Here is a 57,671-nt window from a genome sequence, read left to right on the forward strand (position 1 = left end):
GCGTTCCTGGGCCACCGCGGTGAACAGGCCGTCGGCGTTGCGTTTGAGGCGCGCGGCGAGATCGGGATCGAGTGCCATCAGCGACCTTCCTGGTCGGTTCGGGAGCGCATGCCGCGCCTCATCGGACGGTGATCCCGGCGTCGCGCATGGCCGTCTTCACCTCGGCCACGGTGAGTTCGCCGAAGTGGAAGACCGAGGCCGCGAGAACGGCGTCGGCGCCCGCCTCGACGGCCGGCGCGAAGTCCTCGATGCGTCCGGCGCCGCCGCTGGCGATGACCGGCACCGACACGGCGGCACGCACGGCCGTCAGCATGCGCAGATCGAAGCCCTGCTTGGTGCCGTCGGCATCCATCGAGTTGAGGAGGATCTCGCCGACGCCGAGGTCCTGACCGCGGACAGCCCATTCGACCGCGTCGATACCGGTGCCCTTGCGGCCACCGTGTGTGGTGACCTCCCAGCCCGACGGCGTGGGCTCCGACCCCGCCGGCACGGTCCGCGCATCCACCGACAGCACGATGCACTGCGACCCGAAGCGGCGGCTCATCTCGGCGAGGACATCCGGTCGGGCGATGGCCGCGGTGTTGACGCTCACCTTGTCGGCCCCGGCGCGCAGCATCGTGTCGACGTCGTCGACGGTCCGGATGCCCCCGCCGACGGTGAGCGGGATGAACACCTGGTCGGCGGTGCGCTTGACCACGTCGATCATCGTCGAGCGCCCCGAGCTCGAGGCGGTGACGTCGAGGAAGGTCAACTCGTCCGCGCCTTCACGGTCGTAGCGTTCGGCCAGTTCGACCGGGTCGCCGGCGTCGCGCAGGTTGGCGAAGTTCACGCCTTTGACCACGCGGCCGTCATCGACGTCGAGGCATGGGATGACCCGGGTCGCCAGCGTCATCGTTGAACCTTCCTCGGGGTGGTGGATTCTGGGGTGTCGGAATCTGGGGTCCATTCCGGGACCGTCTCGCCGATGACACGCATCAGCCCGGCGTGCACGGTCGGCGTGCCCGCGACCAGGGACGGCGATGCCACCGTCCACGGCCGGCCGGCGATGTCGGTCGCCACGCCGCCGGCGGCGCGGACCAGGGCCGCGCCCGCGGCGTTGTCCCAGGGGTGTCTGCCGAACGCGATCGCCCCGCCGAACACCCCGGCCGCGGTGAACGCCATGTCCACACCCGTCGACCCCGTCATGCGAATCCGGGCGGCACGCGTACTCAGTTCGCGGAGGAGGTCGGCGCGACGCGCGCCCGGGTATCGACCACCGCCGCGGGCGTCGAACGGTCCGAAGGCGATCGCCGCCTCGGCGAGTTCCATGTCGGGGGCCGGCGGGAGGGGCTCGCCGTCGGCCAGCAGCGGACCGTCGACGTGCGCGGCGTACCGGCGTCCGACGAGCGGCAGCCAGGTCATCCCGAGGGTGGCCTCGCCGTCGACGACCAGCCCGAGCAGGATGCCGGTGAGCGGCATTCCCGCGGAGTAGTTGAAGGTGCCGTCGATCGGGTCGAGCACCCACACCGGTCCGTCGACGACATCGGCACCGCCGAATTCCTCACCGTGGACCGGGATCTGGGTCCGGTCGGCGAGCTCGGCCCCAATGTGGCGCTCGAGATCCAGGTCGACCTGGGTGGCGAAGTCGTTGCCGCCCTTGTTGATCGCACTCGGCGCGCCCTGACCGTCGACGAATCGCTCGACGGCGGCATCGAGGATCGACCCGGCGGTGTCGAGCAGCCGGGGCAGGTCGAGAGAGGTGTCGGCCGCGCTCATCAGACCCCGGCGACCGCGGTCAGCGCCTCCGGCAACGTGAAGCGGCCCGCGTAGAGCGCCTTGCCGACGATCGCGCCCTCCACACCCTGGCCGGTGAGGCCGGCGATCGCGACCAGGTCGTCGATGGCCGAGACACCGCCCGAGGCCACCAGCGGGGCGTCGGTCGCCGCTGCGACCTCGGCCAGCAGGTCGAGGTTCGGCCCCTGCAGTGTCCCGTCCTTCGACACGTCGGTGACCACGTACCGTGCGCACCCGTCGCGGTTCAACCGCTCGAGGACCTCCCAGAGATCTCCGCCGTCCGTCACCCAGCCGCGCCCGCGCAGGCGGTAGGAGTCCCCGTCGCGGATCACGTCCAGACCGACGGCGATACGGTCGCCGTGTTCGGCGATCGCGCGTGCACACCACTCCGGGTTCTCCAGTGCGGCGGTGCCCAGGTTCACCCGGGTGCACCCCGTCGCGAGGGCGGCCGCCAGCGAATCGTCGTCGCGGATGCCACCGGACAGCTCGACCTTCACGTCGAGTTCGCCGACGACGCCGGCCAGCAGGTCGCGGTTGTCGCCACGGCCGAAGGCCGCGTCGAGGTCGACGAGATGGATCCACTCGGCACCGTCCCGCTGCCACGCCAACGCGGCGTCGCGCGGCGAGCCGTAGGAGGTCTCGGTGCCGGCCGCGCCCTGGACCAGGCGGACCGCCTGCCCGTCGGCGACGTCGACGGCGGGAAGGAGTTCAAGGGTGCTACCCATGGGTGAATCTGTCCTGTCTGTTCTGGTTCGAGCGAGGTCGGGTGTCGGGACGTGCCCGGGTCGGTCAGGCGGGATGGTGACCGTCGCGCGCCGCGATCAGGTCTGCCCGCGCGCGGTCGACCATGCGGTTGGCAACGGTACCGATCGCGGCGATCATCGCCGCCACCGCCACCAGCGCGGCGACGAGTCCGGCGATCGGCGACCAGTGCGCGCACAGCGCGATGATCGGGACCGACACGATGAGGACCAGCACCCCCGTACCGAGAGCGTAGAAGGCGAGTTTGGCGATCGAGAAACCGGCGGACGCCGCCCCGGCGTCCGCCGGTGCGGACCCGGCCGGCGAGCCGTGGTGTCCGTCGCCGTGCCCGCGGTCGTCCGGGCGCGGCGTGCCGTCGGTCACGAGAGTCCCCGAACCCAGTTCTCCAGCAGGTGGGCGCCGGCGTCACCGGACTTCTCCGGGTGGAACTGGGTGGCCGACAACGGCCCGTTCTCCACCGCGGCGAGGAACGGTCCGCCGTGTTCGGCCCAGGTCAGCTTCGGCGCGACGAGCGGCGAGCCCACGTTGTCCATCTCCCAGGTCTGCGCGGCGTAGGAGTGCACGAAGTAGAACCGGGTGTCCGCGTCGAGCCCGTCGAAGAGCACGGTGCCCTCGGGCGCGTCGACCGTGTTCCAGCCCATGTGCGGCAGGACCGGTGCGGGCAACTGGGTCACACTGCCCGGCCACTCACCGCATCCTTCCGCTTCGACGCCGAACTCGACGCCCCGTTCGAAGAGGATCTGCATGCCGACGCAGATGCCCAGCACCGGACGCCCGCCGGCCAGTCGGCGGCCGACGATCCGGTCACCCTTGACGGCGCGCAGACCGTCCATGCAGGCGGCGAACGCGCCGACGCCCGGCACGACGAGGCCGGTGGCGTTCAGCGCGGTGTCGAAGTCGGACGTGACGGTCACCTGCGCCCCGGTCCGTTCCAGCGCCCGCTGCGCGGACCGCAGGTTGCCGGATCCGTAGTCGAGGATGGTGACGTCGGCGGCACTCACAGCGCACCCTTCGTCGACGGGACGCCGGTCACGCGCGCGTCGTATTCGGTCGCCGCGCGCAAGGCACGCGCCACCGCCTTGAACTCTGCCTCGGTGATGTGGTGCTGGTCGCGGCCGTAGAGGACCCGCACGTGCAGCGCGATGCGGGCGTTGAGCGCGATCGACTCGAACACGTGCCGGTTGATGACGGTCGAATAGGGCACGCCCGGGTAGCCGCCGATCACCGCGGTGAGCATGTGCTCGGGCTCGCCGGTGTGGACGCAGTACGGCCGGCCGGAGACGTCGACGACGGCCTGGGCGAGCGTCTCGTCCATCGGGATCCACGAGTCGCCGAAGCGTCGGATGCCCTTCTTGTCACCGAGCGCCTGACCGAGCGCCTGGCCGAGCACGATCGCGGTGTCCTCGATCGTGTGGTGGCCCTCGACCTCGATGTCGCCTTTCGCCTCGACGGTCAGATCGAAGCTGCCGTGTTGGCCGAAGGCGGTCAGCATGTGGTCGAAGAAGGCGATGCCCGTCGAGATGCTCGTCACGCCGGTGCCGTCGAGGTTCAGTTCGACGGAGATCGAGGACTCCTTGGTGGTCCGTTCGACCTTCGCGATGCGCGGCGTGGTCGTGGGGGTGCTCACTGAGTGTTCTCCAGATCTGTGGTGGCGAGCGTACGGCTGACGTCGAGGAAGGCGTCGTTCTCCGGGCGGAGGCCGATGGTCACCCGCAGGTGACCGGCGATGCCCACGTCGCGGATCAGGACGCCCTGGTCGAGGTAACGCTGCCACGACGCCGCAGCATCCCGGAACCCACCGAACAGCACGAAGTTCGAGTCGGAGTCGACGACGCGATATCCGAGGGCGGTCAATTCGGCGACCACGCGATCACGTTCGGCGATGATCGCGGCCACACCGGCGAGGGTGTCGTCGCTGTGGCGCAATGCTGCCCGCGCGGCGGCCTGGGTCAGCACGGACAGGTGGTACGGAAGCCGCACCAGCTGGATCGCGTCGACGACGGCGGGAGCCGCGGCGAGGTAGCCGAGCCGTCCACCGGCGAAGGCGAACGCCTTGCTCATGGTGCGGCTGACGACGACCTTCGCCGGGAACTCGTCGATGAGTTCGACAGCGCTGGGCGCCGTGGAGAACTCGGCGTACGCCTCGTCGACGATGACGATGCCCGGTGCGGCCTCGACGATCCGGCGGAGATCGGCGAGCGGGATCGATCCGCCGGTCGGGTTGTTGGGTGAGGTCACGAAGACGACGTCCGGTGCGCGGTTGGCGACTTCGGCGACCGCATAGTCGGTGTCGAGCGAGAAGTCTCCCGCCCGCGCCGCCACGAGCCAGGTGGTGTCGGTGCCGTCGGCGATGATCGGGTGCATCGAATACGACGGGACGAAGCCCAGTGCACTGCGCCCCGGCCCGCCGAAGGCCTGCAGCAGCTGCTGCAGGACCTCGTTGGAACCGTTTGCGGCCCAGAGGTTCTCGACGCCGAGCCGGACACCGGTGGCCCGGGTCAGGTAGGCGGCGAGGTCGGTGCGCAGGGCGACGGCGTCGCGGTCGGGATAGCGGTGCAGCTCGGCGGCCGCCGCGCGCACCGACGCGGTGACGTCATCGATCAGCGCCGGGGACGGCGCGTGCGGGTTCTCGTTGGTGTTGAGGATCACCGGAACCTTGAGTTGCGGTGCGCCATAGGCACTCTTGCCGCGGAGGTTGGCGCGCAGCGGCAAGTCGTCGACGGTGATCGAGCCACCCGGGGCGACCGCACCCACCACCGACTCGGACGCGGTCACCGGGCGCCGCTCGCCACGAAGCGCTGTTTGACGGCGTCGCCGTGACCGGGCAGGTCCTCGGCGTCGGCGAGCGTCACCACCTTGTCGGCGACCGCACGCAGCGCGGCTTCGTCGTAGTCGATGACGTGGACGCCCTTGAGAAAGGTCTGGACCGACAGCCCTGAGGCGAATCGGGCCGAACCCGAGGTCGGGAGAACGTGATTGGAGCCGGCGCAGTAGTCGCCGAGACTGACCGGTGCGTACGGGCCGACGAAGATCGCGCCGGCGTTGTGCACGCGGTCGGCGACCGCGGCGGCGTCGCGGGTCTGGATCTCGAGGTGTTCGGCCGCGTAGGCGTCCACGACCGCGAGCCCGGCGTCGAGATCGTCGACGAGAACGACGCCCGATTGCTCCCCCGACAGCGCGGTGGTGACACGCTCACGGTGTTTGGTCGCCGCGACCTGGGTGTCGAGCGCGGCGTCGACGGCGTCGGCGAGTTCGGCGCTGTCGGTGACGAGCACCGACGCCGCGAGGACGTCGTGTTCGGCCTGGCTGATGAGGTCGGAGGCGAGAATGCCGGGGTCCGCCGAGTCGTCGGCGAGGATCGCGATCTCGGTGGGGCCGGCCTCGGAGTCGATGCCGACCACGCTGCGGCACAGGCGCTTGGCGGCGGTGACGTAGATGTTGCCCGGACCGGTGATGAGGTCGACGGGGTCGAGTACGGCGTCTGGCTCGTCCGCGGAGCCGGTGTCGACGCCGCCGTAGGCGAGCAGGGCCACGCCCTGGGCGCCACCGACTGCCCACACCTCGTCGACGCCGAGGAGTGCGCACGCGGCGAGGATGGTCGGGTGCGGCCACCCGCCGAAGTCCTTCTGCGGGGGCGAGGCGACGACCAGTGAGCCGACGCCCGCCTCCTGGGCCGGGACGACGTTCATGATGACCGACGACGGGTAGACGGCGTTGCCACCCGGGACGTACAGGCCGACGCGGCGGACCGGTATCCACTTCTCGCTCACGACGCCGCCGTCGACGACCTGGGTGCGGGTGGTCGAGCGGCGCTGGTCGGCGTGGACCGTGCGGGCGCGGGTGATCGACTCACGCAGCGCGTCCGCGACCTGCGGGTCGAGATCGGTCAGGGCATCGGCGATGACCTTCGCGGGCACTCGCACCGACGCGGGGCGGACACCGTCGAACTTCTCGCCGTAGTCGAGTGCGGCGCTGCTCCCGTCCTCGGCCACCGCATGCACGACCGGTGTCACCGTGTCGAGGACGGCATTGACATCGGTACCCCCGCGGGGCAGTGCACGACGCAACTCGGCGAGTGTCGGCGTGCTACCGCGCAGGTCAATTCGGGCGAGCATGATCTCTCCTGGTGGCTGCGGATTTACCCACCAAGGATACGTGTCGGGTGCCAGCGGGTTTCTGGTGCGGGTGATGCGCGGGTTCTTCTGAGGTGGAGCCCGGCGCCGGGAGCGAAGCGAGCGGGCCAGATGTCACGGCGCCGGGAGCGAAGCGAGCGGGCCCGATGCCACGGCGCCGGGAGCGAAGCGAGCGCCGGAGTAGTTTGCCGCTATCGACGAGCGGAGGAGGCGAGAGTGTGCCAGTACTGCGGGTGCCGGGACATGCCGTTGCTGCGCGACTACACCACCGAGCACGAACGAGCCGTGAACCTCGGCGGCGATGCGATCCGGGCACTCGATGCCGACGACCGCGACGCCGCACGCCGGCTCCCGGCGCGGCTCGCGATCGAGCTGCGGTCGCATTGGCGGGGCGAGGAGGACGGGCTGTTCGCCCAGTTGCTCGACACCGACCGGGATCTCTTCGCGGGTTGCATCGATCCGCTGATCGCCGAGCATCGTGACCTCGACGCAGTCCTGACTGGGATGCCGCGATCAGCGCGTGGGAGCGCGCCATCCCGGCGAGTCTCTCCTCGACCACGGCGTCTAGGCGTCAGGAGGGTGCCCACACGCCGGCCTGAGGTCGGCGTGTGGGCTGACCAGATGACGCCTACCACAGAACACCGACAGTTCCCGCCGTCCGCAGAGTGAATCAATAGAGCTGCGCGACAACATATTTCGAATCAGTCGCCGCCCAGCTCTCGTGTACACTCGAACGTACATTCGCAGTCACGGTTCTCGGGGGAGGTGACCGTCATGCCCGACACCACACACGCCGATGGTTCTCTGCCCGCGTCCCGCGCGGCCGAGCTCGTCGCCGAGCTGCACCGGTTGATCGGTGAATTGCAGACCGTCGACCTCGGCGCGTGCTCGGATACCGAACTCGTCGATGTCGCCGCCGGCACCGAGACAGCGATCGCCCGCCTCACCTACGCCGGTGACCGACAGATGGTCACCATCGCCGACCGCGATCTACCCCATCGCACCGGGTACCGCAGCATCACTGCGTTCATGACCCACCGACTGAGGGTGTCTGATCCGATGCGCCGCAACAATCAGCGGGGCGCGACCGCCACCCACCTCACCCACACCGGCCAAGCGCTGCCACCAGAACACCCCACCCTCGCCGCGGCGTTGGCCGACGGCCGGGTAGGCACCAGCCATGTGCGCGCCGTCATCGACGTCCTCGATCAGATCCCGCATGGAACCGACCATGACGTGACGGTTGCTGCCGAACGACAGATGGCCGAGATCGCCGAAGCCCACACCCCCGCCGACATCACCCAACTCGGTGCGCGGCTCCTCGCTTATCTCGACCCCGACGGCACTCTGGCCGACGACTCGGAACGCACACGACGCCGGAACCTGTGGGTCAACCGGCAGCGTGCCGACGGCACCGCGAAACTCACCGGCACCCTCACCCCGGAACTCGCTGCCCGGGTGACGATGCTGTTGGCGGTGTGGGCCAAGCCCGGGATGAACAACCCCAACGATCCTGATTCGCCGACCGGATCTGTTGAAGACGCCGACCCCGAACAACTGGCCGCCGCAGCAGACCGGGACGACCGCACACCGGCCCAGATCAACCACGACGCACTCAACGCCCTACTGAAAGCAGTCCTCGACGACGGGTTGCTCGGCAAGTCCCACCGGGGCCTGCCCGTGCATTTGATCATCAAAGCCGACCTTGCCGACCTGATCCGTGAAGCCGGGCTCGCCACGACCGCCACCGGAAACCTGTTGCCCATCCCTGACCTGATCGCGATGGCCGCCGACGTTCAGCCGTGGTTGGCGATCTTCAAAGACGCCACCGCCGTTCCGCTGTACTTCGGGCGGGGCAGACGTCTCGCCTCCCGCGAACAGCGACTCGTCTCCTTCGCCCGCCCTGACGGCGAAGTCTGTTCGGCGCCGGGCTGCGATCAGCCCGCCACCCACGTCGACATGCATCACGCACAAAGAGACTGGGCCCAAGGTGGACTCACCGACATTTACGACCTCGCCCCCGCGTGCCCACGACACAACCGCATGGTCGGCGACCAGCCCGGCCAATACACCACCCACATCGTCCGGTCCGGACCCGACGAAGGCCGCTGCGTCTGGCGACTGAACGCCGAACCCGGTGCGCCACCCAACCCCGAACACCTCAACCGCCGCCCCGACATACCCCGGCGGTTCGCACACCATCTGAACACCGTGCGCGACGAGATCCACGGACCACCAACCCGGTCCGGCGATCAAGCACGCCCGGAGGCGCCACATCCGACAGACGCGCGTCGCTCATGGCTGACGATCAGCCACGTCATCGACGTGCGACCACCACGACCCGGACCACCCACACCCCGCCCCTCCCTCGTCGAAGCACACCTCATGACACTCCTCGCCACCCTCTGACTAGTAGCCCGAACGACAACCACCACCAACGAATCTCAACTCGACCGATAGCCCTCGACCGAAGTCCAGCAGTCGAAACGAGGTTCGCCAGTCGCCGTCGTTCGCCAGTCGCCGTCGTTCGCCAGTCGCCGTCGTCAGCAGTGGGGGTGGTTGTGGCGCTGTGGCTTCAACTCGTTTCCTCGCTGACAATCGGTGCCGGCTCAGCACAACCAGAGGTGGGGCGGCATGCCCGACCCAGGCGCGGGGCGACAGTTCCGTCGCCGCCTGCGGCTCAATTTCGATAGGCTCCGGTCCGTGCCGGGACCACAGAAGCCGCTACACCTGTGCTGCCTGCTCTGGGCGCACGCCGACACGGCCGAAGCCCTGACCCGATACGAGGACACCGTTCTCGGTCTGCTCCCCGGGCACGGCGGCGCGGTGCTCAGCCGGGTGATCGGCGACGGACACGGCGGCACACCGCATGAGGTGCAGATCCTGCGCATCGCTGACCGTGGCGCACTCGACGCCTATCTCGCCGACCCGCGCCGCGTGGCGCTCGCCGACGAGCGGGATCGGGTGATCGCCCGCACGGAGGTCTTCGACGTCGACGTCCGGACGGGCGGACCGGCGACCTGATCGGTCAGGGCGCCGGGATGTCCAGACCGAGGTCCAGCACCGTGACCGAGTGCGTCAGCGCGCCGACGGCCAGGTAGTCGACGCCGGTGCGGGCATAGTCGGCCGCGACGTCGAGCGACAGGCCTCCCGAGCTCTCCAGCTTGGTGCCCGGCGACCGCGTGTTGCGTCGCTGGACGGCCATCTGGGTCTCCCATGGCTCGAAGTTGTCCAGCAGGACCAGCTGCGGTTCGAGCCCGAGGACCTCATCGAGCTGGGCCAGTGAATCCACCTCGACCTCGACGGGGAGATCCGGCGCCGCCGAGCGCACGGCCTGCAGCGCCGCGGCGACCGAGCCCGCGGCCACGACGTGGTTGTCCTTGATGAGGGCGGCGTCGCCGAGTCCCATCCGATGGTTGGCTCCCCCGCCGGCGCGCACGGCGTACTTCTGCAGATGCCGAAGACCCGGAAGTGTCTTGCGCGAGTCGCGAATCCGCGCATCCGTACCCTCCACCGCGGCCACCCACGCAGCCGTGGTCGTGGCGATCCCCGACAGGTGCGAGATCAGGTTGAGCGCCGTGCGTTCCGCGGTCAGCAGAGCCCGTGTCGGGGCGTGGACGGCGAGTACGACGGCGCCAGGTTCGACGCGGGTTCCGTCGTCGACCCGCGAGGTGATGGTGTACTCGCCCGCCCCGATCACCTCGTCGAAGACCGCCTCGACCACCGGGACGCCCGCGATCACGCCGTGCGCGCGACTGACGATCGCCGCGTCGACGACCGCGTCGTCGGGCACCGTGGACGCGGTCGTGACGTCGGGCCCGTATCGGAGATCCTCGTCGAGCGCGGTCCGGATCAACGCGCGGACCTCGTCGGTGACCGCGGCGCCCAGTTCACCGCCCGCGGCCTGCCCGACGAAGCCGCCGGCCGGGGCCGCCGTCGAGCGGGTGGAGCTGCTCACTCGCCCGATCCGGGGTTGCCGATCGCGATCATCCGCTCGACGCTCTTGCGCGCCTTCTCGGCGACATCGGCGTCGACGAACACCTCGTCGCGACCCTCCCGCAGGCATCGGAGCATCGCGGCGGGCGTGATCATCTTCATGTAGGGGCACGATGCACGATCGTTGACGGCCTGGAAGTCGACCCCCGGTGCGGCCTTGCGCAACTGGTGCAGCATCCCGACCTCGGTGGCGACGAGAACCTGCGCCGCCCCGGTCTCGCGAGCGGCATCGAGCATGCCGCCGGTGGAGAGGATCTTCACCTTCTCCTCGGGCACGAAACCCTCGCCGGCGAGGTACAGCGCCGACGTCGCGCACCCGCATTCGGGGTGGATGAACAGGTCGGCGTCGGGGTGCGCATTCGCCTGCGCGGTCAGTTCGTCACCGTTGATGCCGGCGTGGACGTGGCATTCGCCCGCCCAGATGTGGATGTTGTCGCGGCCGGTCTCACGCTTGACGTGTGCACCGAGGAACTGGTCGGGCAGGAACAGGACGTCCCGGTCGGGATCGATCGACGCGACCACGTCGACGGCGTTCGACGACGTGCAGCAGATGTCGGTCAGACCCTTCACCTCGGCGGTGGTGTTGACGTAGGACACCACGAGCGCGTCGGGGAACTCGGCCTTCCAGGCGCGCAGTTCGTCGGCGGTGATCGAGTCGGCCAGTGAACATCCGGCGCGCTCGTCGGGGATCAGGACCCGCTTCTCCGGGCTCAGGATCTTGGCGGTCTCGGCCATGAAGTGGACGCCGCAGAAGATGATCTCGTCGGAGTCGACCTCGGCGGCGATCCGCGACAGGGCCAGCGAGTCGCCCACGTGGTCGGCCACGTCCTGGATGGCCGGGAGCTGGTAGTTGTGCGCGAGCAGGGTCGCATTGCGCGCTTTGGCGAGCCGGCGAACCTCGTCTGCCCATTCCTGGGTCGGCTCCACGCCGGTGTAGCCACCCGGCGCATCGAACCACTTCGCGTCGGCGAGAGCCGAGTCCGCGCCGGTGGGCGCGGCCACCGCCGCCGGGCGATCACTGGTGATGCTCATTGCCACTCCTCTGGCTGCCCGGCGACGAGTTCCGTCTCCGGGACGCTGGTTCCCCAGATCACGGGCCGTGTGTCCGAGGCAGGTTTTCGACTCATGGTCGAAAACGCTATGCATCGTAACATTCGCCACACCCAGAGCATTCCCGCCACCTGACCGAACGTGGTTCCACCACGCGATCCGGTTCAGCTCACCGGCACATCAGGGCATCGAGATAACGCTCCGTGATTCGCGACTGCGCCAGGCGCCCGAACGGGCCGCCCAGCCGGGTGAACCACCGCCCCGGGCGTGAGAAGGCGACGATGTGCCCGACCACCGTGTCGTCGGCGAGCCACTCCACCCAGAAGCGTTCCTCGCCGATCTCGGGATGCCCAGGCAGCGTCCCGTAGGCCAAACCCCGCTCCCGCGGTGTGTCGATCACCTCGATGACCCGGCACCGCGCGGTGATCCCGAGTGGACCGACCCCGACCCGCAGGCCGACGTCGGCGCCGACCGTTGCCGCCGGGGTGGCCGCGTCGACCCCGAAGCCGGCACGACGATGCATCTCCCAGTCGAGGATCCGTTGCCCGGCCGAGGCGAAACACTCGGCCCCCGAACCCACGACCCGCGACCGGCGCAGATGGTGATAACCGGGCGGCAGCGCGCCCGATGTCGCGCCCACCTCGGGATAGGTGAGTGCCGACCGGTCCACGGTCATCCCGCGCGCACCACCTCGGCGTCGAGGACGAGAGCCAGATCGTCGAGCGAGGTGCCGAGCGCACGGGCGAGCGCCGCGATCGTGGCGAACGCGGGCGTCGGCATGCGTCCGGTCTCGATCTTGCGCAGGGTCTCCGGGGAGATCCCCGCGCCGAGCGCCACGTCGCCGAGCGGGCGGTCGCCGCGCAACTCGCGGAGCCGGGCACCGAGTCGACGACCGGCCGCGATCTGTTCCGGGGTCAGCGGGTTGCGCACCATGTGACGATCGTAGCCGCTCCGGTATACAAATACCGACGACGGTGGTATTTCTATACCGCACACCGATATGAGAGGAAGAGAATGGTCGAACTGAAGTCACCCGCCGAGGTTGCCGCCATGGGGGTGACAGGCGCCTTCATCGCCGACCTCCTGGACGATGTCGCCGCGCGCGCCGATGTCGGGGTCAACCTCCTCGACCTCGAGGAACGTGCCCGGGAACTCATCACCGAGCGCGGCGCGCAGTCGTGCTACTGGGATTACTCGCCGTCGTTCGGCCGCGGACCCTTTCGCAACGTGATCTGCCTGTCGGTGAACGATGCTGTGCTGCATGGTCTCCCGCACGACTACGTCCTCGCCGACAGCGACCTGCTGTCGATGGACATCGCCGTCGCCATCGACGGCTGGGTGGCCGACTCCGCGCGCAGTGTCATCGTCGGCACCCCGCGGGCCGAGGACCAGCGTCTCGTCGCGGCCACCGAGGAGGCACTGAGCGCGGCCATCGACGCGGCATGCCCGGGCGGACGGATCGGCGACATCTCGTCCGCGATCGGCGCCGTCGCCGCCGCGCACGGATACCGGGTCAACACGGAGTTCGGCGGACACGGCCTCGGCCGCACCATGCACGAGGATCCGCATGTCGCGAACGTCGGCCGGGCAGGTCGAGGCATGACACTTCGCCCGGGGCTGACCCTCGCACTGGAGCCCTGGTTCACCCTCGGCTCCGAGCGCATCAAGTTCGACGCCGACGGCTGGACGATCCGGTCCTTCGACGGTTCCCGCGGCGCCCACAGCGAGCACACGATCGCGGTCACCGAGGGCGACGCGCTGATCCTGACGACCAACGGGCGCGGATAGTCGAGGTCACCCGGTGGCTTCGACACGGCGCCGCGCTCGCGCTCGGTGCCGGCTCGACCAGCAGGGCGGCGTCCTACAATCGTGCGCATGCCAGCCGCCGGGTCCGAGCCACCCATCGCCGACGGTACGACCCTCCGGGTGGAAGTGCTGAGTGTCGTGTTCCAGATCCGGGTCCCCCAGGTCCGGGTCGCGCCGCCCACCGCGCCCGACTCCGGATACGGGTCGGACGCCGACGGTCCGTCGTTGTGCGTGTTGCTGACGCGGACCGCCGACGGCGTGTGGACACTTCCCGGCGGCGGGGTCGGCGCCGAGGAGACACTGTCGGCGAGCGCGCGCCGACTGGTCGCGGATTCCCTCGACGTCCGGGAGATCGCGCATCTGGAGCAGCTGTCGGTGTTCTCCGATCCACACCGGGTGCCCATCGTCCGCACCATCGCCTCGACCTACATGGGCCTCGTGCCCTCCGATGCGGCCGCGACACCACCCGAAGCCGCGGGCTGGTTCGCTGTGGACTCACTCCCGCCGCTGGCCTTCGATCACACCGAGATCGTCGACGCCGCCCGGCATCGGCTCGCCGCGAAACTCTCGTACACCAACATCGCCTTCGCGCTGGCACCGGCGCGGTTCCCGATGTCGGCGTTGTCGGAGATCTATTGCGCCGCCCTGGGTTACCCCGTGGATACGACCAACCTGCTCCGCATCCTGAGCCGACGCGCGGTGGTGGTCGCCACCGGCACCGTCGGCAAGACCGGCCGGAGCGGCGGACGCCCGCCCGCCCTCTACGCCTTCGCCGAGAAGGAGTTACGCGTCACGGATGAGTTCGCGACGTTGCGCCCGCCGATGTGAACACCTCCGCCGAGGAGGCGTCGTCCGAGAGGTCGCCGACACCGAGATCAGCGGTCCGCGAAGACAACACGCACACCAGATAGACGACGGCGAACGCGAACGGAGCGCAGATAAGCAGTGTCCACGGCTCGCTCGACCCCGACCGTGTGGCCCCGTCGAGCCACAGCTCCGGCGCGATCCGGTAGGTCGCGTCGACCGGCAGTGCGGTCGGATCGTCGTCGAATCGCAGACCCGCGGCCCACATCCCGACCGTCGCCGCGAGCGCCGAACCGGCCGTGGTCGCCAGGGCGGGCCACACGAAACCACTGACACCCCGCCACGACCGGGCCGCGAACCACACCACGACGGCGGCCACGGCGCCGTAGCCGAACATCGTCACGGCGAAGGCCCCGACCCCGCCGAAGTCGGCGGGGATGTCGTCGCGGCGGAGACCTTCGAACACGACTCCGGTGGTGGGCGGGGTGAGGAGAGCCCAGATCACCCCGGCGACCGCACCGAGCAGCGCCACACCGACGGACACGACGGCCATCCGGGAGACGGTGCGGACCGGCGGGTTCACCGGCGCCCCAGCTCCGTCGAGTCGACGGTGCCGTGCCGCGAGCAGCGCGCGTCCCACCCGTCGGGCCGCACCTGGACCACCATCCGGCGTCCGCACTGACCACAGAAGCGAGGGGGTTCGAGACCCAGCCGGGCGGCCGGCGGAACGGCCTCGGGAGCCTGCAGTTCCAGTTCGAGTCCGGTGAAGACACCGAACCTGCACGGTTCGGCGAGTGGACCCGGGACGGTGTCGATCATGAGAACACGCTACCCATCGCTGCGGACGAACTCTCAGATCGTGTCGTTCAGCGACTTGATCGGCATCGACAGATCACTGAGGAGGTCGAGGTCGTCCTCGGCGGGCCGGCCGAGTGTCGTCAGATAGTTGCCGACGATGACGGCGTTGATGCCGCCGAGGATGCCCTGCTTGGCACCCAGATCGCCGAGGGTGATCTCGCGCCCGCCGGCGAAGCGCAGGATGGTGCGCGGCAACGCCAGACGGAAGGCGGCCACCGACTTCAGGGCCTCCGCGGCCGGCAACACGTCGAGGTCTCCGAACGGCGTGCCGGGTCGCGGATTCAGGAAGTTCAGCGGCACCTCGTCGGGTTCGAGTGTGGCCAGCTCGGCGGCGAACTCGGCCCGTTGCTCGAGCGACTCACCCATGCCGAGGATGCCGCCGCAGCAGACCTCCATACCAGCTTCGCGGACCATCCGGAGGGTGTCCCACCGCTCCTCCCAGGTGTGCGTCGTCACCACGTTCGGGAAGTGGCTGCGCGCGGTCTCGAGGTTGTGGTTGTAGCGGTGCACGCCCATGTCGCGCAGCTGGTCGACCTGTTCCTGGGTGAGCATGCCCAGGCTGCAGGCGATCTGGATGTCGACCTCGTTGCGAATCGCCTCGATACCCGCCGCGACCTGACTGAGCAGGCGCTTGTCGGGACCGCGGACCGCGGCGACGATGCAGAACTCGGTCGCGCCGGTCTTCGCGGTCTGCTTGGCCGCCTCGACCAGCGAGGGGATGTCGATCCAGGCACTGCGCACCGGCGAGGCGAAGAGGCCGGACTGCGAACAGAAGTGACAGTCCTCCGGGCAACCACCGGTCTTCAGCGAGATGATCCCCTCGACCTCGACCTCCGGTCCGCACCACCGCATCCGCACGTCGTGGGCGAGCTGGAGCAGTTCGGTCAGCCGGTCGTCCGACAGTCGCAGAACCTGGAGAACGTGATCCTGATCGAGGGGTTCGCCGCGGTCGAGCACCTGCGCGCGGGCGATGGCGAGGATGTCGTCCGACGCCGGGGCCGAGGTGGCGGCGTCGACTGTTGCCTGGGTCACTGGTGATACTCCTTGGATGGAAGTTCCGCTGCGGGAACGGTTTACGGCGTCCGGGCGAGCTGTTCCGAACGCGTGGGCGAGAGAGTCGCGAGCCAGTCCTCGTCGAACCAGGACGCTGCGCGGCGACGGAAGTCGGCGGGCGCGAGATCCGCCGCGCCCGCGGGTAACACGCCGACGACCGGCACCCCGGTCACCCGCGGGAGATCGGTGCGGTTGCAGCGCATCGCGAGGTCGGGATCCGCCGGCCACCAGCCGATCACGAGCCCGGCCGGGCGCAGGCCGAGGGCCCGCACCGCGTTCACGGTGAGCTCGGCGTGATTGAGCGCGCCGAGCCCGGGTGCCACGACGACGAGGACGCCGTCGTCGGTGCCGGGGACGACCGTCTTCGCGGCGATGTCGAGGATCGTCGCGGCCTCCCCCAGTCGGACCAGCACACCACCGGCCCCCTCGACGAGGGTGAGGTCGTGTGATGCCGCGAGTTCGTCCACCGCGCGGACGATCACCGCCGGATCGGCCAGGGGCATGCCGGCACGGCGCGCGGCGGTGTCGGGCGCGAGGGGCTCGGGGTAACGGAACAGCTCGACCGTGGTGACGTCGCCCGCGAGGCGTTGCACTTCGGCGAGGTCGCCGGGTTCGTCGGGAACGACGCCGGTTTGTACCGGTTTGCACACGGCGATTCGGGTTCCGGGCCCTTCGTGGCTCGCCGACCTCGATCCGCTCCGTCGTCGCTCGCTCGGCCCGGCGACTATCGCTCCTCGCACCTCAGGGAGCAGACAGGCGGCGGCGAGCGCTGCAGTCGCGACGGTCTTCCCGACGTCGGTGGAGGTTCCGGTGACGGCGAGGACCCGGCCCCGACGGCGGGTGGTCACCGCGCACCGACTTCGCGCAGGGCCGCGTCGACGACGCCGGCCACGTGGTCGAGGGCGTCGGCATCGAGGTCCGCGCGCACGGTGATCCGTAGCCGCGAAGTCCCGACCGGAACGGAGGGCGGACGGAAGCAGCCGACGAGCACGCCGCGGTCCCGGCACGCCGCAGCAGCCGCCACCGCGCGTTGCGGATCCCCGACGACGATCGAGATCACGGCGGCGGCGGGCTCGCCGACCCCGCATGCGGACGCCAGCCGACGGGCGTTGGCGCGCAACCGGTCCGGCAGACCGGGTTCGGCCCGCAGGATCGTGAGAGCGGCATGCGCGGCACCCACCGCGGCCGGGTTGAGGCCGGTGTCGAAGATGAAGGTGCGGGCGCAGTCGATGAGGTGCGATCGCAGCATCGCCGATCCGAGGACCACACCGCCCTGCGCGCCGAGCGACTTCGACAGCACGGTTGTGACGACGAGGTCGGGAGCACCCGAAAGTCCCTGTTCGGCGACGAGTCCCCGACCACCCGGACCACGCACCCCGAGAGCGTGGGCCTCGTCGACGAGCAGCGCGGCACCGTGTGCGCGTGCTGCGGCATACAGATCCGCGACCGGCGCCGGTTCACCGTCGATGCTGTACACCGAATCGGTGACCACCAGGGCGCGGCTCTCGGCGCGCTCGGCCAGCACCCGCCGGACGGCCTCGTGGTCGCCGCGGTCGACGACCACGACGCGGGCACGCGACAACCGGCAGCCGTCGATCAATGACGCGTGGGTGCCGGTGTCGCTGACGATGAGGTCGCCGCGGGTCGCCAGCGCGGTGACGGCGCCGACATTGGCGAGGTAACCCGACGAGAAGGTCAGTGCGGCCGGAAATCCGAGGAAGTCGGCGAGATCGTCTTCGAGGTCGATGTGTGCCTGGGTGGTGCCGACGACGAGACGGGAGGCCGTCGATCCCCCGCCCCACCGACCCGCGGCGGCTCGGGCCCCGGCGACGACCGCGGGGTGCGTCGACAACCCGAGGTAGTCATTGGAGCCGAGATTGATCTCCCCGGCACCGGCGCGCCGGACATGAGGGCGGCGATGCAAGCCCGCGTCGGCGCGCTTCTGCGCGGCCTCGGCGAGCCAGGCCAGCCCGACCTCCGCGCCGGTGACGACCGTCGAGTCCCGTTGTGCCTGCACCGAAGTCATGACCGGGCTCCGACCAGCGCGCGTTCGCCCACCGTCGCCAGGACCGCCGCGGACACCCCGCGGACGATCACTGCGATGTCCTCGGGCGTGCTGATGAAGGGCGGCATCGTGTAGACGAGATCGCGGAACGGTCGCAGCCAGGCCCCTGCCCCGACCGCTGCGTCGGTCGCCGCGACCATGTCGACCGGTCGATCGAGTTCGACGACGCCGATCGCGCCGAGGACCCGCACATCGACGACGCCGTCGAGTTCCCGGAGCGGTGCGAGTCCCTCGGCGAGTCCGCGCTCGATCGCCGACACCCGCTCGGCCCAGGGGGTGTCCAACAGGAGCTCGATCGCCGCGACCGCCACCGCACACGCCAGGGGGTTGGCCATGAAGGTCGGGCCGTGCGCGAGTCCGCCCGCCTCCCCGGCGCTGATCACGTCGGCGATCTCGGTGGTGCACAGGGTCGCGGCGAGGGTCAGGTAGCCACCGGTCAGCGCCTTGCCGACACACATGATGTCCGGCGACACCCCCGCCCCGCCATTGGCACGGGGAGCGGCGTCGGCCGCGAACAGCGTTCCGGTACGGCCGAATCCGGTGGCGATCTCGTCGAACACGAGCAGGACGTCGTGGCGGTCGCAGATGTCGCGGAGTGCGCGCAGGTATGCCGCGTCGTGGAATCGCATCCCGCCCGCGCCCTGGACGACCGGTTCGACGATGATCGCGGCGAGCTCGTCGCGGTGCGCGAGCACGGCCCGCTCCAGCTCGGCGACGTAGTCGGCCCGGTAGTCGGCCGGCGGCGCGTCGACGAAGATCTGTTGCGCGAGCACGCCCGACCACATCGTGTGCATGCCGCCGTCGGGATCACACACGCTCATCGGGGCGAAGGTGTCGCCGTGGTAGCCGCCGCGCCATGTGAGCAGACGGGTGCGTCCCATCTGCCCGCGGCTGCGCCAGTACTGCAGCGCCATCTTGACCGCGACCTCCACCGACACCGATCCCGAGTCGCAGAAGAACACCTTCTGCAGATTCGCCGGCGTGATCTCGACGAGGAGCTGCGCCAGCCGCGCGGCCGGCTCATGGGTGAGGCCGCCGAACATCACATGCGACATCCGGCCAAGCTGAGCGGCCGCGGCCGCGTCGAGCCGGGGGTGGCGATACCCGTGGATCGCGGCCCACCAGGAACTCATGCCATCGACGACCGACCGTCCGTCGGCGAGTTCGAGACGGACACCGGAGGCCGAGGACACGACCAGCGGTCGCGTGGTCGCGGGCAGCGCTCCGTACGGATGCCAGATGTGGTGCGCGTCGATGCGACCGACGTCCTCGTGATCCACCTCTGCACCTCCTGCTCGCACACGGTCTCGCCTGGACACCGTCCAGGATTCCTGAACACCGTACAGGCAGTCCTGAACGGTGTACAGGGGCGGGCTGGATGCCCGATTCGGGGAATCACTACGCTGACGCGGGTGAGCAACAGTCGCACCGACGTCCTGCGCGCCGCCCGCGACATCCTGGGCGAGCACAGCCTGGCGGACCTGTCGATGCGACGGCTCGCCACCGAACTCGGCGTCCGCCCCAACGCGCTCTACTGGCACTTCCCCAACAAGCAGACGCTGCTGGCCGCGCTCGCCGATGACATCCTGGGCGCGGTCGCGATCCCCGACACCGGGCTGGCATGGGACGAGCGCCTCGATCGGCTCGCATCCGGGATGCGCAGGGCACTGCTGGCGGTGCCCGACAGCGCGGAGGTGGTGTCCTCGAGCTGGGCCAGCGGACTGTCGTCGAAGGCCATCACCGCCGACATCATCGCCGCCGGGTCGGCCGGTGGGCTGTCGCTCCGCGACGCCGAAGCGGTCAGCACAGCACTGTGCCAACTCGTCATCGGTCTCACCATCGAGGAACAGACCCGCGCGCAGATGGAGCGCCTCGGGGTCACCGGGCCGTCCGGGCGCGACTTCGGCGGCGAGTTCCGCGATGGGCTGGCCATCATCCTCGACGGCGCCCGGACACGCCGCTCCCGGTGATCCCCGCCCGTGTCCACGATGCCCGATCCGCGCGAGTGTCACAGTCGACGGAATCGGTATTTCACAGCTTCGGCGAGTACATTGCTAGCCGGTCATCCCGGCCCGGCCCTCGAGACCGATCTGTCCCCCACCGGAAAGAACACGCCCTGTGGCATCGACGACGCGAGTAGTGGCGCCGGAGTCGTCCCCCTCGACGCCGACGACGCCCGCATACCGCACCGACCTCGACGGCCTGCGAGGCATCGCCATCGCGCTCGTCGCCTGCTTCCACGTGTGGTTCGGCAAGGTTTCCGGCGGCGTCGACGTGTTCCTCACGCTCTCGGGTTACTTCTTCGTCGGGTCGCTGTTGCGCCATGCGATCTCCAGTCAGGCCCCGCACGTCACCTTCCGCGACACGCTGAACCCGTGGCCGCGGCTCAAGCGACTCCTCAAGCGCCTGCTGCCGGCGCTGTTCACGGTGCTGATCGCGGTCACGGTGCTGACGCTGCTGATCCTGCCGCAGACCCGCTGGGCGAACGTCGGGCGCGAGGTCATCGCGAGCGCGCTCTACTACCAGAACTGGTATCTGGCCCAGAACTCGCAGGACTACCTGGCCGCCAGCTCGGCCAACAGCCCGCTGCAGCACATCTGGTCGATGTCGGTGCAGGGCCAGTTCTTCGTGGTGACACTGCTCGTCGCCCTCGCGTTCGCGGCCCTGCTCAAACTCGTCGCCCGGGTCGCCCGGCCGTTCGCCGATCCCCGGGTCATCAAGTTCCTCGTCGGCGGCGCGGTCTTCGCCGTGGCCCTCGTCTCCTTCTACTGGGCGCACCGCGGACTGGCGATCAATCAGCCGTACAACTACTACGACACGCTGTCGCGGCTGTGGGAGCCGCTCGCCGGCGGCCTGCTGGCGATCTGGTTGCCCTCGCTGCGAGTCCCCAACTGGCTTCGCAATCTCGCGACCGTCGTCGCGCTCGCGCTGATCGTCAGCTGCGGGTTCTGGATCGACGGCGTGAACGCCTACCCCGGTCCGATGGCACTGGTGCCGGTCGGTGCGACGCTGCTGATCATCTGGGCGGGCGCGACCGCACTGCAGAAGCCGCCGCATGGCACCCATGCCGCCGCCACCGAGATGCCCGTCACCAACCGATGGCTGGCGAGCCGGTGGCCGGTGTGGCTCGGAACCATCGCGTACTCGCTGTATCTGTGGCACTGGCCGCTGCTGATCTTCTATCTGACCTGGCGTGACAAGAACCATGCGAACTTCATCGAGGGCGTGGGCATCCTCGCGGTGTCGCTCGGACTGGCCTGGCTGACCAAGCGCTACATCGAGGACCCACTACGCGGGGGCGACCGGTCCGCGCTGACCCGCGGCACCCGCGACGGACGCTCGCGGTGGCTCTCGTACACGTCGGTCGTGACGTCGATCCTGGTGGTGGGCACCCTCGTCACCGGTGTCGGCATCACCGTGTGGGAACGGCACGTCGCCAACATCGTCGTCGACACCAAGAATCTCGATCCGAGGTCGTACCCGGGCGCCCGCGCGCTGCTCGACGGCTGGCCGGTCCCCGCACTCGACCCACAGCCGTCGGCTCTGGAGGTCATCAAGGACTTCCCCGAGACCTCGACCGACGGGTACATGAGCGACTTCACCGACAACGAGATCCACGTCGGCGTCTACGGCGATCCCACCGCGACGCGGACCATCGCCCTCGCCGGCGGCTCCCATGCCGAGATGTGGATCTCGGCACTCGACACCCTCGGCAAGCGCAACGGTTTCAAGGTGACGACCTATCTGAAGATGGGGTGTCCGCTGTCGACGAACCGCGTACCCAAGCAACGCGGCGTGCCCTACCCGGAGTGCTACGACTGGGGGCAGCGCGTCATCGACCGCGTCATCGCCGACAAACCGGACGCCGTCCTGACGAATTCGACCCGACCGCGGGACTACGAACCGGGCGACTGGGTCCCCCCGGATTACGTGCCGATCTTCGATCGCTTCCTCGAGGCGGGCGTGCCGGTGCTCGGTATGCGCGACACCCCGTGGCCGAAGAACGCGAAGGGGACCATCGACACACCGATCTGCCTCGCCGACGGCGGGGACGCCGAGAGCTGCGGATCGAATCGCGCCGCCGTGCTCGAGCCCGAGGACCCCGCCGCCGCATTGGCCGCGACGCGACCCGACTTCCACCCGCTCGACATGTCCGACGGCATCTGCACACCGGACCGCTGCCCGGCCATCGTCGGCAACATCACGGTCTACAAGGACCCGCATCACCTGAGTGCGACCTACGTCCGCAGTCTCACCGACGAACTGGGGCGGCAGATGGCGGAACAACTGCCGTGGACCGGCCCCGGGGTCCCGTGACGACATCGGCGGGCCTCGTCTGATCGCCGGCCGCCCGGTCGGCGACGGCCCACCGGTGGGACAGCCCACATCCGGGCCGGCCGGCCGCGTCCTGAGATGACCGCCCGCGACAACGCGACTAGGGTCAACTCATGACGTCGCCGAAGGCGGGTAAGACCGAACCGCCAGCCCCCGGTGCTCAGCCGGGCGATCCCGGCTCCACTGCCGATCCCAACTCTTCTGGGGAATCCCGCGATCCAGGTCGCGACACCACCTCGACGACAGCCGCGCCGCCGAGCGGCGACACCACACCCGACCCGGTTCCGATGCCGTCCGACCCGATCCAGGCCGAGGCGCTGGTCCAACCCGAGCCCGCCCCGATCCCGGTGTGGCCGGGTACCCCCTACCCACTCGGCGCCACGTACGACGGTGTGGGAACCAACTTCTCGCTGTTCTCGGAGGTGGCCGAGGCGGTCGAGCTGTGCCTGATCGACCGCGAGGGCCACGAACGCCGCATTCGCCTGGAAGAGGTCGACGGCTACTGCTGGCACTGCTACCTGCCCAACGTCGGCCCCGGGCAGTTCTACGGTTTCCGCGTCTACGGCCCCTACGACCCGTCCCAGGGGTTGCGGTGCGACCCGAGCAAGCTGCTGCTCGACCCGTACGGCAAGGCCTTCCACGGCGACTTCGACGGCGACGCGTCGTTGTTCTCCTACCCGCTCCCGACCCCGCCCCAGGACGACGACGAGCCCGCGGGGGACGACAGCGAGGACGAGGCAACCGGCACCGACGCGGCCGACGGCGCCGACGAGTCGACCGCGCGGACAGCCGCGCCCGACGATGCCGCCGACACCGACGAGGCCCCACCCGCCGAGGCAGAACAGGCCGACGACGCGGCCGCGCCGCCCGAGGACGAGAACGCCACGGACGCCGGTCCCGAACCGGTCAACCCGATGCCGCAACTGGACTCACTCGGACACACCATGGTCTCGGTGGTGATCAACCCCTACTTCGACTGGCAGAACGATCGCTCGCCGAATCGTCCGTATCACCAGACGGTGATCTACGAGGCCCATGTCAAGGGCATGACCGCGACCCACCCCGACATCCCCGAATACCTGCGCGGCACGTACGCGGGACTATGCCATCCGGTGATCATCGACCACCTCAAGGAACTGGGCATCACGGCCATCGAGCTGATGCCCGTGCACCAGTTCATGCAGGACTTCGTACTTCGCGATCAGGGCCTCCGGAACTACTGGGGCTACAACACCTTCGGCTTCCTGGCGCCGCACATCGAATACTCGTCGAACCCCGACCAGCCGGCGAGCGCGGTGACCGAGTTCAAGGCGATGGTCCGGGAGTTCCACAACGCCGGCATCGAGGTCATCCTCGACGTGGTCTACAACCACACCGCCGAGGGCAACCATCTCGGTCCGACGGTGTCGTTCCGTGGCATCGACAATGCCGCCTACTACCGGCTCGTGGACGGCGACCCCGAGATGTACATGGACTACACCGGAACCGGCAACAGCCTCAACGGCCGTCACCCGCACACGCTGCAGCTCATCATGGACTCGCTGCGCTACTGGATCCTCGAGATGCACGTCGACGGTTTCCGTTTCGACCTCGCGTCCACGCTGGCCCGGGAGCTCCACGACGTGGACCGCCTCTCCGCATTCTTCGATCTGGTGCAACAGGATCCGGTCGTCAGCCAGGTGAAACTCATCGCCGAACCCTGGGACATCGGCGAGGGCGGTTACCAGGTGGGCAACTTCCCACCGCTGTGGACCGAATGGAACGGCAAGTACCGCGACACCGTGCGCGACTACTGGCGCGGCGAGCCATCCACCCTGGGTGAGTTCGCCTCCCGCCTGACCGGATCCTCGGACCTGTACGAAGCGACCGGCCGGCGGCCGCTCGCGAGCATCAACTTCGTCATCGCCCACGACGGCTTCACGCTGCGGGACCTCGTGTCCTACAACGAGAAACACAACATGGCCAACGGTGAGGACAATCGGGACGGCGAGAGTCACAACCGATCCTGGAACTGCGGCGTCGAAGGCCCCACCGACGACCCCGAGGTCAACACACTGCGCGCTCGGCAGCAGCGGAACATCCTGGCCACCTTGTTCCTGTCGCAGGGCACGCCGATGCTCGCGCACGGCGACGAGATCGGGCGCACGCAGCAGGGCAACAACAACGTCTACTGCCAGGACTCCGAATTGTCCTGGATGGACTGGACACTCGCCGACGAGAACGCGGACCTCCTCGAGTTCACCCGCAAGGCCATCGCGCTGCGCACCCGGCACCCGGTGTTCCGGCGACGGAAGTTCTTCGGCGGGAAACCGATCCGATGGGGCGACCAGGCGCTCGACATCGCCTGGCTCACCCCCGCCGGCCAGGAGATGACGGCCGAGGACTGGGACAGCGGGTTCGGCAAGAGCCTCGCCGTGTTCCTGAACGGAAACGGCCTGGGCGAGAAGGACGAACGCGGCGAACTGGTCGTCGACGACTCGTTCTTCATCTGCTTCAACGCCCACTACGAGGACCTGGACTTCACTCTCCCACCGAACTGGTACGGCAACGAATGGGCCGGCGAACTGGACACGACCCATCCCGTCGGAGACACCGAGCTGACGGCGGCCGCCGGCGAGTCGGTGACGGTGGGTGCCCGCTCGGTCCTGGTCCTGCGAAAGACCGCCTGAATCCATGAGCAACCGTCCGACCCCGCACGCGACGTACCGGCTCCAGCTGCACGGCGACTTCGGGTTCGCCGACGCCGTCGGGATCCTCGACCACCTCGTCGAGTTGGGGATCAGTCACGTCTACCTCTCCCCGATCGGCACCGCGTCGGCCGGCTCGACGCACGGGTACGACTGGTTGCCGCCACCGGCGGTGGCCGACGTGCTCGGCGGTCTGGACGGCTTGCGTGAACTGCGTTCGGCGGCAGCCGATCGCGGACTGGGGCTGATCATCGACATCGTCCCGAACCACACCGGGGTGGCCGACGCCCTCGCCAACCCGTGGTTCGCCGACCTGCTCCGGCACGGCCGAGAGTCGGTGTACGCGCACTACTTCGACGCCGACTTCGACGCCGCCAACGGGGCCGACGGGAAGCTGGCACTGCCGGTCGTCGCCGCCGACGGCGATCTGAGCCCGCTCGAGATCGACGAGCACGGCAACCTGCGGTACTACGACCACGCCTTCCCGGTCGCTCCCGGCACCGCGGGATACATTCGGCCCGCTCGCTCCGCTCCCGGCGCCGGAGACACTCGGCCCACTCGCTCCGCTCCCGGCGCCGGGGACACTCGGCCCGCTCGCTCCGCTCCCGGCGCCGGGGACACGCCACAAGATGTCCACGACCGTCAGCATTACCGACTCGTCCCCTGGAACAGCGGGCTCATCGGGTACCGGCGGTTCTTCACCGTCAACGAGCTCGCGGGTCTGCGCCAGGAAGATCCGGAGGTCTACGACGCCACGCATCAATGGCTGCGTGAGCTGCTCGACGCCGACCTCATCGACGGTGTGCGCGTGGATCATCCGGACGGACTCTGGGACCCCCAGGACTACCTGCGCCGCCTGCGCGCCGACGTGGGCGACGAGCGACTGCTCTACATCGAGAAGATCCTGGCACCCGACGAACCCCTCGAACCGACGCTGCCGGTCGAGGGCACCACCGGCTACGACCACATGCGCGTCATCGACGCGGTGTTCGTGGCACCGGCCGGGGTCGCCCAGCTCACCGAACTGCACGAACGGATCACCGGTGAGACCGGCGATGCGCGGTGGGTCGAAGCCGCCGAGCACGAGCGGAAGCTCCGTACGGTGCGTGAGTCGTTCCCCGCCGAGCTGTGGCGCCTCGTGCGCGCCATCACTGCCGGCGGTGCCGGTTCGTCCGCCGCCGACACGGACCTGATCGCCACCGCCTGTGCCGAACTCATCGCCGCGCTCGGGGTCTACCGGGCGGACTACCCGTCGCTGCGGCCACGCCTCCTCGCCGTGGCCGCGAGCATCGCCGACGCGAAGCCGGAACTGCGCCCGGCCCTCGACGTCGTCGTGCGCGAGACGGCAGTGCCCGGCGAGGCGACGTCGCGGCTGGCGCAGACCTGCGGCGCGGTGACCGCGAAGAGCGTCGAGGACAGCCTGTTCTACCGCACCGCGCGGCTCGTGTCCGCCCAGGAGGTCGGTGGCGATCCCGCGAATCCGGTGTTGTCGCTGACCGACTTCCACCAGCACAACGCCGAACGCGCGGCGACGTGGCCGCTGGCGATGACGGCGACGTCGACACACGACACCAAACGCGGTGAGGACGTGCGCGCTCGCATCGCGCTCCTGGCGCAGGTCCCCGACCGTTGGTCCCAGCTGGTGGAGAGGATCTGGCGCGACACCGAGGTGCCGGACGACCTGACCGGCTACTTCTTGTTGCAGAACATCGTCGGGGTCTGGCCGACCGACGGCCGGATCACCGACGAGCTGCGCGAACGGCTGACCGAGTACGCCCGCAAGGCCACTCGCGAAGCCGGACTCCGCACCACGTGGACGGAGATCGACGACGACTTCGAGTCGTCGGTCGAGACCTGGATAGGCCAGGTCACCACCGGCGACATCGCGGCCGCGGTCACCGAACTCGTCGACCGGATCGCATCGGCGTGGGAGCAGGAAGCACTCGCCCGCAAGGCGATTGCGATCCTGGGCCCCGGGGTGCCCGACATCTACCAGGGCACCGAATGGTGGGAGGACTCGCTCGTCGATCCCGACAACCGGCGAGCTGTCGACTTCGGCCGCTCGACCGAGCATCCCAAGACCAGTCTGGTGCGCGCCGCACTGCGGGCCCGCGCCACCCATCCCGAGGCATTCGGCGCATCGGGCACCTACCAGCGTCTGACCGCCGACGGGCCCGCCGCCGACCACACCGTCGCGTTCGTGCGCGGCACCGCGGACGGCCCCTCGGTCGTCGTGCTCACCGCGCGGTTCACCCACAGTCTCGACGACGAGGCCGCGGCCGCCACCTCGATCACGCTGCCGCCGGGATCGCGATGGCGTGACGACCGGACGGGGGCCGTGTACGACGGGGCGGTCGATCTCGGCACCGCGCGGACGGAGCACCCGGTGGCGATTCTCGTGCCGGACTGACCCCGGCTGTGATCACGACCGGACGATCACGACCGGACGAACGAACGAACGCGCCACCGGATTCGGTGGCGCGTTCGTCTGTCCGGGATCCGGCTGGGTGGGACCCCTGGTCGGATCAGCCGGCCGGGGCGGGAGCCGGCTGGGGTGCCGGAGCCGGCTGCGACGGCTGCGGTGCGGGTGTTGCACCTGCGCCCGGCAGCGACTGCGACGGATCGATCTGGCCGCTCGGACTCCCCGGCGGGCCGTCCACCTTCGACACGAGCCACTTGCCGTCTTCCTTGCTGAGGTCCAGGCGGAAGACCATCAGGCTCGTGCCGCCGTTGGGCAGCTTGACGCTGCGGCCGGTCACCTCCGCCATCACCACTGTCTGGGCGGTGTCGGCGTCGACGGTCTCGACGGCCACCACGCTGATGGTCGAGGACACCTCGATGTTCAGCGACTCCACGTTCGCCTCGGTGTCGGCACGCTCCTGCTCGAGGCGGGTGCGCAGCTCGCCCGTCGACAGCGGGCCCAGCAGTTCCTTGGAGTTGCCCGCGTTCGCGGCGTTGAGGGTGGTGACGAGCTTGGTCACGAAGTCCGCCGAGGCCGCCTTGGAATCGGCGAATGCGTCGGCCTCCCGCTGGAGGTCGTAGGCACGCCAACCCAGAAACGCGACGAGGGCGACGAGGGCGACCGCCACGACGGCGGCGAGGACCTTCTTGATTCCACCACCGGTCACCGTGAACGAGATCTCCCGCCGCCCCGCCGAGCCCGTCGAGGAGACGTCGGGTTCGGTCGTCGGGTTCTCCGTCGCACTCGGTGCCGAGGCCGCCGCAGCCCCGGAGCCGCTGCGGCGGGCGGACTTACCGCGTGGCGCCGCACCCGCGACGGGCGACTCCGTCGAGCCCGTCGCGTCGTTCTCCGACTCGTCGTCGGGCGTCGTCGCACCGGTCTCGGCGGATGCGGCTGCGTCGGTCTCGGCGGGAACGGCGTCCGCCTCGTTCCCGGCGTTCGGGTTCACCTCGGGGTCATTCCGGTCAGTCATCTACAGGTCACACAACTTGTCTGTCGTCGTCGAGTGGCCGTCAGTCGTCGAGCGGCCCTTCACTTGTCGAGCGGAACGGTACGGGCGTTCGGGTCGTAACCCGGCGGCGGTCCCGCGGTGTCATCGCCCGGCGGCCGCGGCGCATTGGCCGAGCCTCGGATCTGCTGGCGCGGATCCTCGGTCACACAGTACAGATTGGTCGGGATGGTCAGCTCGAGGATCTGCGTCGGCCTACGGGGGGTGACCGGGTAGTTGCAGCTCGGGCGCGGGTAGACCGAGCCGAACGCCCACCACGCCCCATCGTGGAACATGGTGAGGCTCTTGACGCTGGCATCTCGGATGGCGGGGAACAGCGTCGCCAGCGCCGGCGCACGGAGTGCGCCCTGTTCGGCGATGTCGACGAACTGCTTCGTCACGTCCGTGATCGGATCGGTCAGCTGGTTGATCGACCCGGCCAGACTCGTGAACTGGGACGGGCCACGGTCGAGGAGCTCGCGGAGTTCCTTGTCGGACGACGCCGCCGCGTTCACCAGCGAACTCAATCCGGCCACCGTCGTGCCGAAGTCGGGCTGGATCTGCGCGGTCGTCTTGAAGATGGTGCCCGCGTTCTGGATGAACTTGGTCGTCTCCGGCAGCGCCGTGTACAGCTTCGCGAAGATGGTGCCGCCGGAGTCGAAGATCACCGACAGATCGTTCGGGCCGTCCTCGTCGTACAGTGCGATCTTCAGATTGTCCACGGCGGAACGAAGTTTCGCGGGATCGATCTGGTTGATCAGTTCCAGCGAGGACTCGAGCAGCTGCGAGAACGGTACGGTCACCTCGGTCTGGTCGGCCCGGATGACGTCGCCGTCCTCCAGGTAGGGACCGTCGGAGGTGTCCGGTTGGAAGTCGACGTACTGCTCACCCGCCGCGGAGAGTCCCAGCGCCGCGACCTTGGTGTCGCGGTTGATCTTGTACCGATCATCGACCGTGACCACGACCTTGACCGAATCCGGTTGCACCCGAACGGTGTCCACGTCGCCGATGCTGGCGCCGCGGAGGGTGACCCCCGAGGTCTCCTGCAGACCGCCGGAGATGGGGAACTCGATCGTGAGCGAGTACTTGTCGGCAAACGGTTGCCACCGCAGGACACTCAACGTGAGGTAGCCGAGTCCGACGACCATCACGAGCACCAGGGCGATGTTGCCCACGAGCACCGAATTCCGGCGAAGGACTCCGAACACGCCGCTCATCCGCAACACCCCTTGGTCCCGGTGATCCGCGCCAACAGGCGGGTCAGTGTCTGCTGCAACGCAGCCGAACCCTCGTCGACGTCCTCGATCTCGGGCAGCCTGCTCGCCGAGTCGAATCCGACACCGGGGCTGAGCCAGTACACCTTCGACGACACCGCAGCCGCGCTGCCCGGCGTGGACTTGACCCACTTCGGCGTGAGCGTGTGCAGGTTGTCGGCCAGCGACCCGAGCGGACCGGCGGCCTGCCGGAGGCCGGCCAGCACCGTCGACAGATGACCGAGCATCTCGACGAGATTGTCCTGGTCGGTGTCGAGGAAGTCGTTGGTCGCCGCGGTGACCTGCTGGGTCTTGTCCAGCGTCGTCAGGATCGTGGCGATCTGCCCGTTCAACGACTCCAGGGCCGGGCCCAGCTTGTTGATCGACGCCATGATCTGTGCGCGCCCGTCGGCGAGTTGTCCGGTCAGGACACGCGTGGTCGCCAGCGACCGGTCGACCGCCGCCGAGCTCTGGTTCAGCTTGCGGATACCGGTCGTCAGGCCGCGGATGGCACCGTTGAGGTCCGTCGGGTTCGTCGCGACGGCGCTGCTCAGTTCGGTGAGGATGACGGTCAGCGAGTTCAGCGATCCGCTGTCCACGACCCCGCTCATGCTGATCAGGAGATCCTCGACCGTCGCCGCGGCCGACGTCGGACCGGTGAGGGTGTCCCCGTCGACCATCAGGCCGTCACGCGCCTCGATCGGCGGCAGCAGCGCGACGAACACATCGCCCAGCGGCGTGGCCTGGCGCAGCTCGGCACCGGTGCCCACCGGGAGTTTGGTCTTCTTGCTGACCTCCATGGTCACCAGGGCGGTGTAGTCCTTGGCGACGAGGTCGGTGACCTGTCCGACGTCGGTTCCGTTGAGCTTCACCTTCGCCCGCGTCGGCAGGTTCAGCGCGTTGTCGAACTTCGCGTTCACCGTGATCGAGTCCCCGATGCCGCCCGGTGCGGGCAGCGGGATCTGTTCGACCGTGAGACTCGGGAGCAGACCGCACCCGGTGAGTCCCATCAGTGCGGCGAGCAGCACCGCGAGCACGCCGCCCCGGCGGAGCCGGTCGTCGCGATCGGGCCGGCGGCGTGACCGCGCCGGCGACGGACGCCCGTCCGGTCCCGGGCGGTCCAGCGAGTCCATCGTCGCCGCTCTCATTTCGTCAGCTCCAGCATCGCCGAGTAGATACCGAGATCAGGACCGAAGTCCTTGAGCTTGCCCGTCCGGCAACCGTCCTTCTGCAGGTTGATCGCCTCACAGAACTTGGCGAGCAGTTCGTTGTCGACGAGGGACTTGTCGAGGAGCACCTGTGCGCGCCACGCGCCCTGCTCGGCCGAGATGGAGTTGCTCAGATTCTGGAAGAGCAGCGGTCCGACGTCGATGGTCTCCACCACCTGCCGCGAGTAGTCGCTGAGGTTGGCGGTCAGCGCGGCGAGCCGGTCGAACGACACCGACATCGTGTTGGTGTTGTTCTGCAGGAACACGGTCGTGTTCTGCAAGGTCTGGTTCAGGTTCCCCAGCGTCGCGAGCAGACCCGGCGCCTGGTCGCCCAGCAGCTCCGAGACCTCGTTGACCGACTTCGAGAAGGCCGTCATCTTCGGATAGTTCTGCACCAGGGTGGTGGTCAGTCCCTCGATGGTCTCGATGATGTCGACGAGGGCATCGCTGTTGCCCGCCACCACGTCCGACGCCCCACCGAGCTCGTCGAGCGCCGCGCGGATCTCCTCGCCGTTGCCCGTCGCGATACCGGAGGTGATGTCGATCATCTCCGCGAGCGGCCCGGGTCCTTGACCTTCGCCCTTGAGTGCGACGACCAGACCGTCGATGGCGTCGAACAACTCGCCGACCGAGACCGGCGCCTTCGTCTCCTTCAGGACCGATCCGTCCTCGAGCTTCGGTCCGCCGTCGTAGGCCGGTGAGAGCTCGACGTGCCGCGTGGTGACGATCGAGGTGTTGACGATCGCCGCGGTCGCGTCGGCGGGGACCGGAACGTCGTTGTCGATCGTCATGGTCACCTTCACCCGGTCGCCCTGGGGCTCGACCGCGGTGACCTGACCGACCGGCATGCCGAGGACGGCGACGTCGTTGCTGACGTACAGCCCGGCGACGTTGTCGAAGTAGGCCGTGACCTCGATGGCCTGTCCCACGGCCGCTTTCCAGCTCCCGGGGATCATCGAGCAGCCGGAGAGCCCGAGAATGCCCAGCAGCGCGATCCCGATCAGCAGGATCGGGCGGCGACTTCCGTTGGCGTACATCGTCGTACCTGTCGTCCTGTCCGCGGTCAGCATCCGTCCACCACCCGGGCCAGGCACAGCCAGTTGTCCGGGAAGATGCCCCACGGCAGGTAGCCGTTGGCGTAGGGCCCGTCACCGATGACGTTGTTGGTCAGGCGAGCGGTGACCGGCAGGATCTCCAGCAGTTTGCGGAGATTGTTGCGGTTCTTCTCCAGCCCCTGCGTGATCGTGTTCAGATTCGCCATGATCGGCGCGAACTGGTTCGCGTTCTCGCCGGCGACCGCGGTCGCCTGCTCGGTGAGCTCGGCGATGCCGTCGAGCATGCGGGTGACCAGTTCTTCACGCGCGACGATCTTCTGGGTGAGGTCGCGTCCCTGCCCGACGATCACGGCCAGCTGGGCCTGATTGTCGTCGACGATGCTCGTGATCGTCTTGGTGTCGGCGATCAACTGATTGATCTGGTCCTTGCGGTTGGTGATGACCTTCGACATCTGGGTGAGCGCCTCGAAGGTCGGCTCGGTGATGGCCGGCACCCCGGCGAGCTGCCGATTGAGGGTCCGGATGCTCTCGGAGAGCGTCTTGTCGTCGATACCGGTCAGGATCGGCGCCCCCGCCTCGATGGTGCGCTGCAGGTCGTAGGGCACGGCGGTCTTCGCGATGTGCCCGTCGGGCGCGTCCTCGGGCGAATCCCCCAGCGACACATCGATGTAGCGCTGACCGAGCAGCGTCGACATCTTGATCTCCGCCGAGCCGTTGGACGTGACCCGGACGTCGTTGTCGACCTTCATGGTGATGGCCACGTGTTGCCCGGCGAGTTCGGTCTCGGTGACCTCGCCGACGTCGATGCCTGCGACGCGGACCTTGTCCCCCGGCCGGATACCGCCGGCCTGGGCGAAGTCGCCGGTGAGCGTCTGTTTGCCCAGGTGAGCCGTCGCGAGAACGGTCACGCCCAGCAACAGGGCGACGATGACGACGGCACCGATCAGGCCGAACCACACCCGCCGGTTGGTGCGGAAACTTCTACGGAACCAGCTCATCGGCACACCACCGAGTGATTCGTGCCGCCGATCTTGTTGAAGATGCCGGGCGGCAGCAGGACGTCACCGATGGCGACGTCGAGATCGCACGCATAGATGTTCAAGTAGGCGCCCTCACCGAGCACGAGCGGGAAATGACCGAGGAAGACCGGGGCGTCGACCGCCATCCGATCGAGTTTGGCGCCGTTGCTGATCAGCGTGTTGGTGGCGATCCGACCGTCGGTCGCGGCGTTGGCCAGACTCTGCCGGCTCTCGCTCAGCACGTCGGCGAATCCGCTTGCGGTACGGCCGATGTCGGTCACCGCGCTGCCGAAGGCCGCCGAGTTGGAGTTGAGATTGGCGATCAGCGCCGACATCGACTCGATGACCGTGCCCAGCTGGCCTCCCTGCCGCGACAGGTCACGCATCACCACGCTCAGGTTGTTGATGATCGCACCGAGCACGACATCGCGGTTGGCGGTGTCCTCTGCCAACCGGCCCACCTCGGCGACCGTGTAGCTCAGCGACACCGAATTGCCCTGGAACGCCTGGATCAATCCCTCGGACAGGGCGTTGACCTGCTCCGGGGTGAGGGTCTCGAACACCGGCTGGAATCCGGCCAGCAGCGTGGTGACGTCGAAGGAGTCCTCGGAGGGCAGTTCGAGCGTCGACCCCGGGTCGAGCGGTCGGCTCTCCCGGTTCGGGACGAGGGTCAGGTTCAGATACCGCTGCCCGATGAGGTTCTGATAGCGGATCGCCGCGCGGGTGTTGGTGTAGACCTGCTGGTTGTTCTGCACCTCGAAGGTGACCCGCGCGCGACCGTCGGTGAGTTCGATCTGGTCCACCCGGCCGACGCGGACGCCGGCCATGCGGACGTCGTCGCCCGTGGCGAGACCCGACGCGTCCTTGAAGTAGGTGGTGTAGCTGTTCGTCGTCCCCGGCACCGAACGTTCCAGCGTCGAGAAGATCACGTAGGTGACCAGCAACGCGGCGATGCCGAAGATCGTGAAACCGATCAGCGGTTTGCGGATCGACTCCGAGGCCGCGCTCATCGTCCTCCTCCTTGGCCGTCGCCGCCCGCGGCGCCGGTGGCGTTCCGTACGTCGAGCGACTGAACCAGTGGTCCGAGCATGATCGTGTCGGCGGCCGAGGGAGTCCGGCGCAACACTGTGCCGAGGGTCTTGTTGTCGGCATCGGTGGTCACGGTGCCCACCGGCTTGTTCCGGCGCATGCCGTCAGAGGGGTAGATCGACAGCGGACCCGACATGGTCGGCCCCGTCCCCGTTCCCGGCCCGACACAGCCCGGACCGCGCAGGGTGCCGTACGGGCCACCGTCGTAGACCGGACAGTTCTGCCGGGTGTAGCGCTGGAAGGCACCGAAGCTGACGCCGATGTTGAGCTGTACGTGCCCGTTGGTGCCGGTGAACACCGTCAGCACCCGGGCGGCCAGATTGTTGAGTGCGATCACGCCCTGGGGCAACGAGTTCGGTTCCAGGACAAGCGCACCCAGCATCCGGTTCAGATCGGTCACGAGGCGCTGACCGCCGTCGCCGTTACGCGCGAAGAGCAACTGGGTCTGATCGAGCAGCCCCTGGCTCGCCGTCAGCACCGCGGTCAGGTCGCGCTGCTTCTCCGCGATCGTCACCGCCGGGATCACGCTGCGTCCCAGGGTGTCGAGGAGCTGCGGCGCCGACTGTGACAGTCCGGTGAGCGCGGCGTCGAAGTTGTCGAAGCCGGGCGGGGCGCCCGGCGGGAACTGGGCGTTGATCGAGTCGAAGTAGGTCCGCAACACGCCGACGAACGACCCGAAGACCGACCCGCCGCCCTTGAGAGCGTCGGCGATGGTGCCGAGCACCTGCGCGAGCTCTTCCGGCGGCACCGCGTCGAGGATCTGCTTCAGCTCGTTCTGGGCGTCCTGCAGTTTGATCGTCTCGAGCGACTTGTCGGCCGGGATCACGGCACCGGCGGCGAGCCGGTCGCCGCCCACCTCGGCGGGCGGGACCAACTCGACGGAGTTGACGCCGAAGAGGTTCGACGGAACCGTCCGCGCGGTCACCGAGGCGGGAATCCCCTCGGCCTGCGCCGGCTCGATGTCGATGCCGACGTTCTTGATCAGCCGGGCGGCATCGGTCTGCGAGTCGTCGTCGACGGCGATGGACTTGACCGTCCCGACGATCAGCCCGTTGTACCGGACGTCGGCACCGTTGGAGAGGCCGTCGCCGACGTCGACGAGGTCGGCGGTCACGGCCACCGTCTTGCTGAACGTCCCCTGGTAGCGCATGAAGAGCAGCACGAAGATGACCAGCAGGACGAGCAGGAAGGCGACGCCGCGCAGCACGTACTGCAGCAGGGAGGGATTGCGCCCGTCGGTCGCGATGTTCACGGTCTCCCCCTCAGCCCGATATCTTGATTCCGGGCGAGGTGCCCCAGAACACGAGTGTCATGACCAGATTCGCGAACACGATGACGATGATCGCGAGGCGGATGGCATGTCCGGCAGCAACTCCCACTCCTTCGGGTCCCCCTGAGGCGAAGTAGCCGTAGTAGCACTGGATGAAGGTCGTCAGCAGGACGAAGACGATCACCTTGATGAACGAGAACAACATGTCCCACGAGACGAGGAACTGGTTGAAGTAGTACAGGTAGGTGCCCCCACCCTGACCGCTCTGCACCATGAACATGAACTGGCAGGCGAGATAGTTCGCGGCCAGCGACACCGAGTAGAGCGGGACGATCGCCAGGACCGCCGCGCACATCCGGGTGGTGACGAGGTACGGCAACGGCCGGATCGCGATCGCCTCGAGCGCGTCGATCTCCTCGGCGATGCGCATCGAACCCAGCTGCGCGGTGAACCGGCAGCCCGACTGGGCGGTGAACGCGGTCGCGGCGAGCAGGGGCGCGATCTCACGGGTCGTCGCGAACGCGGACAGACCACCGGTCACCGGCGACATGCCGAGCAGGTTGAGGGCGGTGTAGCCCTCGATCCCGACCGTCGCGCCGCCCATGACCCCGAGGATCACCATGACGCCGACGGTTCCGCCGCCGACCACGATGGCGCCGTTGCCCCACGCCACGTCGGCCAGCAGGCGCCACACCTCTTTGCTGTAGTGGCGGAACGCCAGCGGAACCGCACCGATGGACCGGACCAGGAACGTGATCAGGTGACCCATGGCGGCCAGCGCATCGCGCGGACCGCGGTACACCGCCTTCGCGGCCTCGAGCGGCCGCAGGGCCGGTGGCACATACCGTGACGCGGTCATCTCACACCACCTTCGCCGGGAACAGGATCGTGAACAGCTGGGTCAGGATCACGTTCACCGTGAACAGCAGCAGAACCGAGTTGACGACGGCGGCGTTCACCGAGTTGGCCACGCCGGCGGGCCCGCCCTTCGTCGAGAGTCCGCGATCGCAGGCGACGATCGCCACGATCGCGCCGAATATGACGGCTTTGGCCAGGGCGAACATCAGGTCGGCGGTGGTCGCGAAGGACGCGAAGGTCCCGGTGTAACTGCCCGGTGTGCCGCCCTGGAAGTAGACGTTGAAGACGTAACCCGTGATGAACCCGACGAAGCAGACGAATCCGCAGAGGAGAAAACTGACCACCATCGTCGCGAGCAGTCGCGGGGAGATGAGGCGCTCGATCGGGTTGACGCCCATGACGCGCATCGCGTCGATCTCGTCGCGGATCGTGCGCGAGCCCAGGTCGGCGGCGATGGCCGAGCCGACCGCGCCCGCCAGGAGCAGCGACGTGACCAGCGGGGCGCCCTGCCGGATCACGCCCAGGCCCGTCGCAGCGCCGGAGAACGAGGTCGCACCGACCTGACCGGCGATGTTGGACACCTGGATCGACACGATGACGCCGATCGGGATCGCGACCAGGAGCGTCGGGAAGACCGAGGTACTGGCCATGAAGGCGCACTGCCGGACGAACTCGCCGAACGGGAACCGTCGCTTGAAGAGGTCGACGAACAGGGTCCGGAACACCTCGACGAACATGCCCAGCTGGCGTCCGAAGGTGTCGAACGACGCCACGATGTGGCCGTTGTACCACGACCGAACCGCCCCCGGTCTCTTGCGACCCACCTCCTCGTCGTCCGAGGTGACTGCGTTAGTGCTCAATCCCTACCCTTGCGTCTCGGCTTACCCGTTCACCGGCCGTCAGGTCGCGATCGCGCGCGTCGTGGCCGACGCGCGTCCTCGTTTCCGCAGAACCCCTCCGCGTGCCCCCCGTGGGCAGGAGCGCCGCGGGTAACATACCCCATTCTCGTGGTCTGAATGTGTCCGGCCTCACACTAACCCGGCGACTGCGTCTGTCCGAGGTCCGACATACCTTGCATGATGTGACGAATCCCCCGACCGCTTCCGCTGGTGCCCAGAGCACAATAACCTGGTCGGCCGACCAACGGGAACAAAACCTATCACTTCGTTCCATTGGGGAGCCTTTTCGGGCACCCCGATCCCTGGGCGAGATCCGTGTCTGGGCCCCGAGTGCACAGGTCGTCGAGCTCGTGACCACGAGCGGCACGGGCTCGGCCCAGGAGCGCACCCCCATGTCGGCGGCGCCGGACGGATGGTGGGAGGTCGACGCCGCGCCGGCCGGCGGCACCGGTGGCGAACTCCGCTACGGCTTCTCGGTCGACGGCGGACCAGCGCGTCCGGACCCGCGCGCCGTCCGGCTGCCGGGCGGGGTGCACGAACTGTCCGCGCTGTTCACTGTCGAGGCCGACGCCTGGACCGACACCGCGTGGGCCGGCCGCGACATCCGGGGCGCGGTGGTCTACGAGCTGCATCTGGGAACGTTCACGGCCGAGGGCACGCTCGACTCCGCGATCAGCCGCCTCGACCACCTCGTCGGGCTGGGGGTCGACTTCGTCGAACTGATGCCGGTCAACGCGTTCAACGGTGACCACAACTGGGGTTACGACGGCGTCGGCTGGTACGCGGTCCAGGAGACTTACGGCGGCCCCGCTGCGCTGGCCCGGTTCGTCGACGCCTGTCACGGTGCAGGACTGGGCGTCGTCCTCGACGTCGTGTACAACCACCTCGGCCCCTCCGGCAACTACCTACCCGACTTCGGGCCCTACCTCAGCGAGGGGACGACATCCTGGGGGTCGTCGGTCAACCTGTCCGATCCGGACTCCGACGAGGTGCGCGCGTTCATCATCGGCACCGCGTTGCGGTGGTTCAGCGAGTTCCATGTCGATGCACTGCGTCTCGACGCCGTGCACGCGCTCGCCGATCACCGCGCCGTCCACATCCTGGAGGAGCTCGCCGCCGCCACCGACGACCTCGCCGCCCGTCTCGGGCGCCCACTCTCGCTGGTCGCCGAGAGCGATCTCAACGATCCCCGGATGATCCTGCCGCGCACCGTCAACGGGCTCGGACTCACCGCGCAGTGGGACGACGACATCCACCACGCGATCCACACCCTGGTGTCCGGCGAGCGGCAGGGTTACTACGGCGACTTCGGGAGCTACGGCTGCCTGGCGAAAGTCCTCACCGGCGGCTTCTTCCACGACGGCACGTATTCGTCGTTCCGCAGGCGTCATCACGGCCGGCCGATCCCGACCGGCACCGTGCCCGCGTCCGCCCTCCTCGCCTACACCTGCAACCACGACCAGATCGGTAACCGGGCGGTCGGCGACCGCCCGAGTGCCTATCTCGACGGCGGGCAGCTGGCGATCAAGGCGGCGTTGGTCCTGCTGTCCCCCTTCACCCCGATGCTGTTCATGGGTGAGGAATGGGCCGCGGCGACACCCTTCCAATTCTTCACCTCCCACCCGGAGCCGGAACTGGGCCGCGCCACGGCCGAGGGGCGCAAGGCGGAGTTCGCCGAGCACGGCTGGGACAGCGACGACGTGCCCGACCCCCAGGACCCGGCGACGTTCGAGCGGTCGAAGCTGGACTGGACCGAACTCGACGAGCCCGACCATGCCCGGATGCTCGACTTCTATCGCACGCTGACCGCACTGCGGAAAGCCGAAGCGGCGCTGCACGACCCGGCCTTCGCGTCGGTGTCCGTCGAATTCGACGACGCATCCGGCTGGTTCGCGATGCATCGCGGGGACTGGTCGGTGGTGTGCGTGCCCGGGGACGAACCGGTCGCCGTGCCCGTCGCGCTCGACGTCGAAGTGGCGTGGGAGCCGGTCCGCTCCGACGACGCCGGACTCACCTCGCCGGGACACAACGTGATCATCGGTCGCCGCGGCAACGCCTCATAGCCCGAAGCCGCGTGTGCCGCGGCTTCGGGCAATGGGCTCGGGGTGGTCAGACGGCGTCGGTGGTGCCGTCACCGTCGACATCGGTGAGTGCGGCGTCGACGGCTCCGTCGCCGTCGGTGTCGATGAGAACGGCGTCGGCGGGGATCTCGGTGCTCATAGTGGGGTCCTTCCAAGTGGAGGAGCACTGGTGTGCAGTGCTTCTGGGCGGTTCATGTACTTGGAGGCGACCCCGGCCGGGAATGTTCCCGCGTTGTCGAGAGTCGTTCGGATGGCGGACACCGGGGCTGCGGGCATACGCCTCGGCCCACGAAGCAGCCGACGTCCTACGTGAGGTAGGCGTACGCCGGGGAACCCGGCTCGAGGCGCTCGCAGTGCAACCGCGAGCGGTCCATCCGGTCCATGAGCCCGCCGAGGCCGTCGCGGTGCCCCAGCTCGATCCCCACCAGCGCGGCGCCGGTCTCGCGGTTGTTGCGCTTGACGTACTCGAACACGGTGATGTCGTCGTCGGGCCCGAGCACCTCGTCGAGGAACCGCCGCAGTGCGCCCGGCTCCTGCGGGAAGTCGACGAGGAAGTAATGCTTCAGACCCCGATGGACCAGCGAGCGTTCGATGATCTCGCCATAGCGGGACACGTCGTTGTTGCCGCCGGAGACGAGACACACCACCGAGGCGTCCGCCGGCAGCTGCAGCTTGTCGAGGATCGCGACGGCGAGCGCCCCCGCGGGTTCGGCGATGATGCCCTCGTTCTGGTAGAGCTCGAGCATCGCCGAGCAGATGGCGCCCTCGTCGACATGGGTGATGTGCGCGGTTCCCGGCGCGGGCGTGAACGGTTCGTCCGGCACCACCCGCACGGCAGGCGTCGGGGTGATCTGGGCGAGCACCGGGTGGTCGGTGACCGTCGCACCCAGGTCCGACAACACGCGATGTCCGATGGCCCCGATGCGTTTGACCGCCGCGCCGTCGACGAAGGGGTCGATCTCGGCAAGGGTGACCGGTCCCCCGTTGACGAGGGCCGCGCTCAGCGAGACCGCACCGGTCGGTTCGACCCCGACGATCGTGACGTCGTCGGAGAGGCCCCGGAAGTAGGTCGCCATCCCCGCGAGACATCCGCCGCCGCCGACCGGGGCGACGACCACGTCGGGGACGCGGCCGAGCTGTTCGACGATCTCGTGGGCGATGGTTCCCTGGCCGGCCGCGGTCCGCGGGTCGTCGAACGCGTGGATCCACACCGACCCGGTACGGATCACGTCGTCCTGCGCAGCCGCCGCGGCGGCGTCGTAGGTTTCCCCGACGGCCCGTAGTTCGACGAAGTCGCCACCGTGCCAACGGATTCGATCCCGCTTCTGTTTGGGCGTCGTGGTCGGGACGTAGATGCGCCCGGGCACCCCCATGCTGCGGCAGGCGAATGCGACGCCCTGGGCGTGGTTACCGGCGCTGGCCGCGACGACTCCGCGCGACAGTTCCTCGGCGGAGAGCTGAGCCATCACGTTGTAGGCCCCGCGCAGCTTGTACGACCGGACGGCCTGGAGATCCTCACGCTTGAGGAAGATCTCGGCACCGGTGTCGGCCGACAGCCGCGGACAGATCTCGAGTGGGGTACGCGCCACCGCGTCGGCAATGCGGATCGACGCGGCTTCGATCGCGTCTACCGACAAAGCCTGCTGATGGACCGGGACGTGGTGCGTACTCACGACAGCCATGTTCTCACTGTCGGCCGACGATCCGGCCCTGTGGGTTGCGGTCAGGCCGTCGGCATCGCGGTCGAATCGCGATCGCGGCACATTGGCCCGCTCGGTGGCGTAACACTGGACGGTGCGTGTGAAAGCGGCCCGGACGGGGAACCTCCCCCACGACCGTCTCACTCGCGACCACCGACGGCGACCCAGCCCCACCCACCAGGGAGCAGCCATGACCTCTCGTCGAACCTTCCCACCCCGCGCTCGTCGACTGTCGCGGCTGGCCGCGCTCGGCGCCGCCGCCGCCCTGGCAGTCGGGCTCGGAGCCGCGGTGGACCCCGCACCGGCGGCGGCCGCCCCGGTGTGTGCGGGCGCCGGACAACCGGCGCGACTCGTCGGCTCCGTGCCCGGCGCGGCCCTCGAGAGCCTGACCGTCGATGCCGGTGGCCGTCTCTACACCACCGATCTGATCACCGGCCGCGTGTATCGCCTCGCCCGACCCGGCGCACCGGCCGTTCCGATCGCGCGCGTGCCGGGCGGAAGCGGAGCCGGCGCGCTGGCCTGGACCCCCAGCGGCACCCTGCTGGTCGGCTACGGTGCCGATCCGCGTGTGTTCGTCGGCGACGCGCTGCGCCACGCGTCCATCGCGCGTCTCGATGTCAACACCCGCGCGCTGCGCCCCTGGGTGTCCGGACTCTCGGCAGCCAACGGAATGGACGTCTCCGCGCGCGGAAATATCTACGCCACCAATGATTTCGGCAATCTCATCGGCCGGGTGAGCCCCGCCGGCGCCGTGCAGGCGGCCTGGGGAGCGCTGCCGAGCGCCAACGGAGCAGTCCTCGGACGCGGCGACGGGTGGCTGTACGTGTCACGGACGTTCGTGAACCCCGGCGTCAGCCGGATCTCCACCGCGAATCCGCGAGTCGTGCAGAATCTGCTCAACGTCGGTGCGCCCTCGACTCCCGACGGATTGACGCTGGATTCGCGCGACCGGCCGATCGTGCCGTTCAACGCGACGGGCGAGATCGTGCGGGTCACCTCGCCGGGCAGCTACTGCGTGCTGGCTGCCGGACTCCCGACCTCGAGTGTCGTCTCGTACGGACGCGGGAACCGCGGATTCTCGGCAGGACGGCTGTTCCGCGCCGGATTCGACGGTCGGATCTACGAGATCCCGGGCGGGTTCGACGCCGGGGCGACAGCTGCCGTTCCGGGCAGGTGACGCTCGCCCCACCACACGGCGAGGAGGGCCAGTCCGCTCACCCAGGCGGTGACCTCGAGCGAGCCGACGAGCACGAGACTCACCAGCGCAACCGCCGCGGCGACCACGAGTGCGTGAACCTTGTGCGCGGGCCATGGCACGCCGAGGACGTCGACGGTGCGGGCTGCACGCGGCTCACGATGGCTGGAGTCGACATCGATCAGGGTCGTCATCTCGAACCACTCCCTCACTGGCCGCGTGCACTGGACGTTGGCGTCGAGTGTAGCGGATGGCGAAGGAAAATGTTCGGGCACCCGAATCCTCGGTCACGGCCACGGGAAGTCGCGCACCCAGGGCGCCCTCATCTCAGCTCAGACAACTGGGTCCGAGGAGTGCCTTGAGGTCGCCCATCAACGCCGAACTCGGCGCCACGCGCAGCGACTCGGTCAGTTTCAGCTGAGTCTGCCGCTTGTCGCTGACCAGGGTGACGTGCACGTCGGCCATGCCGGGGTGCCGGGTCAGCACCTGCTTGAGCGCGGCGACCCGATCCGGGGTGCACAGCCGGGCCGACAGCGTGAGGGCCACGGGCTTGGTCGCTCCGGCGGTCTCGAGGTCTGGCACCGCGAGGTCGTTCGCGCTGATCATCATGCTGTCGTCACGCAGGTTCACCCGCGCCTTGATCAGCACGATGTTGTCGGCGACGATGTCCATCCCGTACGCGGTGTAGGCCCGCGGGAAGAAGTAGACCTCGACACCACCGACCATGTCCTCCAGCGTGACCGCGGCCCACGGCTCACCCTTCTTGTTCACCCGGCGCGTCACCGACGAGATGATGCCGCCGATCGTGATCTGGGCGCCGTCGGCGACGTTCCCCTCGAGCAGCGTCGAGATCGACGTGTCGGTGTGCGCGGCGATCGCGTGTTCGACGCCACTCAGTGGGTGGCCGGACACGTAGAGCCCCAACATCTCTCGTTCGATGGCGAGCTTGTGCTTGGTGTCCCATTCCTCCTCGGGGACCTTGACCGCGAACACCTCGGCCATCGAGTCGTCGGCTCCGCCGGCGTCGCCGAAGAGGTCGAACTGCCCGATCGCCTCGGCCTTCTTGGTGCCGATGACCGATTCGACGGCCTCTCCGTGCACGAGGAACAGACCCTTGCGCGGGTGCCCGAGTGAGTCGAACGCCCCGGCCTTGATCAGCGACTCGGTGACCTTCTTGCTGCACGCGGTGACGTCGATCTTGCCGAGGTAGTCGGAGAAGTTGGTGAACTTCCCCTTCTCCTCGCGCGCCGAGATGATCGACCCGACGACCCCGGACCCGACGTTGCGGATCGCGGCCAGGCCGAATCGGATGTCCTTGCCGACCGCGGCGAAGTTCCGCTGCGATTCGTTGACGTCGGGCGGCAGCACGGTGATCCCGAGCTTGCGGCAGTCGGCCAGGTAGATCGCGGCCTTGTCCTTGTCGTCGCCGACCGAGGTCAGCAGACCGGCCATGTACTCGGCGGGATAGTTCGCCTTGAGGTAGGCGGTCCAGAAGGACACCAGTCCGTAGCCCGCGGCGTGCGACTTGTTGAACGCGTACCCGGCGAACGGCAGGACGGTGTCCCACAGCGCGGTGATCGCGGCCTGGGAGAAACCGTTGTTGCGCATTCCCTCCGCGAAGCCGTCGTAGGCCTCGTCGAGGATCTCCTTCTTCTTCTTGCCCATCGCGCGACGCAAGAGATCGGCCTGTCCGAGCGAATACCCGGCGACCTTCTGCGCGATCTGCATGATCTGCTCTTGGTAGACGATCAGGCCGTAGGTCTCCGACAGGATCTCCTTGAGCGGCTCCTCGAGCTCCGGATGGATCGGCCGGATGTCCTGCAGACCGTTCTTGCGCTTGGCGTAGTCGGTGTGGGCGTTCACACCCATCGGGCCCGGCCGGTACAGCGCGAGGACGGCGACGATGTCCTCGAACCCGGTGGGCTGCATCATCTTCAGGAGTTCACGCATGGCCGCGCCGTCGAGCTGGAACACACCGAGCGTGTCACCACGGGCGAGCAACTCGTAGGTCTTGGGATCCTCGAGCGGCAAGGCGTCGAGGTCGAGGTCGATGCCCCGGTTCAGCTTGATGTTCTCTAGGGCGTCACCGATGACGGTGAGGTTGCGCAGCCCGAGGAAGTCCATCTTGAGCAGACCGATGGCCTCACACGACGGATAGTCCCATCCGGTGATGATCGCGCCGTCCTGCGCGCGCTTCCACACCGGGATCGCGTCGGTCAGGGGCTCCGACGACATGATCACCGCGCAGGCGTGGACGCCGGCGTTGCGGATCAGCCCCTCGAGCCCGATCGCGGTGTCGTAGATCTTCTTGACGTCCGGGTCGGTCTCGATCAGGGTGCGGACCTCGGCGGCCTCGCCGAAGCGCTCGTGCTCGGGGTTGGTGATGCCCCAGACCGGGATGTCCTTGGCCATGATGGGCGGCGGGAGTGCCTTGGTGATGCGGTCGGCGATGGCGAAGCCCGGCTGACCGAACTGCACGCGCGCCGAGTCCTTGATCGCGGCCTTCGTCTTGATGGTTCCGAACGTGATGACCTGGGCCACCTTGTCGCTGCCCCACCGGTCGGTCGCGTACCGCACCATCTCGCCTCGACGACGGTCGTCGAAGTCGATGTCGATGTCGGGCATCGACACACGCTCGGGGTTGAGGAATCGCTCGAAGAGCAGTCCGTGCGGGATCGGGTCGATGTTGGTGATGCCCAACGCCCAGGCCACGAGGGAGCCGGCCGCCGACCCACGGCCCGGGCCCACCCGGATGCCGACCTCGAGTGCGTGGCGGATGAGATCGCCCACGACGAGGAAGTAGGCCGGGAACCCCATCTGGATGATGACGTCGAGTTCGTAGTTGGCGCGCTGCAGGTACTCCTCGGGTACCTCGGTGCCGGCGAACCGCCGCTCCGCGAGGCCCTTGGCGACCTCCTTGCGCAGGAACGTCTGCTGCGTCTCGCCGTCGGGCACCGGGAAGACCGGCATCCGGTCGCGGTGCGTGAAGACCTCTTTGTAGGACTGGACGCGCTCGCCGATCTCGAGGGTGTTGTCGCACGCCCCGGGGACGATCGAATCCCACTGCTCGCGCATCTCGGCCGCGGACTTCAGGTAGTAGCCGTCACCGTCGAACTTGAACCGGGTCGGGTCGGAGAGGGTCTTGCCGGTCTGCACACACAGCAGCGCCTCGTGCGCGGCGGCGTGCTCCTTGGTGACGTAGTGACAGTCGTTGGTGACGATCGGCTCGATGCCCAGCTTGCGGCCGATCTCGAGCAGCCCGTCGCGCACGCGACGTTCGATCTCGAGGCCGTGCTCCATCAGCTCGAGATAGAAGTTGTCCTTGCCGAAGATCTCCTGCCACTTCGCCGCGGCCTCGAGAGCCTCGCGGTCGTGACCGAGCCGGAGTCGCGTCTGCACCTCACCGGACGGGCAGCCCGTCGTCGCGATGATGCCCTCGGCGTGCTCGGCGATCAGGTCCACGTCCATCCGCGACCACTTGCCGAGCTGTCCCTCGATCGACGCCAGGGACGACAGCTTGAACAGGTTGCGCAGACCGGTCGCGTTCTCGGCGACCATCGTCATGTGCGTGTACGCACCCGAGCCCGAGACGTCGTCGCTCTTCTGCTCGCGGGTGCCCCACTGGATGCGTTTGGTGTCGAACCGCGAACCGGGCGCGATGTAGGCCTCGATACCGATGATCGGCTTGATGTCGTTCTTGACCGCGGTGTTGTAGAACTCGCTGGCGCCGAACATGTTTCCGTGGTCGGTCATGCCGATCGCGGTCATCCCCAGACGTTTGGCCTCGGCGAACAACGGGGACACCTTCGCCGCACCGTCGAGCATGGAGTACTCGGTGTGGTTGTGCAGGTGTACAAACGAGTCCGTCACGGCGCCTCTTCTGTCCAGATCAGTCGGTAGATGTCGGTTCAGTCGTCAGATGTCGGTTCGATCGGTGTGCGTCGGCGCCCAGGAGAGCCCTCGAGGACGTTCGGCGTGCCGGGTCCGATTCCGGGTCCACTCTAGGCGCGTGGACCGACACCTCCGGGGTGCCACTCCGGGTCGTGACGCATGGGACAGCTGTGGTACCACGGCGGCGCAGGCCACCGGGTTCTCCGCGATCACAGAGTTAGGAACACGACGACGATCGCGATCAGCAGCACCGCCGCGGTGATCGCCAGCAGGACGGGCAGCCGGTTCGACGGCGGGGGTATCGACCCGGCCGGATCGGCAGGGCTACGGGACGGCGGGCCGCTGCCCGCGATCGGCCGACCGGCGCGGCCCGGCGCGGCGCCGTCGGGTCGTAGGTGGTCGTTGCTCTGCCGAAAGGGGTTCGACGGCGGGTGCTGCCATACCGCCGGATCGGCGCCGGTCGCCGGCCGCGATCCCTCTCCCGGACGCACCGGCCGGCCCGGCTGCGACCCTCGAGCCGGTCGCGGCCCCTCATCCGGGCGTGGCGCGCGGGCCGGACCCCGATCGGGTGGCCTGCCCGCCTGCGCACCGCGCGCCGGTGCCGCACGCTGCGTGGCTTCCAGAGCCGGGTCGGGAGTCCCGGGGCGCCCGGGCCGGGCCGGGCGCGGATCCGCGGGGATCCGACCGGCGGCCGGGGGGTGCCCGGCGGGCGGCGGTGCCGGCCGGCCGGGTCGCATGGGCATCTCCGATGGCGGGCCCGGTACGGCGCGGCCGGCCCCGTGCGTGCCGGGTAACCTGCGGATCGTCTCCGCATCGAGGTCGGCGACAGACCTCGGGCGCACATTCCGCAGACTCGTCGCCAGGGCGTCGGCGAACTCCCGGCAACTGGCGAATCGGTCGCCGGGCGCCTTCGCCATCGCCCGGGTGACGACGGTGTCGGCCTCGGGCGAGAGTCCGGGTACGAGCTCGGACATCCGCGGCACCGGCTCTTTCAGATGCGCTCCGATGACCGCGCCGTTGTCGCGATCATCGAACGGCACGCGACCGGTGAGCAGGTGGAACGTGGTGGCCGCCAGCGAGTACTGATCGGTCCGGCCGTCGAGTCGACCGCCCGTCAACTGTTCGGGCGAGGCGTAGGACAGCGTGGCGAGGACCGTACCGACCGACGTGAGCGCCTCTGTCTCGTCGGACAGCTTGGCGACCCCGAAATCGGTCAGCAGAACCCGCCGCTCGTCGAATGACGAGTCCTCGTCGACCTCGGCGAGCAGGATGTTGGCGGGTTTCACGTCGCGGTGCAGCAGTCCGCGCCGGTTGGCGTGGTCGATCCCCCGCGCCACCTCCGACACGATGTGCACCACGCGCCGTGGGGCGAGCCGCCCTCGTGCGGCGAGTTCCCGTGCACAGTCGGTTCCCGGGACGTACTGCATGGCGATCCACAGCAGATCGGCCTCCGCGGGAGCCGAGGCCGAACCGGACGACCTCGACGCCACGGGCACGGCGGCGCGACCGCGATTGAACACGGTGACGATGTTGGGGTGGTCGAGTGTCGCCGCGACCTCGGCCTCGCGCAGGAACCGGCGACGGAAATTGCTGTCGGTGAGTCCGGCCGAGGCCTTGAGCACCTTCAGGGCGTCGTACCGCGGCAGTTCGGGATGCCGGGCGAGGAAGACCGCACCCATGCCGCCGCTGCCGAGTACCCGGTCGACGCGGTACCCGGCGACGAGGGTTCCCGGCTCGAGCACCCTCTCAATCTAGCGGGGTGTCTCGGCGATAGTCGACCGCTCTCCGGCGTTCGACCGGCGGATACCGGCCATCTGTTCTCGGGACACACCGCGCGGCGAGTTCGGCGGGCATGTCGCCCACGAGCGGCCGGATCAGGTCGCCCGCAGGATGTCGAGCGCGTGCTGCAGGTCCTCGGGATAGGACGAGGTGAACTCCACCTGCCGACCGTCGGCGGGATGGGCGAACCCCAGCGAGCGCGCGTGCAGCCACTGGCGCTCGAGACCGAGCTTCTTCGCCAGGACCGGGTCGGCGCCGTACGTCGGATCACCGCAACACGGGTGATGCAGGGCCGAGAAGTGGACCCGGATCTGGTGCGTACGACCGGTTTCGAGGTGCACGTCGAGCAGTGATGCTGCCGCGAACATCTCCAGGGTGTCGTAGTGGGTGACACTCGGTTTGCCGTTCGCGGTGACCGCGAACTTCCAGTCGTTGCCGCGGTGGCGGCCGATCGGCGCATCGATGGTCCCCGACGGCGGGTCGAGGTGCCCCTGGACCAGTGCGTGGTATCCCTTGTCGACGGTCCGCTGTTTGAAGGCGCGCTTGAGCAGTGTGTACGCCCGCTCGGACACCGCGACCACCATGACTCCCGAGGTGCCGACGTCGAGCCGGTGGACGATGCCCTGACGTTCATGCGCACCCGAGGTCGAGATCCGGAACCCGGCGGCGGCCAGCGCCCCGATGACCGTCGGGCCGCTCCAGCCGACGGACGGATGCGCGGCCACCCCCACCGGCTTGTCGACGACGACGATGTCGGAGTCGTGATAGATGACCTCGAGGTCCTCGACGGGCGTCGGCTCGACGCGCAGCGGTTCCTCGGGCTCGGGCAGGGTCACGTGCAGCATCGTGCCCGCGGCCAGCTTGTGGGACTTCCCCACCGCCACCCCGTCGACGACGACATCGCCGTCCTCGGCGAGGGTGGCGACGACGGTGCGCGACAGCCCGAGCATCCGCGAGACGCCGGCGTCCACGCGCATGCCGTCCAGGCCGTCGGGCACCGGCAGGAAACGCGACTCACGCATGGGCACCGCCCTCGGTGCCCTCAGGGCCCGCGGTGTCGCGCTCGTCGCGCCGGTCACGCCGGGCGGCCCAGCCCGTCCGGGTGCCGTCGTAGTCGAAGCCGAGCGCCGACAGGACGACCAGCAGGATCGCGCCGCAGACGACGGCGGAGTCGGCGACGTTGAACACCGGCCACCATCCCACCGACACGAAGTCGACCACGTGACCCTGAAGCGGTTGCGGTGCCCGGAAGATCCGGTCCATCAGATTCCCGATGGCCCCACCGAGTACGAGTGCCAGACCGGCCACCCACCACCAGGACCGCAGGCGGCTGCTGTAGCGGATGATGACGAGGACCACCACCAGGGCGATGATCGAGAGCACCCAGGTGTATCCGGTCGCGAGCGAGAATGCCGCCCCGCTGTTGCGGATGAGACGCAGGGTCACGAAGTCGCCGATGATCTCCACCGGGCGTGCCGGATCCAGCGTGGCGACCGCGATCGTCTTCGTCAGCTGGTCGAGGCCCAGGATGACGAGTGCGACGCCGAGCACCGCGAGGGTGACCTTCGGGAGCCGGCCGCTGCGCTCGCGTACAGACGTGTCGGTGTCGTCGGGTCCGGTGTCGGCCCCCGGTTCGACACTTCCGTGCGGGTCCACGTGCTCTCGATCCGTCAGGGGTTGGTCATCCACAGCATCATTGTCCACGACCCGTCGAATACCCTGGCTACCCGTGTCCCCGCATCCCCGCCGCCTCCGGTCCGTCGTCTCGTCGATCGCGGCGGCGACCGCGCTGTCGGTACTGGTCGCGGGATGCTCGTCGGACGCCGACGAGACGCCCGGCGCCGCGGGACCGAGCACGTCGGCGGGCTGCAGCACCGGCTCGCCGTCTCGTGCTGCCGGTGCGGCGCCGGTCCCGATCGCACCGGCGACGGTGACGATCGTCGACCCGGGCAACGGCGAACGCCGGGTGCCCACGACCGCACCGGATGTCGCGACCGCCCAGTCGGTGACCCTGGTGACGACGTCGGAGGTCGCGTCACCGGGCAGCGCGGACGCCCAGACCGTCGAGATGCCCCTCACGGCACGCTTCGGCTGCACCGATCTCGCCGACCTCGAACTCGCCCTCGGCACGGTCACATCGCCCGACCCGGCACTGAACGAGGCGATGGCGGCGATGGCCGGCGCGACGGCCGGGCTCACCCTCGGTCCGGGATATGCGCCGGTGTCGCTGCGTATCGCGCCGCCGGAGCAGGCGGGAGGCGAGGCGCGTCTCGCGGTCGAGCAGGCGCTGGTGTCGGCGTTCAACACCGCGGTGGTCCTGCCGACCGAACCCGTCGCGGTCGGTGCGACGTGGCGCAGCGAACGGGTCATCGCGGCGGCGGCGACCGTCACCCAGACGATCGAGGCACGACTCACCTCCTGGGACGGCAACCGGCTGACCATTGACTACACGGCCGACGAGACGCCGGTGAACTCGGTGTTCGCGATCCCCGGCGGTGGTGACAGTCTCACCATCAGCCGCTACAGCTACGCCGGCGAGGGCACGGTCACCGTCGATCTGACCCGCGGGCTCCCGGTGTCCGGGAAGGCCACCTACCGCGGGGCCCGCGAACTCGTCGGCGCGGACCCGGGCCGTCCGCTGTTGCAGCAGACCGGCCTGTCCGTCACCTGGCGCTGAACGCCGACGGCCCCGGGTCGCCGACATCTGTCGGCGATCCGGGGCCGCGGATCACGATGTGCGAGAGACGGGCCGAAAGGCGCCGTCGCAGACGCCACTCCACTCCGTGACGAGGCGGAGAGAGGTCAGCTCGCGGGGGCACACATGGCGCTCTGGACCTGGTAGAGGCCGAGGAGGTTGCACACGGTCTCGTTCGACAGCTTCCAGCGTCCGTCGTCGTAGACGATGGTCGACTCGGCGTTGGTCGGCGGGTTGCCTGCGGTCTCGATCCGGACCTTGACGCGGGCCTTGTTGGGGCCGGCGCTGATCACCGGGTTGACGAGGACCCAGTCGACGTCGGAGTTCTCGGCTCGCGCCTTGACCAGCTCGTCGAAGATCGCCGGGTCCTTCTCCGAACCCTCGACGAGCTCCACCTTCTGGGCCCGCGGGATGTTCGGGTCGACCGCCTTGTCGACCAGCTCGTTGAGGGCCGCGATCGACGGCGGGTTGCTGCCGTCGGTGATCTCGGAGCCGCCGCCGGCGGCTGCGGTGTCGGTGCTGGTGAGCGTCGGTGCGGGTGGTGCGTCGGCGTCGTCACCGCCACAGGCCGCGACGGTGGTCATCAACGCTGCCGCGATCATGGTCGCGCCCAGAAATTTCCGATACTTCAACGATCTCCCTCACTGTGTTCTCGGGTATGGGGTTGCGCCGGTGGGCGCTGCTCGTACCGCGATGCCGGAAGTGTCTGCCGGGTACGACCCGGCGACGGCCCACACCACTATGCCAAACGACGAGCGCTGCGGGTCCCCGGTATCGACGACAGGCACCGGCGATCCGGCCGTCCGACGGCGCCGAGCAGGCAACGCTTGACGGGCCGCCCGGGTTCCGGTGAACCTTGGGCACCATGACAGGCACCCCGCCCACCGGCACCCCCGCGATCGTGCTGATCAGCACCGGAGGCACCATCGCAGCCCACCGCACCGCCGACGGCGCGGTACCCGCACTCGGTTCCGTCGAACTCCTGACCGCGGTCGGCACAACCGACACCGGTCCGGCGATCCGTACCGTCGATCTGATGTCGGTGGACAGCTCGGCGATGACGGTCGCCGACCAGTTCGCAGTGGTCCGCGCGATCGCCGACGCGCTCGCCGACCCTGCGGTCCGCGGCGTGGTGGTCACGCATGGCACCGACACGATGGAGGAGACCGCCTTCCTCGCCGACCTGTATGCCACCGACGACCGGCCGGTGGTCTTCACCGGCGCCATGCTGCCGTCGGACTCCCCGGAGGCCGATGGTCCGACGAACCTCGGCGCCGCGCTGGCCGCGGTCGTCGACCCGACCACCCGCGGTCGTGGCGTCCTCGTGGCCATGGGAGGTCGGCTGCTACCGGCGTGCGGTCTGTTCAAGGTGTCCACCACCGACCTCGCCGCCTTCGACACCGTGCAGGCCGGCGGTCCCGTGGACCGCCCACCGCTCTCACACCGGGTGCTGACCGGGCCGGTGCCGATCGGACGGACGGCACGGGTCGACGCCTTCACCCTCTATCCGGGAGTGTCGCCGGGTCTGATCGCCGCGTCCGTCGCCCAGAACGCCGCGGGGTTGGTCCTGGCGGCCACCGGGGCGGGGAACACCCATCCGGACATCACCGCGGAGGTGGCACTCGCCGTGCAGCGCGGGGTCATCGTCGTCGTGACCAGCCGTGTCCCCTACGGCGAGGTGTCGGCGACCTACGGCGGGGGCGGCGGTGCCGTCGATCTGCGGCGGGCCGGCGCGATCGTGTCACCCTGGTTGCGCGCACCGCAGGCGCGGATGGCCCTGATCGCCCTGGTGACCGCCGGGCACGACCTCGATGTCATCACGGATTTCTTTGTCGCCCACCACTCATGAGGGGTACCGCCGACATCGGCCGGCCGCGCGGGTGTCCCCCGCCGCCTGCCTCCGCGGGTCAGTCGGCGTCGGGGAGGTCCCATTCGAGGCTGTCGAGCGGGTTCGCCGGACAGAGCTCGGGGTCGTCGACCGGGAAGGTGCGGGTGCGTCCGGGCCCGCTCGTCCGCGTCTCGAAACGCACGGTGACGACGCCGTGACCACTGCCCTGGACCCAGCCGTGTCCGTGGTCGGGATGGGTCACGTCGGCACCCGGCCCGAAGCGTCCGACCGGCATCGAACTGCCACCCGGCGCGAAGCGCGGAGGTGCGGACGGCGAGTCCGGCTCCGGTGCGGCGAGTGCCGCGCCGACACCGTCGACCAGCGGGCCGGCCGTCTCGGCCCCGGCCACCGGCACAGGCACCGCCACCCCGTCTGCATCCGCGGCGCCGCCGTCGGCCGTGTCGTGGTGAGTGGTCTGGACATCGCTCGCCCCCGCCGCGCCCACATCGTCGAACAAGGCGTACTGCTGGACGGCGGTGAGGCCCGAGAAGCTCACGCCGACAAGGCGGATGGCGCCGATCGAACGGGGATCGAGTGCGAGTCGCTGCGCCGTGCGCTCGAGATCGTCGAAGTCGGTGGTGGCCGTCGCGGTGGTCGCCGAGCGCGTCAGAATCGACATGTCGGATCTCTTGAGCTTCAGCACCACGGTGCGTGCGCCCCGTCCGTCGGCCCGTAGCCGGCGGTGAGCGTCGACGGCGGCCTTGCGGATGGCGGGCCGGAGCGCCTCGAGTTCGACGATGTCCTCCGCGAAGGTCGACTCGGCGCTGATCTGCTTCGCGGAGGCACGTTCGGCGACGGGCCGGTCGTCGATGCCGTGCGCGAGACGATGCAGGGCGGGTCCGACGGTGCCGCCGAGCACGGAGGCGACCTCGACCGGCGACATCGCCGCGAGGTCACCGATGGTCACGATGCCCAGGCGCGCCAGTCGATCACCCGACACGGGGCCGATGCCCCACAGCTTGCGCACCGGGAGCGAATGCAGAAAATCCAGCTGCCCGGACGGCGGGATCACCATCACCCCATCGGGTTTGGCCATACCCGAGGCGATCTTCGCCAGCTGTTTGCCGCTCCCGAGTCCGACCGACGCCGCGAGTCCGACGTCGGACCGGATCCGGGACCGGAGCCGCTCGGCGAAATCGCGGGCCTCGTCGACCGTCGCTCCCACGAGTTCGGCCGGCTCGCCGAACGCCTCGTCGAACGACAGTGTCTCGATGATCGGCACCTCTTCGCGCACAATGCCGAAGACGCGTTTGCTGACCGTGCTGTACACCGATCCGCGCGGCGGGATGACCACGCCGGTCGGCCCGATGAGCCGACGAGCCTGGTGCATCGGCATCGCCGAACCGGCGCCGAACACGCGGGCCTCGTAGCTGGCCCCGGCAACCACCCCACGCCCGCCGGACCCGCCGACGAGGACCGGCCGGCCGCGCAGCGTCGGCCGGGTGAGCTGTTCGACGGAGGCGAAGAAGGCGTCCATGTCGAGGTGCATCACCCAACGCGGGCTGCGTTCGGCCCCCTGTCCGGCCGCCGCGATCCCGGGGTGCTGCGACACCACACCGCGTCGCTGCGGCGGTTCGGGCTCGGGACGTGACACCCCACCGAGTCTAGTGAGCAGCGGTGACGGCGAAGACGGGGATCAGGTGGGCATGCGCGGCGAGTTCGTCGTCCGATGACGAGGCCTCGAGGCCCGCGGGCAGGAAGCGCGCGACCTCCCACCCCCAGCGGCGCAGATACTCGCGGATGACCGGCGCGCGGAGCGCAGGGGCGAGCTCGGTGAGGGTGACGATGGCCCGGCGCCGGCCACGGCGCAGTTCGACGGTCCCGGCCGCACGCGCGTTCCGCACCCACTGGGTGTCGCCGCGGACGGCGACGAGGTAGTCCGCCCCGTCGCGCCGCAGCACGTTGACGGGCACCCGCTGCGGTGTGCCGGTCCGCCGGCCGACGACGGTGAGCGTCTGCGCCCCGGCCAGATTGACCCCGTGGTCGGCGAGCCAGCGGACGGCGCGGTTGAAGACGGCGTCGAATCCGCTCGGCGCCTTGTAGTGGGCAGTCGCGGTCATGGTCGGCCTTTCGTCGAGGAGGCGATTGATGAGAGCAGTGCTCTCGAATTGAGTATGCAGTCACCTCGCGAGGAAATCAAGAGCACTGCTCTCGGTCTGTGGCAGGATCATCGCCATGGCCACCGGACGAAGCCGCGCGGAGAACCGCGCGATGATGACCGACGAGATCCGTCGGCTGGGACGCGAACACCTGACCACCTACGGAGCGGCCGGGCTCTCCCTGCGCGCCATCGCCCGCGACCTGGGCGTCGTCTCCTCCGCGGTGTATCGGTACGTCCCGAGCCGCGACGAATTGCTGACCATGCTCCTGGTGGAGGCCTACACCGACATCGCGGATGCGGTCGATGCGGCGGCCGACTCCATCGACGCCTCCCGCCGGCGCGAACGCCTCGCGGCCGCGGCTGCGGCGGCGCGGACGTGGGCGCTCGCCGACCCAGCCCGATGGGCGCTCATCCATGGAAGTCCGGTGCCCGGTTACTCCGCCCCCGGCGACCGGACCATCGGTCCGGGTACGCGCATCCCCGTCCGGCTTCTCCGCGAGTGCGCCGCCGCCCACCACGACGGGCAGCTGCGGACCGACCTGGCTTCTCCGACAACCGATGTCGCCACGGACATGGATGCGATCCGCGACGAGTTCGACCTCGACACGCCGGCCGCGGTCCTGGCCGCGGCCACCACACTGTGGGCGGTGCTCATCGGCGCGATCAGTCTGGAGACCTTCGGCCAGTACGGGACGGACACCTTCGCGCACCCCGAACAGCTGTTCCGGTTCCAGATCGAGCAGACGCTCTCCGGACTGTTCGCCTGACGTGTCATTCCGCGAGCCGACGGAAGGTCACCGGGTCACGGATCGGGGATGCTCGACCCCACCGAGCTTGTCGGGGTTGCGCATCACGTAGATGTCGTCGATCAGACCGTCGACGACGCGGAGGGTCAGGGCGGTCTGCAGTCGGCCGTCGAAATACAGGATCATCCCCGGCTGACCGTTGAACATCGCGAACTCGGCGCGATAGTCGTCGAGCACCGCACCGATCCGGGCGAATCCGGACAGCACCTGCATGACCGCGGGGGCACCACACATGGGTCGGCGGACCGCGGTGGTCTTGCCGTCGCTGTCCGAGGTGAGCACCACGTCCGGTGTCATGAGAGTCAGCAGGGTCTCGGCGTCACCCGATTCGGCCGCCGCCAGGAAAGCATCGACGATCTGCGCGGCGCGGGCGCGGTCCACCGGATCGAACCGGGGCCGCCGGCGTTCGACGAGGGACCGGGCCTGTTCCGCGATCCGCTCCACGTCCCCCACCGTCGGCGGCAGCATCGCGGCGATCGCGTCGGCGCCGAACCCGAACACCTCGCGCAGGACGTACACCGCTCGGGCCTCGGGCTCGAGTTCTTCCAAGACCACGAGCAGCGCGGTCGACACCGCCTCGGCGAGACCCGCGTCGGTCATGGGGTCGTCGTCGAACCGGATGGGCTCGGGCAGCCACGGTCCGGTGTAATCGCCCGCGGCGCGCCGACGGAGGGTCAGCGCGTCGACCGCGATTCGCACGACCGCTGCGGTGAGATGCGGCCGACCATCCACGGACCCGACCTCCGACCGGCAGCGCGGACTCTCCCACAGGCATTGCCGGACAACGTCATCGGCGTCGGTGGCCGAGCCGAGGATCTCGTAGGCCACGGTGAACAGCAACGGTCCGAGTGCGGCGTGGTGCATGGTGCGGGGGTCCACGTCTGTGCCGGTCATCGAGCGGCCTCCTGAACGGGTCGGGCGGTGGACGCCGGGAGGTGTTCCCGACGCCGCCGGGTCCGTGTTCCCCGGGACCGCGACCGGAGCCGCGCGACCCGGCGATCTCGCCCGGATGGGTGCTCACCGAGCGAGGCCGGGTCGCGGCAGTGTCCACACGGTACGCGACGGGCGCACCGCCTCGGCGTAAGAGCGGCAATCAGGTCCCGGATCGTCGCTCTCGTGCGAGGCTCGGTCGGCGCGCCGGTCCGGCTTCGGCAACCCACGCGGGACGGCGCGAGGCCGCCGAACCTCGATCCCCCTGCGCTGCACCATGATACGACGCCGTCGGCACACCGGTTCGGCCTCGACGACGCCGCCGCCACGCCTCGATCAGGACAGCGCAGTCATGCGTTTCTTGGCGCGATTCGTCCGGACGATCCACTGCACGTCCGCGTCGGCGTCAGAGGCCAGCGTGTCGAAAGCGACCATCCCGGGCCGTGGGTCCGCGGCCACGGCAACACTCCAGCAGTAGCCGAGTGCCTGCCGGAGGGTCCGCGCCGCCGGCGAGCGGCGGGCAGCACCCGATAGCCCGGTCAGTACCGCGGTCGCGCGGTGACACGCGTCGATGGCCGCGGCCGCAGCGGCCGGCGAATCGAGCAGTCGCGGTTCGCAGATGGTCGCGACCGCCGCCCGGGCGATCAACGGATCGGGATCGACCGACCACGCGAGCACCACCTGCTCCACCGTCTCGCGCGCAGTGTCGGCAGCCAGCTGCAGGCCGATCACCACACCCTCACGAACACGCCATCGATCGTCGGTCGCCAGCTCGCGAAGCAGTGTGATGACACCCGGCATCGCGACACGGGCACCCGACGACACCGCACCGCAGAACGTTCGATACTCGTCGCCACTGTGGAGCAGTTCGTCGATCAGCTGTTGATCGGCCATGGCCGACAGCGCAATCGCCAGCGAGGTGTTCGCCCGCGGGCCCGGCAGACCGGAGTGGGAATCCAGGAAGTCCGGCCACTCGGCGCGGTCGACCTGTTCCAGCTCGGCTGTCCACCGCTTCACCGGATCACCCGACATGCGTCAACTCGCCTTCGCCACGTCGGCGGTCACGCCGTCACCGAGCTCGATGCTGCCGGCGTCGCCGTCACCGGTGACCTCGAATCGCACCGCGAGCACCTCGCCCGCGATCAGATCGGCGTGGGTCTGCGCCCAGTCCAGGCGCTCGGCG

Annotated in this window: 54 protein-coding genes (2 of these 54 cut by a window edge); 14 read left to right on the forward strand and 40 right to left on the reverse strand. The window is 69.2% G+C overall.

All coding sequences use genetic code 11. The annotated features are described in order from the left end of the window. The 9 genes from hisI to hisD all read right to left on the reverse strand — a co-directional run. Window positions 1–78, reverse strand: partial view of a phosphoribosyl-AMP cyclohydrolase gene (gene hisI, locus CA982_RS08840; RefSeq protein WP_086534969.1) — the beginning only. It extends 324 nt beyond the left edge of the window; 78 of the gene's 402 nt are visible here — the first part of the coding sequence; its start codon is at window positions 76–78; its stop codon lies beyond the left edge, outside the window. Between the two features lie 40 nt (window positions 79–118). Continuing rightward, window positions 119–892 (reverse strand): imidazole glycerol phosphate synthase subunit HisF, encoded by a 774-nt coding sequence (gene hisF / locus CA982_RS08845; protein ID WP_086534970.1) that lies wholly within the window; start codon window positions 890–892, stop codon window positions 119–121. Beyond that, a complete protein-coding gene (locus CA982_RS08850) occupies window positions 889–1,755 on the reverse strand; it encodes an inositol monophosphatase family protein (protein WP_086534971.1) in 867 nt (288 codons plus the stop codon). The genes hisF and CA982_RS08850 overlap by 4 nt, the downstream gene beginning before the upstream one ends. Further along, the gene (gene priA, locus CA982_RS08855; protein ID WP_086534972.1) at window positions 1,755–2,498 is read right to left on the reverse strand and encodes a bifunctional 1-(5-phosphoribosyl)-5-((5-phosphoribosylamino)methylideneamino)imidazole-4-carboxamide isomerase/phosphoribosylanthranilate isomerase PriA; all 744 of its coding nucleotides are present in this window, start codon (window positions 2,496–2,498) and stop codon (window positions 1,755–1,757) included. The genes CA982_RS08850 and priA overlap by 1 nt, the downstream gene beginning before the upstream one ends. Window positions 2,499–2,562: 64 nt before the next feature. Continuing rightward, window positions 2,563–2,898, reverse strand: a complete 336-nt coding sequence (locus CA982_RS08860; protein ID WP_086534973.1) for a hypothetical protein — start codon at window positions 2,896–2,898, stop codon at window positions 2,563–2,565. Further along, on the reverse strand, window positions 2,895–3,536 hold the full coding sequence (gene hisH, locus CA982_RS08865) for an imidazole glycerol phosphate synthase subunit HisH (protein WP_086534974.1): 642 nt from the start codon (window positions 3,534–3,536) through the stop codon (window positions 2,895–2,897). The genes CA982_RS08860 and hisH overlap by 4 nt, the downstream gene beginning before the upstream one ends. Then, on the reverse strand, window positions 3,533–4,162 hold the full coding sequence (hisB, locus tag CA982_RS08870) for an imidazoleglycerol-phosphate dehydratase HisB (RefSeq protein ID WP_086534975.1): 630 nt from the start codon (window positions 4,160–4,162) through the stop codon (window positions 3,533–3,535). Before hisB ends, hisH begins: the two co-directional genes overlap by 4 nt. Beyond that, the gene (locus tag CA982_RS08875) at window positions 4,159–5,310 is read right to left on the reverse strand and encodes a histidinol-phosphate transaminase (RefSeq protein WP_086534976.1); all 1,152 of its coding nucleotides are present in this window, start codon (window positions 5,308–5,310) and stop codon (window positions 4,159–4,161) included. The genes hisB and CA982_RS08875 overlap by 4 nt, the downstream gene beginning before the upstream one ends. Continuing rightward, window positions 5,307–6,650 carry a histidinol dehydrogenase gene (gene hisD / locus CA982_RS08880; protein ID WP_086534977.1) on the reverse strand — a complete coding sequence of 448 codons (1,344 nt, stop codon included), beginning with the start codon at window positions 6,648–6,650 and terminating at the stop codon, window positions 5,307–5,309. Before hisD ends, CA982_RS08875 begins: the two co-directional genes overlap by 4 nt. Before the next feature lie 261 nt (window positions 6,651–6,911). Between hisD and CA982_RS08885 the strand changes: the two genes are divergently transcribed. The 3 genes from CA982_RS08885 (at window position 6,912) to CA982_RS08895 (ending at window position 9,692) form a co-directional block, all read left to right on the forward strand. Then, window positions 6,912–7,337 carry a hemerythrin domain-containing protein gene (locus CA982_RS08885; protein WP_167383345.1) on the forward strand — a complete coding sequence of 142 codons (426 nt, stop codon included), beginning with the start codon at window positions 6,912–6,914 and terminating at the stop codon, window positions 7,335–7,337. Between the two features lie 105 nt (window positions 7,338–7,442). Then, complete coding sequence (locus tag CA982_RS08890; protein WP_086535072.1) at window positions 7,443–9,077, forward strand: HNH endonuclease signature motif containing protein; 1,635 nt, start codon at window positions 7,443–7,445, stop codon at window positions 9,075–9,077. Between the two features lie 294 nt (window positions 9,078–9,371). After that, complete coding sequence (locus tag CA982_RS08895; protein WP_086534979.1) at window positions 9,372–9,692, forward strand: hypothetical protein; 321 nt, start codon at window positions 9,372–9,374, stop codon at window positions 9,690–9,692. Between the two features lie 4 nt (window positions 9,693–9,696). Here CA982_RS08895 and nadC read toward each other — a convergent pair whose 3' ends face one another. From nadC to CA982_RS08915, 4 genes are all read right to left on the reverse strand, one after another. Then, on the reverse strand, window positions 9,697–10,626 hold the full coding sequence (gene nadC / locus CA982_RS08900) for a carboxylating nicotinate-nucleotide diphosphorylase (RefSeq protein ID WP_086534980.1): 930 nt from the start codon (window positions 10,624–10,626) through the stop codon (window positions 9,697–9,699). Beyond that, entirely contained in the window at window positions 10,623–11,696 is a 1,074-nt protein-coding gene (gene nadA, locus CA982_RS08905; protein WP_086534981.1) for a quinolinate synthase NadA, read from the reverse strand. Before nadA ends, nadC begins: the two co-directional genes overlap by 4 nt. Window positions 11,697–11,883: 187 nt before the next feature. Beyond that, on the reverse strand, window positions 11,884–12,390 hold the full coding sequence (locus tag CA982_RS08910) for a DUF1990 family protein (RefSeq protein WP_086534982.1): 507 nt from the start codon (window positions 12,388–12,390) through the stop codon (window positions 11,884–11,886). Beyond that, window positions 12,387–12,647 carry a helix-turn-helix domain-containing protein gene (locus tag CA982_RS08915; protein WP_086534983.1) on the reverse strand — a complete coding sequence of 87 codons (261 nt, stop codon included), beginning with the start codon at window positions 12,645–12,647 and terminating at the stop codon, window positions 12,387–12,389. Before CA982_RS08915 ends, CA982_RS08910 begins: the two co-directional genes overlap by 4 nt. Window positions 12,648–12,728: 81 nt before the next feature. On the opposite strand from CA982_RS08915, the gene map reads away from it, so the two are divergent. Then, window positions 12,729–13,502, forward strand: coding sequence for a type I methionyl aminopeptidase (gene map, locus CA982_RS08920; RefSeq protein ID WP_086534984.1), 774 nt, complete (start codon window positions 12,729–12,731; stop codon window positions 13,500–13,502). Window positions 13,503–13,589: 87 nt separating this feature from the next. Then, window positions 13,590–14,348 carry an NUDIX hydrolase gene (locus tag CA982_RS08925; RefSeq protein WP_086534985.1) on the forward strand — a complete coding sequence of 253 codons (759 nt, stop codon included), beginning with the start codon at window positions 13,590–13,592 and terminating at the stop codon, window positions 14,346–14,348. Here the strand turns inward: CA982_RS08925 and CA982_RS08930 are convergent. The 6 genes from CA982_RS08930 to CA982_RS08955 are packed head-to-tail and all read right to left on the reverse strand — an operon-like array spanning window position 14,311 to window position 19,580. Next, a complete protein-coding gene (locus CA982_RS08930; protein WP_086534986.1) occupies window positions 14,311–14,907 on the reverse strand; it encodes a DUF2567 domain-containing protein in 597 nt (198 codons plus the stop codon). The two genes, CA982_RS08925 and CA982_RS08930, sit on opposite strands and share 38 nt — an antisense overlap. Then, entirely contained in the window at window positions 14,904–15,143 is a 240-nt protein-coding gene (bsaP, locus tag CA982_RS08935) for a biotin synthase auxiliary protein BsaP (RefSeq protein ID WP_086534987.1), read from the reverse strand. Before bsaP ends, CA982_RS08930 begins: the two co-directional genes overlap by 4 nt. 33 nt (window positions 15,144–15,176) lie before the next feature. Further along, window positions 15,177–16,214, reverse strand: a complete 1,038-nt coding sequence (bioB, locus tag CA982_RS08940; RefSeq protein WP_086534988.1) for a biotin synthase BioB — start codon at window positions 16,212–16,214, stop codon at window positions 15,177–15,179. A 41-nt stretch (window positions 16,215–16,255) separates the two neighbouring features. Further along, window positions 16,256–17,083 (reverse strand): ATP-dependent dethiobiotin synthetase BioD, encoded by an 828-nt coding sequence (gene bioD, locus CA982_RS08945; protein ID WP_086534989.1) that lies wholly within the window; start codon window positions 17,081–17,083, stop codon window positions 16,256–16,258. Beyond that, complete coding sequence (locus CA982_RS08950) at window positions 17,080–18,261, reverse strand: 8-amino-7-oxononanoate synthase (RefSeq protein ID WP_086534990.1); 1,182 nt, start codon at window positions 18,259–18,261, stop codon at window positions 17,080–17,082. Before CA982_RS08950 ends, bioD begins: the two co-directional genes overlap by 4 nt. After that, entirely contained in the window at window positions 18,258–19,580 is a 1,323-nt protein-coding gene (locus CA982_RS08955; protein ID WP_086534991.1) for an adenosylmethionine--8-amino-7-oxononanoate transaminase, read from the reverse strand. The genes CA982_RS08950 and CA982_RS08955 overlap by 4 nt, the downstream gene beginning before the upstream one ends. Before the next feature lie 132 nt (window positions 19,581–19,712). Here CA982_RS08955 and CA982_RS08960 point away from each other — a divergent pair, with 132 nt between their 5' ends. The 4 genes from CA982_RS08960 (at window position 19,713) to treY (ending at window position 27,732) form a co-directional block, all read left to right on the forward strand. Then, the gene (locus tag CA982_RS08960; RefSeq protein ID WP_086534992.1) at window positions 19,713–20,270 is read left to right on the forward strand and encodes a TetR family transcriptional regulator; all 558 of its coding nucleotides are present in this window, start codon (window positions 19,713–19,715) and stop codon (window positions 20,268–20,270) included. A gap of 169 nt (window positions 20,271–20,439) precedes the next feature. Continuing rightward, window positions 20,440–22,617 (forward strand): acyltransferase family protein, encoded by a 2,178-nt coding sequence (locus tag CA982_RS08965; RefSeq protein ID WP_086534993.1) that lies wholly within the window; start codon window positions 20,440–20,442, stop codon window positions 22,615–22,617. A 131-nt stretch (window positions 22,618–22,748) separates the two neighbouring features. Continuing rightward, window positions 22,749–25,304: a glycogen debranching protein GlgX gene (glgX, locus tag CA982_RS08970; protein WP_086534994.1), complete on the forward strand. Its 2,556-nt coding sequence runs from the start codon at window positions 22,749–22,751 to the stop codon at window positions 25,302–25,304. 4 nt (window positions 25,305–25,308) lie between these two features. Beyond that, window positions 25,309–27,732 carry a malto-oligosyltrehalose synthase gene (treY, locus tag CA982_RS08975; protein WP_086534995.1) on the forward strand — a complete coding sequence of 808 codons (2,424 nt, stop codon included), beginning with the start codon at window positions 25,309–25,311 and terminating at the stop codon, window positions 27,730–27,732. A 115-nt stretch (window positions 27,733–27,847) separates the two neighbouring features. Here the strand turns inward: treY and CA982_RS08980 are convergent, their stop codons facing one another. Genes CA982_RS08980 through CA982_RS09020 form a run of 9 tightly spaced genes read right to left on the reverse strand, consistent with a single transcriptional unit; the run spans window position 27,848 to window position 37,383 of the window. Beyond that, window positions 27,848–28,756, reverse strand: a complete 909-nt coding sequence (locus tag CA982_RS08980; RefSeq protein WP_086534996.1) for a hypothetical protein — start codon at window positions 28,754–28,756, stop codon at window positions 27,848–27,850. Window positions 28,757–28,815: 59 nt separating this feature from the next. Then, window positions 28,816–29,988: an MlaD family protein gene (locus CA982_RS08985; RefSeq protein WP_086535073.1), complete on the reverse strand. Its 1,173-nt coding sequence runs from the start codon at window positions 29,986–29,988 to the stop codon at window positions 28,816–28,818. After that, complete coding sequence (locus CA982_RS08990; protein ID WP_425269059.1) at window positions 29,985–31,172, reverse strand: MlaD family protein; 1,188 nt, start codon at window positions 31,170–31,172, stop codon at window positions 29,985–29,987. Before CA982_RS08990 ends, CA982_RS08985 begins: the two co-directional genes overlap by 4 nt. After that, window positions 31,169–32,269 (reverse strand): MCE family protein, encoded by a 1,101-nt coding sequence (locus CA982_RS08995; protein WP_086534997.1) that lies wholly within the window; start codon window positions 32,267–32,269, stop codon window positions 31,169–31,171. The genes CA982_RS08990 and CA982_RS08995 overlap by 4 nt, the downstream gene beginning before the upstream one ends. 26 nt (window positions 32,270–32,295) lie before the next feature. Beyond that, a complete protein-coding gene (locus tag CA982_RS09000) occupies window positions 32,296–33,285 on the reverse strand; it encodes an MCE family protein (protein WP_086535075.1) in 990 nt (329 codons plus the stop codon). Further along, the gene (locus CA982_RS09005) at window positions 33,282–34,316 is read right to left on the reverse strand and encodes an MCE family protein (RefSeq protein WP_086534998.1); all 1,035 of its coding nucleotides are present in this window, start codon (window positions 34,314–34,316) and stop codon (window positions 33,282–33,284) included. The genes CA982_RS09000 and CA982_RS09005 overlap by 4 nt, the downstream gene beginning before the upstream one ends. After that, window positions 34,313–35,647: an MlaD family protein gene (locus CA982_RS09010; protein ID WP_086534999.1), complete on the reverse strand. Its 1,335-nt coding sequence runs from the start codon at window positions 35,645–35,647 to the stop codon at window positions 34,313–34,315. The genes CA982_RS09005 and CA982_RS09010 overlap by 4 nt, the downstream gene beginning before the upstream one ends. Window positions 35,648–35,657: 10 nt before the next feature. Next, complete coding sequence (locus tag CA982_RS09015) at window positions 35,658–36,524, reverse strand: MlaE family ABC transporter permease (RefSeq protein ID WP_004021203.1); 867 nt, start codon at window positions 36,522–36,524, stop codon at window positions 35,658–35,660. A gap of 1 nt (window position 36,525) precedes the next feature. Then, window positions 36,526–37,383, reverse strand: a complete 858-nt coding sequence (locus CA982_RS09020) for an MlaE family ABC transporter permease (RefSeq protein ID WP_086535000.1) — start codon at window positions 37,381–37,383, stop codon at window positions 36,526–36,528. A gap of 389 nt (window positions 37,384–37,772) precedes the next feature. Between CA982_RS09020 and treZ the strand changes: the two genes are divergently transcribed. Beyond that, complete coding sequence (gene treZ, locus CA982_RS09025; RefSeq protein ID WP_244176185.1) at window positions 37,773–39,485, forward strand: malto-oligosyltrehalose trehalohydrolase; 1,713 nt, start codon at window positions 37,773–37,775, stop codon at window positions 39,483–39,485. Window positions 39,486–39,808: 323 nt separating this feature from the next. On the opposite strand, the gene ilvA is transcribed toward treZ, so the two are convergent. Continuing rightward, window positions 39,809–41,185: a threonine ammonia-lyase IlvA gene (ilvA, locus tag CA982_RS09030; RefSeq protein WP_086535077.1), complete on the reverse strand. Its 1,377-nt coding sequence runs from the start codon at window positions 41,183–41,185 to the stop codon at window positions 39,809–39,811. A 208-nt stretch (window positions 41,186–41,393) separates the two neighbouring features. Between ilvA and CA982_RS09035 the strand changes: the two genes are divergently transcribed. After that, window positions 41,394–42,380 (forward strand): SMP-30/gluconolactonase/LRE family protein, encoded by a 987-nt coding sequence (locus tag CA982_RS09035; protein WP_086535001.1) that lies wholly within the window; start codon window positions 41,394–41,396, stop codon window positions 42,378–42,380. On the opposite strand, the gene CA982_RS09040 is transcribed toward CA982_RS09035, so the two are convergent. The 5 genes from CA982_RS09040 to lspA all read right to left on the reverse strand — a co-directional run bounded on the left by CA982_RS09040 (window position 42,323) and on the right by lspA (window position 49,757). Continuing rightward, complete coding sequence (locus CA982_RS09040; RefSeq protein WP_086535078.1) at window positions 42,323–42,592, reverse strand: hypothetical protein; 270 nt, start codon at window positions 42,590–42,592, stop codon at window positions 42,323–42,325. The two genes, CA982_RS09035 and CA982_RS09040, sit on opposite strands and share 58 nt — an antisense overlap. Window positions 42,593–42,725: 133 nt before the next feature. Beyond that, window positions 42,726–46,268, reverse strand: coding sequence for a DNA polymerase III subunit alpha (dnaE, locus tag CA982_RS09045; RefSeq protein WP_086535002.1), 3,543 nt, complete (start codon window positions 46,266–46,268; stop codon window positions 42,726–42,728). A 230-nt stretch (window positions 46,269–46,498) separates the two neighbouring features. Continuing rightward, window positions 46,499–48,031 carry a serine/threonine-protein kinase gene (locus tag CA982_RS09050; RefSeq protein ID WP_086535003.1) on the reverse strand — a complete coding sequence of 511 codons (1,533 nt, stop codon included), beginning with the start codon at window positions 48,029–48,031 and terminating at the stop codon, window positions 46,499–46,501. 132 nt (window positions 48,032–48,163) lie between these two features. Next, window positions 48,164–49,090, reverse strand: a complete 927-nt coding sequence (locus tag CA982_RS09055) for an RluA family pseudouridine synthase (RefSeq protein WP_086535004.1) — start codon at window positions 49,088–49,090, stop codon at window positions 48,164–48,166. Then, a complete protein-coding gene (gene lspA / locus CA982_RS09060; RefSeq protein WP_086535005.1) occupies window positions 49,083–49,757 on the reverse strand; it encodes a signal peptidase II in 675 nt (224 codons plus the stop codon). Before lspA ends, CA982_RS09055 begins: the two co-directional genes overlap by 8 nt. A 40-nt stretch (window positions 49,758–49,797) precedes the next feature. Here lspA and CA982_RS09065 point away from each other — a divergent pair, with 40 nt between their 5' ends. Beyond that, a complete protein-coding gene (locus CA982_RS09065) occupies window positions 49,798–50,745 on the forward strand; it encodes a hypothetical protein (RefSeq protein ID WP_086535006.1) in 948 nt (315 codons plus the stop codon). A 125-nt stretch (window positions 50,746–50,870) separates the two neighbouring features. Here the strand turns inward: CA982_RS09065 and CA982_RS09070 are convergent, their stop codons facing one another. Continuing rightward, window positions 50,871–51,395 carry a WKL family lipoprotein gene (locus CA982_RS09070; RefSeq protein ID WP_462686307.1) on the reverse strand — a complete coding sequence of 175 codons (525 nt, stop codon included), beginning with the start codon at window positions 51,393–51,395 and terminating at the stop codon, window positions 50,871–50,873. A gap of 233 nt (window positions 51,396–51,628) precedes the next feature. Between CA982_RS09070 and CA982_RS09075 the strand changes: the two genes are divergently transcribed. After that, window positions 51,629–52,612 (forward strand): asparaginase, encoded by a 984-nt coding sequence (locus tag CA982_RS09075; protein WP_086535008.1) that lies wholly within the window; start codon window positions 51,629–51,631, stop codon window positions 52,610–52,612. A 58-nt stretch (window positions 52,613–52,670) separates the two neighbouring features. Here CA982_RS09075 and CA982_RS09080 read toward each other — a convergent pair whose 3' ends face one another. Together CA982_RS09080 and CA982_RS09085 are read right to left on the reverse strand one after the other, a co-directional pair. After that, window positions 52,671–54,140, reverse strand: coding sequence for a DNA polymerase IV (locus CA982_RS09080; protein WP_244176192.1), 1,470 nt, complete (start codon window positions 54,138–54,140; stop codon window positions 52,671–52,673). A gap of 115 nt (window positions 54,141–54,255) precedes the next feature. After that, window positions 54,256–54,711: a nitroreductase family deazaflavin-dependent oxidoreductase gene (locus CA982_RS09085; protein ID WP_086535009.1), complete on the reverse strand. Its 456-nt coding sequence runs from the start codon at window positions 54,709–54,711 to the stop codon at window positions 54,256–54,258. Between the two features lie 115 nt (window positions 54,712–54,826). On the opposite strand from CA982_RS09085, the gene CA982_RS09090 reads away from it, so the two are divergent. Next, on the forward strand, window positions 54,827–55,519 hold the full coding sequence (locus CA982_RS09090) for a TetR/AcrR family transcriptional regulator (RefSeq protein WP_086535010.1): 693 nt from the start codon (window positions 54,827–54,829) through the stop codon (window positions 55,517–55,519). A gap of 27 nt (window positions 55,520–55,546) precedes the next feature. On the opposite strand, the gene CA982_RS09095 is transcribed toward CA982_RS09090, so the two are convergent. The 3 genes from CA982_RS09095 to ileS form a co-directional block, all read right to left on the reverse strand. Further along, window positions 55,547–56,452, reverse strand: coding sequence for a sigma-70 family RNA polymerase sigma factor family protein (locus CA982_RS09095; protein ID WP_086535011.1), 906 nt, complete (start codon window positions 56,450–56,452; stop codon window positions 55,547–55,549). A gap of 372 nt (window positions 56,453–56,824) precedes the next feature. After that, window positions 56,825–57,505, reverse strand: a complete 681-nt coding sequence (locus CA982_RS09100; RefSeq protein ID WP_244176186.1) for a HEAT repeat domain-containing protein — start codon at window positions 57,503–57,505, stop codon at window positions 56,825–56,827. An 18-nt stretch (window positions 57,506–57,523) separates the two neighbouring features. Then, window positions 57,524–57,671, reverse strand: the 3' portion of a protein-coding gene (gene ileS / locus CA982_RS09105; RefSeq protein WP_279627962.1) for an isoleucine--tRNA ligase. Its footprint extends 2,996 nt past the window's final position; the window shows 148 of its 3,144 coding nt (coding positions 2,997–3,144); its start codon lies beyond the right edge, outside the window; its stop codon occupies window positions 57,524–57,526.

This window comes from Gordonia lacunae (assembly GCF_002149015.1).
Classification (GTDB): Bacteria; Actinomycetota; Actinomycetes; order Mycobacteriales; family Mycobacteriaceae; genus Gordonia; species Gordonia lacunae.

What these genes read in the sequence shown, in the direction of transcription:
- hisF (WP_086534970.1), bottom strand. Translation starts at nt 892, where the DNA reads ATGACGCTGGCGACCCGGGTCATCCCATGCCTCGACGTCGATGACGGC.
- CA982_RS08850 (WP_086534971.1), bottom strand. Translation starts at nt 1,755, where the DNA reads ATGAGCGCGGCCGACACCTCTCTCGACCTGCCCCGGCTGCTCGACACC.
- priA (WP_086534972.1), bottom strand. Translation starts at nt 2,498, where the DNA reads ATGGGTAGCACCCTTGAACTCCTTCCCGCCGTCGACGTCGCCGACGGG.
- hisD (WP_086534977.1), bottom strand. Translation starts at nt 6,650, where the DNA reads ATGCTCGCCCGAATTGACCTGCGCGGTAGCACGCCGACACTCGCCGAG.
- CA982_RS08885 (WP_167383345.1), top strand. Translation starts at nt 6,912, where the DNA reads ATGCCGTTGCTGCGCGACTACACCACCGAGCACGAACGAGCCGTGAAC.
- CA982_RS08890 (WP_086535072.1), top strand. Translation starts at nt 7,443, where the DNA reads ATGCCCGACACCACACACGCCGATGGTTCTCTGCCCGCGTCCCGCGCG.
- nadA (WP_086534981.1), bottom strand. Translation starts at nt 11,696, where the DNA reads ATGAGCATCACCAGTGATCGCCCGGCGGCGGTGGCCGCGCCCACCGGC.
- CA982_RS08910 (WP_086534982.1), bottom strand. Translation starts at nt 12,390, where the DNA reads ATGACCGTGGACCGGTCGGCACTCACCTATCCCGAGGTGGGCGCGACA.
- CA982_RS08915 (WP_086534983.1), bottom strand. Translation starts at nt 12,647, where the DNA reads ATGGTGCGCAACCCGCTGACCCCGGAACAGATCGCGGCCGGTCGTCGA.
- map (WP_086534984.1), top strand. Translation starts at nt 12,729, where the DNA reads ATGGTCGAACTGAAGTCACCCGCCGAGGTTGCCGCCATGGGGGTGACA.
- CA982_RS08925 (WP_086534985.1), top strand. Translation starts at nt 13,590, where the DNA reads ATGCCAGCCGCCGGGTCCGAGCCACCCATCGCCGACGGTACGACCCTC.
- bsaP (WP_086534987.1), bottom strand. Translation starts at nt 15,143, where the DNA reads ATGATCGACACCGTCCCGGGTCCACTCGCCGAACCGTGCAGGTTCGGT.
- CA982_RS08950 (WP_086534990.1), bottom strand. Translation starts at nt 18,261, where the DNA reads ATGACTTCGGTGCAGGCACAACGGGACTCGACGGTCGTCACCGGCGCG.
- glgX (WP_086534994.1), top strand. Translation starts at nt 22,749, where the DNA reads ATGACGTCGCCGAAGGCGGGTAAGACCGAACCGCCAGCCCCCGGTGCT.
- treY (WP_086534995.1), top strand. Translation starts at nt 25,309, where the DNA reads ATGAGCAACCGTCCGACCCCGCACGCGACGTACCGGCTCCAGCTGCAC.
- CA982_RS08980 (WP_086534996.1), bottom strand. Translation starts at nt 28,756, where the DNA reads ATGACTGACCGGAATGACCCCGAGGTGAACCCGAACGCCGGGAACGAG.
- CA982_RS08985 (WP_086535073.1), bottom strand. Translation starts at nt 29,988, where the DNA reads ATGAGCGGCGTGTTCGGAGTCCTTCGCCGGAATTCGGTGCTCGTGGGC.
- CA982_RS08990 (WP_425269059.1), bottom strand. Translation starts at nt 31,172, where the DNA reads ATGAGAGCGGCGACGATGGACTCGCTGGACCGCCCGGGACCGGACGGG.
- CA982_RS08995 (WP_086534997.1), bottom strand. Translation starts at nt 32,269, where the DNA reads ATGTACGCCAACGGAAGTCGCCGCCCGATCCTGCTGATCGGGATCGCG.
- CA982_RS09000 (WP_086535075.1), bottom strand. Translation starts at nt 33,285, where the DNA reads ATGAGCTGGTTCCGTAGAAGTTTCCGCACCAACCGGCGGGTGTGGTTC.
- CA982_RS09005 (WP_086534998.1), bottom strand. Translation starts at nt 34,316, where the DNA reads ATGAGCGCGGCCTCGGAGTCGATCCGCAAACCGCTGATCGGTTTCACG.
- CA982_RS09015 (WP_004021203.1), bottom strand. Translation starts at nt 36,524, where the DNA reads ATGACCGCGTCACGGTATGTGCCACCGGCCCTGCGGCCGCTCGAGGCC.
- ilvA (WP_086535077.1), bottom strand. Translation starts at nt 41,185, where the DNA reads ATGGCTGTCGTGAGTACGCACCACGTCCCGGTCCATCAGCAGGCTTTG.
- CA982_RS09035 (WP_086535001.1), top strand. Translation starts at nt 41,394, where the DNA reads ATGACCTCTCGTCGAACCTTCCCACCCCGCGCTCGTCGACTGTCGCGG.
- CA982_RS09040 (WP_086535078.1), bottom strand. Translation starts at nt 42,592, where the DNA reads ATGACGACCCTGATCGATGTCGACTCCAGCCATCGTGAGCCGCGTGCA.
- CA982_RS09055 (WP_086535004.1), bottom strand. Translation starts at nt 49,090, where the DNA reads ATGCGTGAGTCGCGTTTCCTGCCGGTGCCCGACGGCCTGGACGGCATG.
- CA982_RS09075 (WP_086535008.1), top strand. Translation starts at nt 51,629, where the DNA reads ATGACAGGCACCCCGCCCACCGGCACCCCCGCGATCGTGCTGATCAGC.
- CA982_RS09080 (WP_244176192.1), bottom strand. Translation starts at nt 54,140, where the DNA reads ATGCACCTCGACATGGACGCCTTCTTCGCCTCCGTCGAACAGCTCACC.
- CA982_RS09085 (WP_086535009.1), bottom strand. Translation starts at nt 54,711, where the DNA reads ATGACCGCGACTGCCCACTACAAGGCGCCGAGCGGATTCGACGCCGTC.
- CA982_RS09090 (WP_086535010.1), top strand. Translation starts at nt 54,827, where the DNA reads ATGGCCACCGGACGAAGCCGCGCGGAGAACCGCGCGATGATGACCGAC.
- CA982_RS09095 (WP_086535011.1), bottom strand. Translation starts at nt 56,452, where the DNA reads ATGACCGGCACAGACGTGGACCCCCGCACCATGCACCACGCCGCACTC.